This window comes from uncultured Oscillibacter sp. (assembly GCF_910579365.1).
Taxonomy (GTDB): Bacteria; Bacillota; Clostridia; order Oscillospirales; family Oscillospiraceae; genus Oscillibacter.
In genome coordinates this window covers 1-54,554 of the sequence record NZ_CAJTUX010000012.1, presented here as the reverse complement: position 1 = coordinate 54,554, position 54,554 = coordinate 1, and the positions used below count along the sequence as shown (strand labels likewise).

The following is a 54,554-nucleotide window of genomic DNA, read 5'->3' as shown; positions in this document are numbered from 1 at the left end:
CAGGAAGAAACAAAAGGGTTTTATGTAAGCAGAGAAACGGCAAATGGCTTCCTGTGCCTGCCCAGAAACATCACCCAGCGTCTCGCGGAGGCGCACTACAAATTTGATGAGTCGGACGCATGGCTGGATCTCTGGTGCCACACGGTATACCAGGAGCCCGGCAATGCGTTTTCTCATATGGCGCCAGCGGTTCAGTTCGGAAAGCTGGGCGCCGTTCTTACCCTTGAGGCCCTGGGCCAGCGTTGGGGCTGGGAGAAGACAAAGGTTTGGCGCTTTTTCAGAAAACACGCGGATGCCTTCCCGCTGTATAAGCTGCCGGGTTCCTTTGGCTGCCTGGTCTTCAACGCCGCCTACCCAACAGGGTCCGCCGTCACGCTGCCGGAGCAGGCAGAGGTCGAACGCATTTTGAAAGAAATACGCATACTGGGTGAAAAAACGTATGGAAAAGGCGTTCCCGGCCATAAGCGGCTCGGCAGGCTGGTGGCTTGGTGCAGCCGGTATATCATAACACAGCGCAAAAGCACGGAAGAGGCAGTCCAAAACCGTGTTGCACCCTGGGACCATAATAATACGCGCACGTATTTTTCTCTGTGTAGGAATTGTAACCACTTGCATAAGGACTGCCAGGTAGGTTATATAGGGGCGTGCGCGAAAAAATTTTTTCCGGGTTCTGCGTCCAGAGCCGGACCCGGCCAGAATTTTGGAGGACTCGAATATGGAACATACCAAGGAATTCCCTTGTGGTAAGCCCCCGGAGCACGGGCCGTCTCCGAAGGCGGAGGAAATGCTGTCTCTCCTGGAGCGCAGGGGCATTGTGGAAAACCCGGAGATTCCAGACGAAAAGCGCCGCCGGATGGAGCAGGCTCTGCGGAAGAACATGTACCACAACACCCAGCTCATGCTCAAGAGCTACCGGGATATCGTCTGGGCGCTGGAATGCTTCCCGGAACGGGTGGCGGAGGAGCTGAACACGCCGCTGGAGGATCTGGACCGGCTGCTGGGCGTGGTGGATCTCTGGCTGGCCCTGGAGGATGCGAAGCTGGAGCACAAGATGCTGAGCATCAAAAAGTCCCGGCTTCTGCTGGACCGGGTAAACGACGCCCTAACGGTCCTGCGGCAGAAGCCGGGGAACGGGGAGCAGATGTACAGTGTGATTTATCAGACCTTCATCACGCCGGACAAGCTCACCCACGCAAATATCCTGTACCGCCTGAACCTCTCGGACCGGCACTATTACCGGCTCCGCCAGCAGGCTGTCAACATCCTGTCCATCCGCCTCTGGACCGCCCCAGCGGGCTGCCTGGACGCCTGGCTGGAGGTCCTGACGCTGCTGGAGGGCACCTGAACAAAGCAGCAGGCGCGGAACCAGAAACAGTTCCGCGCCTGCATTTACCCCAATACCACATCCATCTCCAAATCCTGCGCACCGGGAAAATTCTTCTTCACCTGCGCCCGGATTTTGTCCCTGGATACCGCCGGGTCCAGGCTGTAGGCCGACGCAGCATGGTCATAGCCCCACAAAGCCTCCGGGGTGGAGTAGACGGCGATGGCCCAGCCGTAGGGCACGCCCTTCTTGTTGAGCCTCCGGCGGAAATCCCGGGTGATCAGATAGCTCTGCATCTGAAGATCCGTTACCACGCCGTCAAAATTTTTCTCCCCTCCCTTGCCAAATCCCGCCTGCTGCTTGAGCTGGAAGGAGAACAGCTCCGGGCTTTCCGCAAACTGGTCCATAATCTTCTTGGCTCTGATATTGGCCAGCCCCTCATCCCACCGGCTGTCAAAATCATACCCGTCCCGGCGGCAGTTGGCAAAGAGAGGGAACCAGGCTTTGGAGACAAACCCCGCCTTCCGGCTGAAGAACTTGCCATAGGCCGCCCGGCCACTGCGGGCCATCAGCTCCCGCCACTCCCAGGGGTCCCGGGCCGGATCGCCGGTCCACCAGGAGAGACTGGAGGTATGTTCCTCCACGGAGAAGCCAGCGATTTCATTTTTGAACAGCGGGAGGAAGCCGATTTCGTCAATCCAGTCCAGCAAGTCCTCCCAGGAACGGATACGGGTCGGGTCATCCCAGTCCAGACCCCGCATGATCCATTCGCCGTGCTCGTTTGCCATAGGCGTCACCTCAGTGTTTCAGACTGGTTATCACTTTACTGGATTCCATGCCGTATGTCAACAAACAGGATATTTCAGCAGTCCATTGACGCAAGGTAATAATTCTGCTATAATTCAGTAAGAATAAATATATCGAGGTGATGATTCTATGATGATCAAATCTGCCACAGCGCTCCGCAACGACTACGATAAAATGGTGCAGCTATCCAAAGAGCGACAGGAGCCGATCTATCTGACCCGCAATGGAGAGGGGGAAATGGTTTTTCTGCCCCTGGAGCTTTGGGAGAAGCGGGAGGCGGAGCTGAACCTTTTGACGGAGCTTCTTCACAGGGAACGCAGCCGTCTCGCAGGGGCCCAGACCTTTACGATGGAGGATATGCGGCAGACCGCCGGGGAGCTGCTGAATGAAAATTGAGTGGCTTTATGAGGCACAGTGCGAATTTCGGGATTTTCTGACCTATTACCAGACCCAAGTGGGCGGGAAATACGCCAGAAAATTTGCGGATCAGATTTTAGACGCAGTTGGAAAGTTGGAGTCCTTCCCGGAGCTGGGCGTCCTTAGAAAAGATACCTTGATGGGGAAGTATGGGTTTCGGGCGTTGTTTATCAACCAGTACGTCTGTGTTTACAAGATTGAAGATGGCCTTGTTTTGATCTATCACCTGGCAGATGCCAGAAAAAACTATATGTACCATATATTCGGCATGGAATGAATGACGGTATGGCAGGTTTTATGGCAGAGAAATGGCAGGAAAATTGGCAAGGTCGGCGCCGATGACATGGCGATGAAAAAGTGGTATATTGGTATCGTCCAAAAGTGGGCGAGGGCAAAAAGGCCGTTTCCGAACGATTGACAAACATCGTATCGGGGACGGCTTTTTTGCCGCCATTTTTCAGAAAGGAGGAGGGAACCCATATGGCACAGAAGAAAGCGAAGACGCTGCGAATGGGCCTGCGGAAAGCGATGCTGGCCTGCGGCACGGCGGCGCTCTGCATCCAGTCCGCCCTGGCAGCAGGAACCGGAAACAACGGTGCGGACACGATCTGGACCCGGTTTTCCACCATCATGGCAGACGTCTACGGCCAGCTGGTGGGCATCAGCACCATCGTCGGCGTCACCGCCGCGTCCGTGGCGCTGCTGGTCCGGATGATCTCCCGTAACGAGCGGGCGGTTTCGGAGGCCACCAGCTGGCTTAAGCGCATCATCGTCACCTGGATCGTGCTGAACACGCTGGGCTTCGCGGCAGCCTATTTGCAGCCGTTGATTCAGGGCGGCAACTACACGCCTTAAACGGCGGAGGAGGCAAGGACACATGAAGAAACTTTTTTCTCTGGCGGTGTCGGCGCTGCTGTCTTTGGCGCTGGCGCTTTCCGCTTCGGCGGTTTCTCCGGAAAGTGCCGAGGCCGGCAGCATTCTCCCCGTGGATGTCATTGTGGATCAGGAGGCACAGGAGATCCATAAGGTCTATGACCTTTCCCCCAGCGTTGATCCTTCCGCCATTCCCCGGGAGGACTTCGAGCGGGATGGGCTTCGCTATGCGTGTTCGGACATCCTGCGGGAGGTAGTCATGGGAGATGAAACCCAGGCCCTGACCCAGACAGAGACGGTGGAGAGCAAGAACAAGGAGCTGGAAACCATTCTGGCGCTGCTCCCCCAGGAAAAGGACGTGGCCACAGAGGACGGCTTTTCCGGCACATTGTACCTGAACCTGAACTCCCTGCGGACGGAGGTTTCCGGATATGGCAGCTGCCAGAAGCCCGGCGAGGTCACAGAGGAACAGATTGCCCAGAGCTTTGACGGAAGGGTCTGTTGTCCCATCTGCGGCCGGTTCTCCGCTTACAGGAGGGCGCCGCAGGAGGAGGAACGGACATGACACGGAAGGAGATTCTGGAGATCGGGAATATCACCCGTGGGCGAATCCGCCGTCACGCCGTATTCACCGACTTCCTTGAGATGTCTGCCTGCATGATCAGCAGCAGCTTTGATCCGGTCCATGTCCAGCAGCGGCAGGCAAGTTTGAAGACACTGCTCCAGAAGTACCATCCGAAGGAGAAAGCGGAGTTGTCCCAGGCGTTTCTGAATCTGATCGAGCAAATTTGTGAGAATGTGGATCGCGGCTGCTTTGAGGATCTCCTGGGGCCTGCCTTCATGGAATTGTGCCCAGGCGGGAAGGGGCAGGACTTTACTCCGCCTTCGCTGTCCATGCTGCTGAACGAGCTTACGGTACCGGACGGCCAGGTGCTTCCGGAATGCGGATACTTCACCATGAACGAACCCACCTGCGGCGCTGGCTGCATCAGTCTGGCCTTCGCCGGACGGATACAGGAGCTTGGATGGAATCCGGCCCAAAACCTGGTGGTTCGGGCGGAGGATGTGGATATCCGCTGTGTATGGATGTCCTACATTCAGTTATCCCTCTATGGAATCCCGGCAGTGATCATCCATGGCGATGTGCTGGCCCTGAAGGAATACGACCGCTGGTACACACCGGCCTATCTTCTGGGCAGATGGGTTTGGCGGGCGCCGATGTCCTTCGCGCCGGGAAGAAACCGGGACGACGAACTTTTGAAAATGGCGTCCGAGCCGACCTACAGAGCCATTCGTATGCTGCAAGGAGGGCTGCTTGATGGCTAAGTATATCTCCCCGGAACGCATGACCATTCAGCAGATTCAGGCCGAGCTGGAGCGGGAGTACCAGCGGCGGAACGACATTGCCGCCAATGGCTGTCAGGACCCCTTGTGGCCGGATGGGGTCAATATGAATCTGGTCCGGAACCACATCATTTACTGGTACCGGATTTTGGAGGAACGGTGCAGCGAGGACGCGCAGGTTTCCCTGTTTGATTCCGCGGTTTTGCCCCCGGAGCGACGTCCTGTCCCGCCGGAGGTGCCTCAAGGCTATATGGTGGCGGGCTGTACTTATTCCGACCGCCTGAAGGACCGGCCTGGCCTGCGCCTCGTCTGGGGCAAGCGTGGAGAATATCATATCTGATGGAAAAGGAAAATGATTATAAAAGAGCTTTATACGCCTTATATGAACCCATGCAGGCAGGTAACGGCAAAAACAAGCCTGCATACCTTGGCAGACCGCCTGCCGGACGACGCCCGGGTCCTTATGCTTCTGGGCCTGGACGGGGACTGCGATTTCTCCCGTAAGCGCACCCGGTATCTCCCGCACCTGTGCGGCAAGGAGGAGCTTCTGACCCTCATCGACAGCGATCCCGGCCCGGAGCTGCGGCCGGTGCATGGCCTGCCGGACTATCTGGTGCTGTGCCGCCGCCACGCGGTCTGGGTGCCGGATCTGATGCGGAGCGAAACGGAAGCGGGCTGAGATGGGACAGAAATTTTATATGGAGGTCCGCGGCAGCATGACCCGGTTCGAGCCGCTGACGGAAGCTGCCCTGAACAGCTTGGAAACAGACCTGACCTTCACAGAGCTGGTGCAGATGCTGGATGCCTGCGACCTCTCCATCGACCATGTTGTACATGACCCGGGACGAAAATTTGCTAGCACATTCTATGCCGATTACGAAAAGGGGCTTTATCTTACCCTCTACCCAGGCCGGAAGTACCTCAAGGACCATCTGAGCTGTACTCATTTGGAAACCTGGCAGCAGAAGGCCGCAGCAGCATTGGAGCGGAAAACGTGGCCGGAATACTATCGCCTTTATGTGCCGGTTCCAATGCTGATTTATGATTTCCAGCAGCGGTATCAGGACATTTCGCCTGCGGAGGTCTTTTCCGTCTGGCACAGTATCTATAAGCGGATTGGCTATTCCAACGGGATGTGGAATCCGGACATTCTGGAGTATGTCTTCTCCCAGGCGTCCCCGCCCTCTTTGCCCCCAGCGGACGCAGACGGCAGAGTGACGCTGTACCGCGGCATGGGAGCGTTGTCCCAGCCGCCGGAAAAGGCAATTTCCTGGTCAACCCATCCTGGGAACGCGCTTTGGGTTGCGACTCACTTCGGACAGGGAACCCATATCGTGGTAGCCAAGGTGCGCCCGGAGGACATCGTGGCCTATGACGAGGGCTACCGCGTGGAAAACGAAGTGATCCTGCGGCCAGGGACAGAGAAGGAATGGTTCTATGAGGACATGATCCCTGCTGTCAAAGAGACAGTTCCCCTGCTGCTTGCCCCGACGCTCCTGGACTTCACCCGGTACGGCTGTCTGGCGTTTGGCCTTGGATATCCCGAGGAAAACGACTTCCAGATCCACGGAGTCCGTCATGTCCTTCGGGTCCTGCTGCTGTCGCTGCTCTACATCCATCACTCCGGCGATCTGCTCACGGAGGCAGACCGGCAGATTCTCATTTATTTCAGCCTGCTCCATGATATCGGCCGCGTTTCGGACGGCAGAGAACCCACCCACGGCGCGCAGTCCGTGGAACTGATTCACAAAAAGGGTATCCGGTTGAGAGGTATCCGGCTCAGCCGAAAAGACTATCGCATTGCGGAGCTGCTGATCCGCTGCCACTGCCTGGACGATCAGGAGGGCATCACGGAAATTCATGCCACGCTCGGACTGTCTCTGCGGGACAAGAAGCGGGCCTGCAAGCTCTATGAAATCTGCAAGGACATGGACGGCTTGGACCGCATTCGCTTCAACGGCTGGATTACCGGCTTCTGCGGACGAAGTATGCCCGCCGCCTGCCGTTGATTGCGGGCTGTCTGCTCCATGAGTCGCTTCAGGATATCCTGAAGATACGCTGACAGGAATCGGACAAAAGGCTTGCAAAATCCCCGCTCTCCGGTTATAATGCCAGTATACAGTATCAGACGATTGCACCGGCAATCACCGTGACCGTGTTACAAAGCGCTCAGAGGCAGTTTCTGCCTTTGAGCGCTTTTTATATATACTGGCCCTTTCCCAAGAGGGCAAAACGATGGGGAACGCCGCAAGGCGCTCCTCTTTTCATTTGGAGGTGAGAGATTTTTCAGTCAAATCCCCACAAAAAAGCAGATTGGAGGCAGCAAATGAACCCTGTAACGCGAATGAGGGAACTGATTCCCAAGCTCCGGGAGGCGGATACCGCTTATTTCAAGCTGGACGCGCCGATTATGACCGATCTGGAGTATGACCGGCTCTACGATGAGCTGAAGCGACTGGAACAGGAAAGCGGCATTATCCTGGCGGCCTCGCCTACCCGGCGGGCGCCCGGCGAGGTGCTGGAGGGCCTGACGGCGGTGACGCACACAAAGCCCATGCTCTCCGCGGACAAGACCAAGTCCATCCGGGAGATCCACAAGTTTCTCGGCGGCCAGCGGGCTGTGCTGAGCTGGAAGCTGGACGGCCTCACGCTGGTCCTGCGCTATGACGGCGGAAGGCTGGTCAAGGCCATTACCCGGGGCGACGGGCTCAAGGGCGAAGATGTGACCCACAATGTCCGGGTCACGGGAAACGTGCCCCTGGCCATCCCCTGCACGGAACCCCTGGAGGTCCGGGGCGAGTGCGTGATCAGCTGGCAGAATTTCAAGGAGCTGAACGAGCTGGAGCCTTCCGCCCATCCCCGGAACCTGGCGGCAGGCAGCGTTCGCAAGCTGGACGCGGAGGAGAGCCGGAAGCGCCGGTTGGAGTTTCTGGCCTTCGACCTGATCAGCGAGAACCTGGGCGGCAGCACCAAGTGGGAAAACCTGCGGTTCCTGTCCCAAATGGGCTTCGCCACCGTAGGCTATTCCATCCTGGCCGAACACGCTCCACCGGATGCCGTGAAACAGGCCGCCGCCCTTTACAGACCGGAGGAGTATCCCTTCCCGGTGGACGGCCTGATCTTCGAGTTTGATGATCTGGCCTATGGGCGGTCCCTGGGCGCTACCGGACACCATGAGAACCGGCTGATGGCGCTGAAATGGCAGGATACCCTCTATGAGACGGTATTCCGTTCCCTGGAGGTGGCCACCACCCGGACCGGCATGGTCAGTCTCACCGCTGTGTTTGACGATGTGGAGATTGACGGCGCCACGGTCAATCACGCCTATCTCCACAACTATGACATCTTCATGGACCTGGCTCTGGGGCCCGGGGACAAGATTTCCGTGTATAAGGCGAATATGATTATCCCGCAGATTGCGGAAAACCACACCAAAAGCGCGGCCTCCTGTGTCCCGGCCGCCTGCCCTTGCTGCGGTGAAGCGCTGATGATCCGCAGAAGCTCCGGCGGAACCCGGCAGCTCTACTGCGAGAACCCGGACTGTTCCGCCCGGCTGGTGCGGAAGTTCGTCCACTTTTGCAGCAAGACCCGGATGGAGATGGAAGGTCTTGCGGAACAGACCCTGGAAACCTTCGTGCAGCGGGGCTGGGTAAAAAACTTCGGCGACCTGTATGAGCTGGAACGGCACCGGGCCGACATTGTGGCCACGCCCGGGTTTGGCGCAAAATCCTTTGACCGGCTCCAGGCGGCCATTGACAAGCGGCGCAGGTGTACCCTCAACCAGTTCATCGCAGCCCTGGGCATCCCCATGGTGGGCCGTCACGCGGGCCGGGAGCTGAACCGACACTTCCACGGCTCCTGGGAAGCCTTTGAGCAGGCTGTTCAGAACGGCTTTGATTTTACGGCCCTGACGGACTTCGGGCAGATCATGCACGACAACATCTACGCATGGTATGCGGACGAGCGGGAAGCCAGCCTGTGGCGTCCTGCCCTGAAGCACATCACATTTGAAACGGAGGAAACGACTATGAACACCGCTGAGAATCCCTTTGCCGGGAAGATCGTTGTGGCCACCGGCAAGCTGGAGAACTATACCCGGGACGGCATCCAGATGAAGCTGCTGAGCCTGGGGGCCAAGCCCACCGGGGCCGTCAGCAAGAAGACGGACTACCTGATTGTGGGTGAGAATGCCGGGAGCAAGCTGGCGAAGGCCCAGAGCCTGGGCGTCAGGACGCTCACGGAGCAGGATTTCGAGCAGATGCTGGCGGACGCCGGCGTCTGAGCGGACAAATTCGGGGGAGGCATCCGAAGGGGCGCCTCCCCCTTGATGTAAGAAAGGGGAACGACCTATGCCAAATCAGCCGAACCAGCCGCCCTGGGAGGCAATGCCTCTGCAGGATAAGGACTGGGTTGATTTTCACTGCCGGCTCTGCGGCCAGTGCTGCCGTGATATTGAAGACTCTGTGATGGTGGAGAGCCTGGACGCCTGCCGGATCGCAAAGTACCTGCGGGACCATGAAGATCCCGAGATGGATGTGAGCACCTTTTGCCTGAAATATACTCATACGGTTTTGCTCACAGAGGGCTTCCCCGCTATGATGCTGAACACGGATGGCCCGGACCGGAGCTGCGTGTTTCTGAAAGAGAACCGCTGCACGATCTACCCCGCACGGCCCCGCGTTTACAGGCACTATCCGTTCTCGGTGGGGCCGGGCAGCCGGGGCCGGGACTTCGTTTGGTTTTTGTGCAAGGATAAGCCCTTCCACCTCGCCGGCGGGAGGGTTCAGGTGAAGGACTGGATCAACCGGAGCTTCCCCAGCGAGGAGCGGGAATTTCTCAAGCGGCAATTCGATTTTTATGGCAAACTTGGAAAAATTCTGCAAGGTATGGATGAAAAAACGCGGGAACAGCTTCTCCAGCAGATCGTGTTCCTCTGCTACATCAACTACGAGCTGGATGAACCGTTTCTGCCGCAGTATGGCCGAAATATGGATGCCCTGCTGAAGGCGCTGAGGCAGTAATCCCATGATGATGCCAAAGTCCTTACCCAGCTTACCAGCGGCGAATTTTCTGTGGATGATGTAAAAAAGGAGCATTGGACGCTTCCTGCCGGCGCCTTTGGAGGCGCGGAGGGAGGCCCCTGCTGACAGGCAGAGTCAGAAAAGAAACAGAGAGGAGCTGAACATATCGTATGGAGAAACCGACGATTCCTGATAATCAGGACCAGATCATCCGCAAGGACGCCCGAGGCTGCTTTGTGGAGGTGAAAAACGACTGCTTCCACCTGGATAAGGTCCATTTGCAGTTTGTGACCTACGATCAGAAGCGCCCGCCCGGACAGCGGTTCACCAACAATGTCCATATTTACATCAGCATTCCGGAATTCCTGGTGCTGGCGAAGGAAGCGGAAACCGGCGCCCTCCATGTCCGGATGCAGCAGATGAAGCGGGAGGGAAAGACTGAGCCGCTGTTTGAGCATCTTGGCGGCACTTCCGGGGCCCAGCTGAGGAAGTATGGCAAGGAGCGGAAGGACGGCATGAGCCTTTCCCGCATTGTGAAGCTGGTGGGCGGAAACAAAACCGATTACCTGTTTGTGGCCGACAGCGGGCCGGGGGAGCAGTCCGGGAAGGGCCTGATCGTGCCCCGGTTTGGAAAGGCGCCGGAACAGCATGTGGCGGTCAGCCTTAACTGGCGGGCCGTCAATGAGCTGCTGCTGACCACCGCGGTCCATTACCAGGCGTGGCTCGGCGCAAAATATCTGGCCGACTGGCCGCAGTTCCACGCCCCACGGCTGGCCGGAAAACCCTGGCCTGGAAGAGAATTCAAGGAGACAGCTCCGCCCCCGACGGAACCGCCTCCCATGATGGAAGCCCCGCCCGCCATCCCGGAGCCCCAGACCCCGTCAATGGGCTTTGGCAGCGTTTATGGCAGTATCCGCGCCGATGACAAGCGGATTGTGTAGCGCTAAAATAATGACGTCCTCCCTTCAGCAGACACGGCAGCTTCGGGTTCCAGTGCCGCAAGGCTTATAGATTTGAGCCCCACTACCCGTATCAGCTCAGAAATTCCCACCACCGTTTCGTTTCCGGCTTTGCCGAAAACTGCACTGTGGTGGGAATTTCTTCGCTTTCCGCCGGGACTCGCTTCGCTGGACTCCCGGCGGAGGGGACGGGGGTGCGGGATTGGTGTCTGCATCTTTTTTGTCTTTCTATGGCAGAGCTGCGAAAAATTGAACTACAGAATTGGCTGTAATTACATACATATTGTAAGTGATAGCAGTAGTTTAAAAGAGAGTTATCCCTTTTTTGATACCTGCATCTGAATAAAACTCGAAACGATACAATTGCCTCTGGGGTGCCAGTATCTACTTAAAACTACAAGCACAGTATTTCAAAATAGTTCCTCTTAAAATTGATCTTCCCCTCCGCGCGCAATTTTCCCAATTCTGCGGACATGGCGCTGCGCTCTACGCCGAGGTAATCCGCCAGCGCCTGACGGTCAAACGGAATCGTAAACCGGCGGCTCCCCTGGGCCTTTGCCTGGGCCACGAGGTAGGCCATCAGCTTTTCCTTCGTTGTGCGGATGGATAAATACTCGATTTTTTCCTTCAGGAGCAAATTCTTTCCCGCAATGAGGCGCAGAATGTTTTGAATGATCCGGGGATCATCTCCCAACGTATCCAGCATCTTCTGGACGGAGATCAACAGAATCTCGCTCCTGCTCTCCGCGATCACGCTGGCAGGGAAGCAATCTACTCCGGCGAAGGCACATGCCTCCCCAAACGGCTGGGGCGCGTCGATCCGCGCGATCACGCTGCGGTTTCCCCAGCAATCCTCCTGAACGATATGAACGCCGCCGGAGAGGACGATTCCAACGGTGTCCGCCCTTCCGCCCTCCCAGAATATCGTCGTATTCTTTTCATACACTCCGACCGCCGCCTCCAGGCGGTCTAACAGTTCGGGCAGCTCCTGCTCCGGGATGCCGGAAAAGAGCGGGCATCCATTCAGTTTGTCGAATAAAATCTTCATCACCCTCCGTTTGTTGGATTTCCAACATACATTTTTCCTCAAGTATAGTATGCTAAAGTTGAAATATCAAGTCCAAATATCCAGATTATCCATAATTTGGATGCCATGGATTTCCGGCGGCAGGGGTTTGTCGGCGGCAAAGGAGGGGCTCATGGCAGCGCTGCATCAGATAGAGAACATATTCCAAATCGTGGTGCAGTACGGAGTGCTGCTTCTGGAGTGCGCCGGCGTGGCGGTACTTTTGGTGACTGCGGTCAAGAGCATCATCGGCTGTATCAATCGGACACCCCATGTCCGGCTGTATTTAGCCCAGGGGATTTCCCTGGCGCTGGAATTCAAGCTGGGCGGCGAGGTGCTGCGGACGGTGATCGTCCGGGAACTCAGCGAGCTGCTGGTGCTGGGACTGGTTATCCTGCTCCGGGGAGCGCTGACTCTGATCATCCACTGGGAGATCAAAGTGGAGGAGGCCCGCATCGGTGAGTCTGCCCAGGAGGCTGAAGAGAAGGAGGAGGCCGCCTCTATCAAATAGGACCGCACTCTCAGCTCACCATCCATTCACGCCCCTTGCGCTTTTTTTGAACGTTTACTTCCTTATAAACCGAAGGAGGGATTGCCTTGAAACACTGGAGGACCTATTTGAAATACACCGTCACTCTGGCCCTCACCTGCGTGGTGGTCGGCGGCGCCCTGGGGGCGGTCAACCACATCACGGAACCAATCATCAGCGCCCGGAAGCTGGCTGCGGCAGATTCCTCCCGATTACTGCTGTTCCCAGACGCGGACAAATTCGAGCCCATGGAGTTGGTGGAGGGCAGTGGCATGGACAACGCCTACACGGCCCTCAAGGGCGGAGAGGTCATCGGTCACGTGGGCCAGGCCACTGTCAGCGGCTCCCAGGGCATGGTGGACGTGATCTCCGGCATTGACCTGGAGGGGAAGGTCGTGGGCGTCATCGTCGGCTCCTCCGCCTTCTCGGAGACCAACGGCATCGGCTCCAAGGCGAAAGAACCGGATTTCACCAACCAGTTCATCGGGTTGGAGCTCCCCGCCAAGCCGGGACAGAATGTGGACGCCATTACGGGAGCTACCATCACCTCCACAGCGGTCATCAACGCCACGAACCTGATCGGTACATATTTGCAGGACCCCTCCGCCGCCCCATCGGGTGCGGTCACGATTTCCGCTGCGCCGCCCAGAGCCGCCCAGATTGTGAAGACCGGCACCGCCGTCAAGGTGACTGCCGCCGCAGAATGGGCAGGACAATACCCGGACATCTACGCCTCTTATCTCGCCAACTCTGAAAACCGGGAGGTCCATGACTATGTGGCGGATTACCCCATGCTGTCCAAGGTCTATGAGGGTATGGCCTTCAACAAATACTATTCCAGTGCCAGAGGGCATGTCTACACCATTGAGGACGTGACCTCCACCGGACGCCCCCACGCCCTGGCCAACTGCTTCAGCTGCAAGACCCCGGACTTTACCGCCAAGGTCAACGAACTGGGAGATGCCGCCTACCGAATCCCCTTTGAGGATATGCAGGCCCAGGTCAGCGAACCCATCAGCTGCTACAACTGCCATGCCAACACCCCCGGCGAGCTGGTGGTGACCCATACCTACGTCTCCGATGCCATGGGCCGGGACCTGATGAAGGTAGACGCGGAAAATCTCTCCTGCGCACAATGCCATGTGGAATATTATTTCAATCCCGCCACCAAGGCTACGTCCCTGCCCTATACCAGCCTGGAGACCATGACGCCCGACGCGATCCTGGCTTACTACAACAACACCTCTGTGGAGGGCCAGCCCTTCTCGGACTACACAAATCCCCGCACCGGCGTGCGCCAGATCAAGGTCCAGCACCCGGAATTCGAGACCTTCATGGGCCCCGGCAGCCAGCACGCGGGCGACTACACCTGCGCCAACTGCCACATGGGCCAGGCGGTGAATGCCCAGGGGGAGACCTATATCAGCCACACCTGGACCTCTCCCCTGGACAATCAGGCCCTGATTGACAGCACCTGCTCCGCCTGCCATGCCGATTTGCGCAAGGAGACGGAGGAGCTCCAGGAGGCCATGGAGCGTCGAACCTACGCCGTGGGCTACGAGCTGGAGCGCCTGACGGACACCCTGGCGGAGGCCGTGGAAAGCGGTGCGTACACGGAGGACCAGCTGAATGAGATCCGGGAGCTGGCGCGAAACGCCCAGTTCTACTGGGACTTCGTGTTCGTGGAAAACAGCGAGGGCGCTCACAACTCCCAGCTGGACAACGAGTGCCTGGACAAGGCCGAGGAGTATTTCAACCGGGCCATGGCCCTGCTGCATTGACTGAACGCCATAGAATTGGGAGGTTTGCGTGTATGAAACGAATTTGGATGATGCTTATATCGAGCCTGCTGCTCTGCGGCCTGCTGACCGCCTGCGGCGGGGACTCCACCCCGGCGGAGGATACTCCCCCGGAGGAGGAAGCGCCCAAGGTGGTCTCCGTGGCGGAACGGGGCACCGCCGTCTCCATCATGACCGCCGGCGAGTGGGAGAGCCAATACCCGGATATCTACGCCTCCTATATGGCCAACGCGGAAAACGAAAGCGTCCACGATTACGTGGCGGACTATCCCATGCTGTCCAAGGTCTACGAGGGCATGGCCTTCAACAAATACTACGCCAGCGCCCGGGGCCACCTCTACACCGTGGAGGACGTGACCTCCACCGGGCGGCCCCACGCTCTGGCCAACTGCTTCAGCTGCAAAACGCCCCAGTACAGCGCCATGGTGAACGAGTCCAACGGCGCGGCCTACTCCATCCCCTTTGAGGAGGCCGCAGCGAAGATCACTGAGCCCATTTCCTGCTACAGCTGCCACGCCAACGAGCCGGGGGAGTTCACCATCTCCAACCTCTATCTGGCCGACGCCGTGGGCGAGGACCTGCACAACATCCCGCCGGAGACCCTCTCCTGCGCCCAGTGCCACGTGGAGTACTACTTCGCCGGGGCGGAGAAGGCCACCACCCTGCCCTATTCCAACCTGGCCACAATGGATCCGGACGCCATTCTGGATTTCTATAACCGGACCATTGTGGACGGCCAGCCCTTCTCGGACTACACGAATCCCCGCACCGGCGTCCGCCAGCTCAAGGTCCAGCATCCGGAATTTGAGACCTTCATGGGCGAGGGCAGCCAGCATAAAAACGACTTCACCTGCGCCGACTGCCACATGCCGGAGCTGACCAACGAGGCTGGGGAGACCTATATCAGCCACAAGTGGGTGTCCCCCCTGGAGAGCCAGGAGTTGATCGACAGTACCTGCGCCTCCTGCCACGCCGACCTGAAGGCGGAGGTCCGGGCCATCCAGACGGCCATGGAGCGTCGCACCTACGCCATCGGCTATCTGCTGGAGGGCCTGACGGATACTCTGGCGGAGGCCGTGGAGAGCGGGGCGTACACGGAGGACCAGCTGAACCAGATCCGGGAGCTGGCCCGGAGCGCCCAGTTCTATTGGGACTTCGTCTTCGTGGAGAACAGCGAGGGAGCCCACAACTCCAAGCTGGACACCCGGTGCCTGGACAAGGCGGAGGACTTCGCCAACCAGGCCCTGGCCCTGCTACACTGAGAAATACGCCGCCCCGCCATTGGGGCGGCGTTTCCATGAAGGAGGCCGCGCTTTGAAAAAACTCTGGAATTTCCTGCGCTCCATGCGCTTCGGCATGATCCTGTTGGCCGTCATCGTGGCGGTCAGCCTTGCGGGCTCTCTGGTCCCCCAGGGAAATGAGGCTATGTGGTATGTCCAAAACTTCCCCAACGCCCACCGCTGGATCTTCCTGCTGGGGGCGGATCATCTTTTCTCCACCTGGTACTTCGTGGGGCTCGTGGGGCTTCTGTGCGCCAATCTCCTGCTGTGCAGCGTGGTCCGCATCGGACGGGTGCGGGAGGCGGCAAGCTGTCAGGCGGAGCGGGCGGTGGCCGTCCGTGAGGCGGCTCCCCTGAGTGAGGGACAGCGGAAACGGCTGGAAGACCATCTCCGGGCCGCCCGGTACCGCCCCGGGGAGGCGGAGGGCTGTACCGTCTGGACCAAAAACCGGCTGGGCTTCTACGGCTCCTTCCTGACCCACCTGGGCATTCTGCTGGTGTTCGTAGTGGGCGGTGGGGTGCTGGCCTGCTCCGACGTGCGGGACTACACCGCCTACCCCGGCCAGGACACGGTCCTCCAGGACGGCACGGTACTCCGGGTGGAGGACTTCCGCATTGAGGACGAGACCGGAAAGCTGGATTTCACCAGCCATATCACCGTCACACTGCCGGACGGGACCGTGGACGGCCCGACGGAAATCAGTGTGAACTATCCCCACAGTTTTCGGAACCACAAGTTCTACCAGCAGACCTACGGAACCTGCGGCTCTATCACCGTGGAGGATGAGGCCGGAGGCGTGGACACGTTCACCGTGGACGAGGTCTGCTTTCTCTCCGAGGACGGCGTCAGCGGTATCTGGTACGAGGCCCTCTATCCCGGCTATGTCCGGGACGAGGAGGGGAATTTCACCCTGATCACCAGCACCGCCGGGGCTTACAGCGACCCGGTGTATCAGGTCCTGGTCTGCGGGACGGAGGGACGCACGCCGGTGCTGGCTATGCCTGGGGAGTCGGTGGAGGTGGGCGGACTGACCTTTACCTTCAACGATCCCATCTCCTATCCCGGCATCCGGGTGAAAACCCTGCCCTCCGCCGTCATCGGGGCGCTGTACGGGACGTTTGTTCTGCTGATCTTCGCCCTGTGGCTGACGTTTTTCCATATCCCTGTGGCCATCGTTCTGCGGCCGGAGGGATATGCCATCTGCGGCACAAAAACCACCGGGACCGCCCTGGAGCTGGGGGCAGTACTGGGAGAGCCCTATGCGCCCCAAAGCGGGCCGGAGGAAAACGAGGAGGAACCGACATGCTGAACGCTGTCTTTTTCGCCGCCCTGGCGGCTTATCTCGCGGCGACGCTGCTGCAATTTGCCGCCGCAGCCTTCAAAAAGAAGACTATGGAACAGGGGGCCTGGGTCCTCTGCCTCCTGGCCTTCGGGTTGAACAGCGCCTATCTCATCGCCCGGGGCGTCATTGCCGGGCGGCTGCCGCTGTCCAACCAGTTCGAATTCTCCACGGCCTTCGCCTGGGGGATCGCCCTGATGTACATCGTTCTGCGCCTGCGGATGAAGGCGGAGTGGATGGGCGTCATTGCCCTGCCCTGTATGTTCCTGGTGCTGTCCTACGCAGCCCTCCAGCCCAAGGAAATCTCAGAGCTGATGCCCGCCCTGCGGAGCGCCTGGTTCGGCCTGCACATTGGCTCCGCCGTGTTCTCCTACGCGGCCTTCGCCATCGCGGGCTGTGTGGGCGTCATGTATCTGCTCCGGGAGAAAAAGGGTGAGGAGGCCGGAAAGCTGCTGCAGATGGATTACCTCTCCTACCGGCTCATTGCCTTCGGCTTTCTGATGCTGACGGTGGTGATTCTCTCTGGCTGTGTCTGGGCGGAACAGGCGTGGTCCTCCTTCTGGTCCTGGGACCCCAAGGAGACTTGGGCGTTAATCACCTGGATCTTCTACGCCATTTACCTCCACCAGCGTCTGCGGAAAAACTGGCAGGGCAGGCGCACGGCTTGGTACGCTATTATCGCGGTGGGCTTCGTGATCTTCACCTTCATCGGCGTGAACACTCTGCTCTCGGGACTGCACTCCTATGGCTGATCCGATGACGCGGCGTCGCGTGGAGGCCAAGCGCGAAAGAGAAAAGGCGGTTGTTTCCCAGATGATTGCCCTTTACTGTCGGAGACAGCACCGCACAAAGGGCGGACTGTGTTCGGAGTGCGCAGGACTGGATGCCTACGCCCGTCTGCGCAGCGATCTCTGTCCTTTTATGGAAACCAAGACCTTCTGCTCCAACTGCCGGACTCACTGCTACCGCTCCGATATGCGGGAGCGGATCCGGACGGTCATGCGGTTTTCAGGCCCCCGAATGATCCTTTATCATCCGGTCATGGCGCTGCGCCATATGGCGGCGGCTCTGGCGGAGAAACGGCAGATGAAGGAGTCCGCCAGTTCCTGCAGCCAAAAACGGTGAGCGGGCGTTTGGTCTGCTCACCTCTTTTTGTATAACGAAAACCACTTGCTGGCTGAGTAGTTCAAAAGAAGCCTAATGGCGATCATGCAGACAGAAAGACTCCCTTTGCTTTAGAATAGAGGTGCGGTCTGGTAGATGCACTCAATAAAGCAAACGGAGGTCATCTGATGGTTTTCTATCTGGGATGGTGATTTATGGGAGAATGGCATAAATCTGTTCCTCATCGCAAAGAGAAGAATCCGCCTCCTGAGATGGAGGCTCCTTCTGCCGTCCGGGAATCCCGGCCCCTGTCGATGGGTTTTGGCAGTGTTTATGGCAGGTAAAATGGCAGTATCCGCGCCGATGACAAGCGGATTGTATCGTGTTATAATGATAGCGTCCTCCCTTCGGCAGATGCAGCGGCTTTAAGCCGGAAGTCTGACTGAATGGAGTGAATCTGATGAAATTTTGTCCCTATTGCGGCGCTTCCTTGATGGGAGGCGCCGTATCCTTTTGCACGGAATGCGGCAGGCCCCTGCCTGGGCCCGGACAGCCGGAACCTGAAAAAAGAGCCGTCCGCCCGCCTGCGAGCCGAAAAAAGAGGATTGCGCCAACGCCGCCTGCGCCGCCGGAACCGGACCCGATGGACGTGCATTACGACGGCTATTACGATGACGTGCCGCCCATCGACGCGGACCGGGTGGGGGAACGGATCGACCCGGCCCTGATCAAACGCATTGCCCTGGTGGTCCTGGGAGCCGTTGGGCTGATCTGCCTGTCTGCGGCTTTGCTGATGCTGTTGTAAAAAAGCGCGGCCATCCGTGTAATATCCATGAAATTGAAAATGAGGTGAACATGATGATGTATTTGTCCAAAGGCATGATCGTACCGCCGGACGCAAATCCTGTCTTCCGCGTTTGCAGGTGGGGGAAAATCCATGCTCTGGGCCCCGAAGCGGCGGAGCTTTGGCGGCGGGGCTGTACTGGTCCGGCGGCGGCTTCCGAGGAAGAGCTGACGGCGGTGCGGAGACTGGCGGATGCCGGATTGCTGTCCGCAACGGAGGAAACGGGCCGTCTTGCCGCCTTCCGCCTGCTGAATGACTGCGTGCTGTGTCCCTCCGGCAAGCGTCCCCGCCTCCTCTGGGGCCGGGAGCGCCGGATCTGGACCTGGCTGACCCGGACGGGCCTGCGGCTGACTTCCAGCGAGCTGATCCGCCTGGAGGAGCGGAGAATCACCCCGGTCCCGGAGCTGCTGGGCGAGAGCGGGCGGCAGGCGCTGACAGAGGAGATCTACACCAACGCCAACATCTTCGACGGCGTTCTGGAAACGGAGATGGAGCATTCCCCTGCCCGTGACGCCACGACAGCCGCTGTTTTAAGGCTGGTCCGGAAGCGCTGCCTGCTGCTGATTTAGGGATGGCCGGTATGAACAAAACACAAATCCCCCTTCCCTTGCAGCAGCGGATTCTGCTGCAAAGCGGGCTTGCGCTGCTGGCCGCAATCGCGGGCTTGGGCGTCTCCTGGGCGTGCGGGGATCTCCGCAGCGGCGCACCGTTTATGATTGCCGCCATTCTTCTGGCCTGTGGCGCCGCCCATCTGTACCGAATTGCGCTGAAAAGGCATTATATCGTCCTGCGCGGCACCGTTCTGTATGTGGAACGGACCTTCTGGCAGCGCCGTCCGAAAGCTCTGCTGCTGGAGGCGGAAGGCTGTGCGCTGCGGGTCTGCCTGTGGAACCGGCTCCGCAGACTGTCTGAAGGCAGTGTGGTAGACCTCTACATTTCAGATACCACGCCGCTGTACATCTGGGGCGGGGTCCGGCGGATCAGTTCTTATCTGGCAATCGTGTCCGTATAAAACGGAAGGTTTTGCGGGAGCATCAGAAATCATTTGCTTTTCTTCCGGCAGTCGTATATACTATAAGCAGGGAAATCCCTACTTTCCATACTCCCGGAGGTGAATAAGATGTCTGTAAAAACTTTTGTCGATAACGCAAAGGTCATGGCAAAGGGCCAGGTGACGATCCCGAAAGACGTACGCGAAGTGCTTGGCGTGGCAAGCGGGGACCGTGTTTCTTTTATTGTGGAGGGCAATGTTGTCCGTGTTGTCAATTCAGCAGTATATGCCATGCAGCTGCTTCAGAGTGAAATGGAAGGTGAAGCAGAGCGTGCGGGCCTTACCTCTGATGATGACGTTATGGCGCTTGTGAAGGAGCTGAGGAGCGAGGACGAAACTGTATGAGGGTTCTGATTGATACGAATGTCCTCATATCTGCGGCGCTGAACGCAAACGGCGTACCGTTTCAGGCTTATGTGAAAGCTGCTTCCTGGTGCAAAATCATTAACTAAGTTTTACATCCCATAAAATTAGGTTTGCTTTTTGGGGGCTGCTGGGGTATACTGTTTGTAAGGAAAGTAAGGATTTCCGCCGTCAGCGAAGGGGACTATGTTTTATGGAGCTTGCAAAAGTCACATCGAAGGGACAGATCACGATCCCCATTGACATCCGAAAGAAACTTGGTGTGAAGGAGGGAGATAAGATCCTGTTCATTGAGGAGGCGGGACGGGTCATTATGATGAACTCCTCCATGGACGCGCTGCGGAAAGCACAGGCCGCATTTGCCGGAGAGGCAGAGCGGCTGGGCCTGAAGGACGAAGAGGACGTCGCCGCCCTGGTCGCGGAGCTTCGCCAGGAGCGGATGGAGGTTTGAGACGCGGATCATGCTGGACACCAATGTTCTTCTATCGGCGCTCCTTTTCCCCGGGGAGCGGATGAACCGTATGATGCGCTGTATCTTTGAAGAACACAGACTGGTTCTTTCCTCCTTTGTCGTAGAGGAATTGGGGTATGTGGTCCGGCGGAGTTTATGCGCCAATACGGCATTGTTTAAGAATGTATTGCAAAAGTCAGGACGCTGCCGGCACAGCATCCTGGCTTTTGCGATTTTGCTCCAGCGGAAAATTTTCTCACAAAAGGACATCGCTCCCGCGCAATTCCCGGTTTTGAAACGGGGAAAAGTACAGGAGCAGCCGGCGCGGTACGTGAATGGCATCCCTTGAATAACCGGAACGGACTGAAATTGCATATTGACGCTTTGCGGCGTTTGTGCTATCATTCATTCATATAGTTACCGTGTTTTCGCAAGGGAAACAGAGTATCCGTGTTACAAAGTGTCAGATGGCGCACTGCGCCGTTTGGCACTTTTTTTATTTCCGGTTTCTGCCCGGCTTACGGGTTGAAATATAAATCTGACAGCAGGGACAGACCTGCGGAAAGGAGACGAGCGATGTTAAAGCTCATTGTCACAGACGCCGGGATCTCCAAAGGCTACGGAGAAAATCCCACCCTTCGGTTCTCCGGCGGGGAAGGCGCCGCCAGCGTCCGGTTCCGGATTGGAAAGCGGGTCTATGACAGCCGCTGTGAGGGCAGCAACCGCTGGATCAATCTCAACGTCAAGGCTTTCGGGGAGGTCTGCGAGCGCATCCGGAAGATGAAGCTCAAGGAAGGCTCCTTTGTCAACATCTCTGGCCGTTATGACGAGGAAAGCTGGACGGACAAGAACTCCGGCGAACTGCGGACCACGCCCGTGCTGATTGTGGATGAGATCGAGTATTGCTACAGCGGCAGCGGCAAGAAAGGCGGGCAGACCGGGGATATCCCCACGGAGACGCCCACCGAGCAGAGTGAGCGGCAGCAGTATGATTCCGGCCGAACCAGCCAGGAGAAGCCAGAGACGCCGCCTCCCATGCCGGACAACTTTACCGGCTTTGAGAGCTTCGGCGGAGACAGCAATCCCTTTTTCTGAGCCTGTCCGGAACGCAGGCGCAAACCAATATGAATGCGAAGAAGCGCACATGAGAAACGGCATGATCTGCCCTCATGTGCGCTTTTTTTGCGTCTAAGGGAGGGATCAAATGAAAAATCGACTCTTTATAGCGGCGGAGGACGCAGTAAACCGGCGGAAGCTGGATGTGACGCTGCGCCAGTTCACCGCGGACCGTCTGACGGGCGAACAGCGGCAGCTGATCGAAACGGCTGTCGGTTACCAGCGGCAGTGCTGCATCTCTGTCTGCCCGACGGTCCAGAAGTTCCGGCAGGTCATGGCCTTGCAGGAAACGGACCCGAAGCGGACATCCATGCAGATGCTGTTCGGCAGTCCGGATTCCATTCCGGGAGAACCCGCTGCGGCCCTGATCTATCGCCGCAGGTTCCCGGAAACCTCAAACACCGTGTATCTGTACATCCCGTAGAAGGAGGAATCTCAAATGAACCCCGAGAAAAAGTATGGCATCCTGCACGAATTTCTGGTCATCCTCCTGGTGATCGTCCTGGCCAAGCAGGGCACCCGGCTCTGGCCCATCTCGCTGGCCCTGCTGCTGACGCTTCTGGTCCATGGCGTACGGAAGCTGATTCTCCGGAGAAAGCGCCGCATGGCCGTCTCTGCGGAACCTTCACAGCCGCAGCCGGAGCCGGCACGTCCGCTTGTCCCGGCAGCGGAACAGGACCTGATTGCAGCCGCGTTCGGACTCCTGCAGCGCCGGATCACGGAGGCCGTCGCCGCCGTCTATCCAGGCGCCAGATGGATCTGGGAGCGGCCCGGGGCACGGGAGCGCTTTGCCGCCGGGGAAACGCTGGTCATTCAGCTGAACTGCGCCGGCGGCTATCAGAGCGCCATGGTGCAGGTGTGCAATCTGCAATTCTATGGCCTGTCCTATCTGCCCGCAGCGGCTGATCCGGAGGAGGAGGAAGACACAGAAGAACCGCCGGAGGAGGATGGGCCTGAATCCATCGAGTACGGCCTGCTGGCTTTCGAGTGGGCAGAAGCAAACCTTCAACGCCTGAACGGACTGGCCGAGGACGCCAGAGAGCAGTCTCAGATTGGATTCCGCATCCCCGCCGAAGAGCTTCCCCGCCGAAGAGCTTCCCCACGGGGACAGCTGGCCCGCGCTGTGCAAGGTACTTATGCGCAGCGGCTTCGACCATGCGGAGCCGGTGGCGGATGGGATTCTCATTACATTCAAGCCGGATGAAAAGGAGTAAGACAGCATGAGCGCAAAATTTTTCGTATTCAACCGGACCCTGCCGCCGCCCTTTGACACGGTGGGCAAAAAGGTAAAGGTGTCCTCGCAGTACGGTTCCGGCACAGAAGCCACCCTGAGTTCCACAGTGGTCAAGGCGGTCCTCGCTTACTGCCGCTGCCGGGACGGTTCCGGTACCGGCGCGGTGGGGCGCTGTGGAGCGAAGTGCGTGGCGGAGTACAAGTCGTCCTCCGGAGCCAGCAGCTATCACCTGGCCGTCTATGACCCGTCCAGCGGCGCGGTGCAGGCCAGCCGCTATGACAGTAGCACGGAGCTGATGGAGACGTATACCGCCCGCAGCAGCGCGCAGGACGGTGCGGCCATTCTCACCGCCATGCTCCCGGCCCTCATGGGGGACAAGGAGTTTTCGGATGCCCTGGCCTCTTTTGAGGTGGAGTATCAGGGCGGCTTTACGGACATGAAGGCGGCGACGGAGTATCTGGCGATCCTGTGCGACAATGCGTACCGCCGGGTCAAGGACGATACCTGCCCCGCCCACCTGAAGCTGAACATCGACGATTCCGGCAACGTGGTCCGGATCTCCCAGAGCCATCTGGATTCCGGAGCTTTCGCGCCGGATAACGTGCTGGCAGGCGAGTTCACCATCCTGACCCATACCGGCCCGGCCGCGGTCCTTACGCCTGTGGAGGCAATTCCCCACAGCGACTTTGTGGGCAAATACGCCCTGATGCCTTCCCGGGTCCTGACCGCTGTGGAACAGGCTATGGTGCCCGTTCTGGAGCCCTGGTACGTCCTGCCGGAGGAGGTTGTCAGTATTTGCAGGCACGCTCAGAAATCCACGGGAAAGGCGCTGCCCATGCGGAACTTCCTCCTGCGCGGTCCTGCCGGAACGGGTAAGACCGAGGGCGCCAGAGCGATTGCCGCCGGACTGGGCCTGCCCTATATGAAGTATACCTGCTCCGCCAACACGGAGATCTTCGACTTCATCGGGCAGATTTTCCCGGACACCAGCGGACCCTCCACCGGAGACGCGGATCTGGACCGGGAACGCGCCGAGCTGAAGGCCATGGGCGGCGTCAGCTATGCCAACGTGAAGAAGCTCATGGGCCTGCCGGACCTGGACGACATGGATTATGACCCCGCTGGGGTATACCAGGCGCTCACAGGGACGGAAAAGGCGGATGCCTCCTCCCAGGACTGCATGTCGGTGGTGCTGGAGCGCGTCACGGCGAAAATCCAGTAGCTCTGCGCCGTGAAGCCGGAGACGGCCAGTGCGGGCCAGAGCTATACCTATGTGGAAACGGATTTCATCCGCGCCCTGAAGTACGGCTACCTGGTGGAGATCCAGGAACCAACGACCATTATGCAGCCCGGCGTGCTGGTGGGCCTGAACTCCCTGCTGGAGCAGAAGGGCGATATCACCCTGCCTACCGGCGAGGTCATCCGCCGCCACCCTGACACGGTGGTGGTCATCACGACCAATATCAGCTATGAGGGCTGCCGGGGGATGAACCAGTCCGTTCTGGACCGCATGGATCTGGCCCAGGACGTGGAGCTGCCCGCCCCGGAGGTCATGGCCCAGCGTGCTATGAGCATCACCGGCTGTGAGGACAGCTATATGGTCAGCCAGATGGTGCAGGTGGTCAATGATCTGGCCGTTTTCTGCCGCCAGAATGGCATCGCGGATGGAAGCTGCGGAATGCGGAGTCTGATCAGCTGGATTATGAGCACGGAAGTCACCGGCGATCCCTACGCCTCCGCCCTGTGTACCGTCATCAGCAAGGCCACCTCGGACGAGGAGGACCGGAACGCGCTGATTACCTCCGTGCTGGAGCCGGTTTTTGCGCCGAAGCGGAAGAAGGCGGTATGACGCCAGATGAAACCTGATTTCAGAAGGGAGGCCCGAAACTCTTGGCCAGAGTGGATCACAAGAAAATCAAGCAGTTGATTGCCCAGAAGAAAAAGACGGTCACGGACCGCCAGCTCTTTACCTCCAGGGCCATGGCCGCGCATTTCGAGGACATGGCCGCGGCCCATACCCGGCGCTATGGCTATCGCCGCCGGGTGAAGGTAAAGCTGGTATCTGCGGCAGGAATTTGCCGAGACGCATGGTTACCTCTGGCAGACCGTCTTCAATGGCCGGAGCGGAGGATACCTGGTTTTGTATCAGGGCGGATGCCGGCCCAGTGCGCACCGATCCTACTGCACGAGCTGCGGACAGCGGAATTTCACTTCTACTTCTGAAACCGGGACCAGATGCGGCCGCTGCGGTGCTTACGCACGGATTGACTTCAAGCGGCCGCCTTTGGAGGTCTTCGCCTATCCCATGCGCGGCGTTGACAGCGGTGAGGATTTCGAGGACTGGTCTTTGTGGGATCTCCAGCAGCGCACGGCTCTGGTGCAGGAATTTGACCAGCTTGCCGACGCTATTGTGACCGCCGGAATTGAGATGGCGGAGCGCTTTGAGGTGCGGGAAGAAATTTTTTTCAAACCTGTGCGCAAAAAGTGCTTCACGTGACGGGGTAAGAAGTATGAAGAGTCGATTTACACGCCTCCTCTATCCCAAAACACTGGAGGAGGCCCAAAACGGAAGCTATACCATCGCCCTGTTCCGGCCCCAGGAAACGGTGCTGGACGGGCAGGGACAGAAAATCACTTCCTTCAAAGCGGTTGGCTACTACCTGCCGCTGTCCGAGCAGGTGACGGTGGATATGACCGGCCACTGGCGGAAGGATGCCAAGTACGGGCTTCAGTTTGAGATGGAGTCCTACGAGGAGGTGGTGGAGTCCGGGAAAAAGGGCCTGGTGGCCTACCTTTCCTCCGGCCTGATCCGGGGGATTGGTCCCAAACTGGCCGGGCGCATTTATGACGCCTTCGGTGACGACGCCCTGCGCATTCTGGACCAGGACCCGGAGCGGATTCGGGAGGTCCCGGGAGTCGGGAAGAAAAAGTGCGCCCAGTTCGCCGCGGCCTACGCCCAGACAAGAGGCGCCCGCAGGATTATCACCCTCCTGGCGCCGCTGGATGTAAGCGCCGGCCAGGCTGTCCGATTGTGGAAGGAGCTGGGTCTTGACGCGGAGAGCATCCTGCGCCGCCAGCCCTACAGCGTATTCGAGGACGGCTTTATTTCCTTTGAGCTGGCGGAGAAGCTGGCCCAGCGGGAGGGCATTGCGCCTACGACCCCGGAACGTGTCAGCGCCGCGCTGCTGCATGTACTGCGGCAGGCGGAGCAAAAGGGGCATCTGTGCATTCACAAGGAGCTCTTCATCCGGGAAACAGTAAGCCTGCTGTCCAACCCGGCGCTGAACCGTATGACCGTGGCAAATCAGGCCTTTGAAATGCTGAAGACGAACCGGCTGGCGCTCTACCAGGACCATGTTTACCGCCCTGTTTTCGCGGACGCGGAACGAGGCACAGCGGCATATATCCGGGACATGCTGTCCGGTCCCCAGCTCCCCTATATGGGTGATCTGGACGATGAGCTGGACCGTCAGGAGGAACTTCTGGGCCTGACCCTGGCAGAGGAACAGCGCAGCGCGGTCAAGGCCGCCCTGACCAATCCTCTTGCTATCATCACAGGAGGCCCCGGTACCGGCAAGACTCTGATCCAGCGGGTGCTGCTGAACATCTACACCAAGGCGTTCCCGGAAGCAAAGGTGGTCTGCTGCGCCCCTACAGGCCGTGCGGCCCGGCGGATGGAGCAGAGTACCGGCTTTCCGGCATCCACCATACACAAGGCCCTGGGCCTGATGAACAGCGACTTCAAGGACCTGACACCGCCGGAAATCCTGAACGCGGATCTGGTGCTGGTGGATGAAGTCAGTATGCTGGACATGATGCTGGCCTGGTACCTGTTCCGGGCGCTGCCCATCGGCTGCCGCCTGATCCTGATCGGAGACGCCGACCAGCTTCCCTCGGTGGGACCCGGCGCGGTGCTCAGCGAGCTTCTGGCCAGCGGTATGGTTCCCCAGGCCCGCCTGGACAAGGTGTTCCGGCAAAATGAGGGGAGCCGCATCGCGGAAAACGCCAAAGCCATCTGGCATGGGCAGACGGTTCTGGATTACGGGAGCGATTTCCAGTTCTGGAGCTCCCCGGATATCCAGCAGTCCGCAGATTGCCTGGAGCGGCTTTACATCCAGGAGGTGCGGCAGTACGGCATTGACAACGTGGTCCTGCTGACGCCCTTCCGGAAGAAGACCGACACAGGCGTTCAGGCGCTGAATCAGCGTTTGCAGGCCCGTCTCAATCCGCCGGGGCCCGAGAAACCGGAATGGATTCTGGGTAAGCGGGTGTTCCGGCTGGGCGATAAGGTCATGCAGATCCGGAACCGGGATGAGGCCAGCAACGGCGACATCGGCTATATCCGGAAAATCCTGCGTGAGGATGACAGCTGGATGGTTGAGGTGGACTTCGGTGACGGGCGGACGGTCTGTTACTGTGACGCCGACTCCATGAGCCAGCTGGACCTGGCCTATGCCCAGACCATCCATAAATCCCAGGGCAGCGAGTATGCCTCCGTGCTGATCAGCATTCAGCAGGCCCATGGACGGATGCTCAGGCGGGCTTTGATTTACACTGCCGTCACGCGGGCCAAGCGCCATGTTTTGATCGTTGGCGATCCCGCCGCGATGGAAACGGCGATCCGGACTACAGATACAGAAAAGCGGGAGACCAGGCTGGCCCGCCGCCTGATGGAAACAAAACCAGATCAGAAAGGAAGGAATCCGTAATGGCAACCGTATTGTCGAACTACCAGTCGCTGCGCGGCCAGGTGGAGGAGCGTATGCGCACCGTTGACATCACGTCGGAGATGCTGTGGTGGTATGGGGAGCTGATCTACCGGATCGGCGTCCTGGAAACCCTCCAGGCGTACAACAACGCCGCGCCCCCGGTGATGGACCTGGCTCCCTTGCAGGGGCACTACCGGATGCTGGACGCCTACATCCAGAGCCTGACCCTGGACCGCCGGTACGGTCCTGACCGCGGGCCGGACACCCAGAAGGAGCGGGAGGCCGCCAGCCAGTCCCTGGACCGGGTGGTGCAGGACTACCGCAAGCGCTTCTCCAGCTTCAAGCCCACCACCACCGAGTCCTACTGGTCGGAGGTCAGCCGGGTCATCCGCACGGTGCTCCCCGCCTGGCTCCAGGTCCGGGACTCCTTTGTGCCGCTGAAAACCGTGAAGAGAAAGGAGACGCCGTCTTGAGCACGAAAAAGACCGATCCGGAGCAGCAGACTGCTTCGGCAAAGCTGGCTGCGCTGGAGGCCATCAGCAGGATCAACGCCGTGGAGGGGCTTTGACCCCGCGCCGCTGGCGGTCCAGTATGACGACCTGAACAGCGGGGAGTCCCGCAAGAAGCTCCCGGTTATGGTCCAGATGGCCTGGTTCCGGCTGAAGTACCCGGAGGGCCGGGTGGCAATCTCGGTTTCGCCGGGCAAGGACTGTTTTGTGGCCACGGCCCGGGTCTACCACCACTTTTCCGATCCGCCGGAGCAGTTCCTGGCAGAGGCGACCGCCTCCAGGGGCTGTCTCCAGGATAAGCCCAGCGTGTCCCCCAGGGAGTGGGCCCAGACCGCCGCTGTGGGCATTGCACTGCGGAACGCCGGATTTGGGCTCCAGTTTGGCGCTGCCGGAGATGTCTATGACGGTCCGGCTGTGAATGAGCTGGCCGAAATCTCCTGGGGCGATACGGCCTCGCCTATGCCGCCTATCGTGGAGGGTCCGGTCCCTGCCGCTCTGCCGCCTGAACCTGCGGAAACGCCGCTGGAGCGGGCGCTGAAGCTGCCCTGTCCCATCAGCAAGCACAAGGGCAAGACGCTGGGAGACGTTCTGCGGGAGGACCCGAAGGCCCTTGTCTGGGTGGCAAATAAGTTCAAAGGCGATGAAAAGATTTCCGCCGGGGCCAGACTCATTTGCGAGCAGGCCATGGAGGAAAGCGCCTGAATTCTAATCAGGGGGGCGGCGTCATGCCGTCCCCCGGAAAGGGGCGGTTCATGCAGCTGCGTTATCAAATGAACGACATCCTTCCACTCCTGCCGGTTCCTCAGCCGCCCTGCGGCAAAACGGCATACAACATTCCCTGTCCTATCTGCGACGCGCCTGGTTCCCGCGGCCGGCATCTGAACATCAATCTGAAAAAGAACGTGTTCTGCTGCCCCAAGTGCGGGGAGTTCTCCGGCGGCGTCTTCGACCTGTACGCCTATTATGAGGGCGTTCCCCGGAACGATGTTCTCAGACTGCTGCGCGCCAGGCTTGGAGGCTCAGACCACGCAGACGGCGGAGGACAGCAAAAACGCAGAAAAGCCCCTCCGCGCCCGCCGGAAATCCCACAGGCCGCCTTAGCGGACATTGAGAGACGGCACCGCGTATACAGCAGCCTTCTGGAGTGTTTGCCTCTGGCAGATGACCACTGGGAAAATCTTCGGGGACGTGGGCTTTCAGATGACGCGATCCGGCATTTTCAGTATCGGACCGCGCCGACTGCAAATCTTCAGAGTTTGGCGCAGAATCTGATACAGACAGGCTGTGATTTGTACGGCGTGCCCGGTTTCTACCGGGATGCCCAGGGCTGTTGGACCCTTGCCAGCTACCGGCGCGGGATCATGATCCCATGCCGGGACCGCAGGGGCAGAATCCAGAGCCTTCATATCCGCCTGGATGAAAAGATGAAGAAGGGCGGAAAATTCCTGACCTTCTCCAGCACAGATAAGCCGGATGGCGTCAGGGCGGAGAACTGGTGCCACATTGTGGGTCCTGTTCAGCCGGAGATTCTGCTGATTGAGGGCTACATGAAGGCCGACATTGTGCATCACTTCACCGGACGGACCGTGCTGGCCATTCCCGGCGTGACTTCTACGCAGCCGCTGATCGCCACGCTGAAAGAGCTGTCCGGACTTGGCGTCAGGCGGGTGATGACCTGCTTTGATATGGACTACATGAAAAACTGGCACGTTGAGAACGCTTACAGGAAGCTGCTCCAACTGCTGAGCGGCCTGGATATCACCTTTGGGACCTATCTCTGGGACCCGGCTTACAACGGTCTGGACGACTATATCTGGGAATCTTGCATGAAAAGAGGTGAGAGGAATGCCAATTCATTGGAAGCGCCTTGACCTGCGGAGCAAAACTACCATGCCGCAGCCTAACACCCTGACGGCCCTTTATTTGCAGCCTGTGAACACCCGCCAGGCCTTCTACAGCACCGAGCGGTATGAGATCGGCCGCTTCAAGACGGAAGACGGCAAGCGCAAGCTCTGGTGGCACAGCTCCAGGGGCGTCAGCGATCCTGTGAGGATGCGGAAGCACTATGACATCTGGTGGTGCCCGGTTTGGGAGTTTGACGGCTTCTGATGGCCGCGTTTTGTAAAAAGAATGTGCATTCGGTTGTAAATGCGTACATTCCGCCGTGTAATGCGGTATCAAATTCTTGTTGGGAGGAATCAATCATGCTCTTTTCCATTGACCACGGGAACTCGGCTGTCAAAACGCCGAATTTCGTCTTCACTTCCGGCCTTGCCGATTACCCGGTCCGCCCCCCGGTGGACACCGACATCCTGGAGTTCGGCGGCAAGTTCTGGACCCTCTCCGGCCAGCGGATCGCCTATATGCGGGACAAGACCAAGGACGACCGCTTCTTCATCCTCACGCTGTTTGCCATGGTCAAGGAGCTTCAGCGCACCGGGGCGGTTCCCTCCGTGGTGGAAGCGGATCTGGCTGTTGGCCTGCCGCCGGAGCACTATGTGCTGCGTCAGCGCTTTGCCTCCTATTTTAAGAGGGACAGCGTCCGATTTGATTTCAACGGAACGCCGGTGACGCTGGTGATCCGGCAGGTGCTGGTCTATCCCCAGGCTTACGCGGCTGTGGTGCCCCAGGCCCACGCTTTGCGGGAAAGTCCCCGGACCTTCATCATTGACATCGGGGGCTTTACCACCGACGTGCTGCTTCTGCGGGCTACCAAGCCGGATATGCAGGTCTGCCGGAGTCTGGAGATGGGCGTCATTCCCATGTCCAACGACATCATTGGCCGGGTAAGCGCCCTGCATGATATTAAGATCGAGGACGATCACATTGTGGATGTCATTCTGGGACGGCCCACCGTACTGCCTGACGATGTGAAGGAAACCATCTTCACCACCGTCCGCAGCTACGCCGCCGGTATCCTGGACAAGCTCCGGGAGCTCCAGGTGGACCTCCGGGCCACGCCTGCCATCTTTACCGGAGGCGGCGCGATGCTGTTCAAGTCCTTCCTGGAGGAGTCCCCGCTTGTGGTAAAGGCCGGGTTCGTTCAGGACTCCAGGGCCAACGCCATTGGCTACAATCTGCTTGCCTCCGCCCAGCTGGACCGTGCTTTCCCCCAGAACGGAGGGGATGCCGGTGTTCGCGGATAACAAGTTCCGCTTCTCCCTTCAATGGGGAAATGACACCGCGGAGAAGATTCAAGCCGGCGAGCTGCTGGAGCGGCTGGGCAACAAAAAAAGTGAATTCGTTGTGCTGGCCGTTGCGGAGTATCTGGAGAACCATCCGGATCTTGCACAGGCCGGCGGAAAGATCCACATTGAGGTCCGGCCCGCGCAGACCCGGGAACAGCTTCGGGCGATGGTAGAGGAAATGGCAAAGGCAGCCCTGGACTCTTTCATGGCCGGAATGCGGCTTGTTCCGGCAGATGCACCGGAAACACAGGAAGGCCCTACAAAGGAAGACCTGGCGGATATGCTGGCGAACCTGGATGCCTTCCAATAGACGAAGAAAGTCTTGCCGGGAGGCAGGGCTTTTTTCATCTGAAAATTATTTTCAAGTTTTTGCCATGAATCTGCGCATTTTCGGCGTCCTGCGGCGGGGTATGAATCGGAAGGCATCCAATGTACCTTGAAAAACAGGACGGCGACGTTCTCATATTGCCAACGGATACGTTTGATATGCGGTCCCGAGGAGGGAAAGCCCTGTGGATGGAGCTGGCCATGATCCCGAAGAAGGAAGGAGGTATGGGAGAGCGGCACATTGCACAGAAGCAGGCTGTGGCGGTCTGCGGCCATGACCCGCATATCTCATCATGATACGCCACCCTGGCTATGGTCCGAGCGGTAGCCAACCCGCCGCAGGCCGTAGGGGGCGCCTGAAAGCCGAAGGGGGTAAGTCCCGTGGAGCGGCCCTGCCAGCCGCCGTCCGTTGGCTTTTTAGCGTAATTTCTTATCAAAAGGAGTATACTATGGACATTTTTTCTCTCATTGAAGAAAATGCGGCAAATGAGCTGGTCCAGAAAGCGTCCGAACTGCCTATGCAGCCGACGATTATGGATATTGCGAATTTTATGGGCATCAGCCGCTCGTCCGCGTACAAGCTGGTGCATTCGGAAGGCTTTCCTGCCATGCGTCTCCAGGGGCTCCGCAGACTGATTATCTCCAAGAAGCTCTTCCTGGACTGGTTTGTGAAGCGGATGCAGGAGAGCGGTGGGGCGCTTGATCTTGCCTCTCAGACAAAGCTGGAAAATGCTGAGTGCTAAACGCGGCAGATATTGCCCAATTCAGAAAAAGGTGATATAATGAATGTGTGTAAAGGCGGAGTTGTTGCTTAATGAGAAGAGAGGTGACAACTTTCGTGCCAGAAAAGAAATTTGGTTCCATTCGCCGGAAGCGCGAAAACTGCTGGGAAGGGAGGTATTCTGTCAACGGCATAAAACATAGCTTCACCCGTTCCACGCAAGAGGATTGCCAGAAGGAGCTTGACCGGATTGCAAAGGCATTGAAGTCTGATAAAGCCGATGTGGGAAAGGGCCCGACCTTGCTTGCGTATTTGAATGAGTGGCTGGTGGAGTACGGTGAGCCTACGCTTCGCCATTCTACCTACGTCACTTACGATGGGTATTTCAACAAGCATATCGCAGCCCATCCGATTGCCCGCCAGCCTGTTGGTTCGGTAAGCGGAAAGATGCTTCAGAACTTTTTTACGGAAAAGGGCAAGAGCGGCCGTTTGGATGGCGATGAGGGCGGACTTTCGCCCAAGACGCTCCGGAATATGCGCAATGCCCTTAACATCGCGCTCAAGCAGGCGGTTTTTAACGGCGTTATTGCGGCAAATCCGGTACAGGGTGTCCGGCTTCCCAAAGACAAGAAGAAAACTATGAGGGTCCTCTCCCGTGCGGAACAGAGCAGTCTGGAGAAGGCGGTCAACGCGTCGCACGAGATGTGCGTTCAGGGTATTATTGTGGCCTTATATACAGGACTCCGGATTGGCGAGCTTCTTGCTTTGAAGTGGAGTGATATCGACCTTGATGCGACACCGGCTACGCTTCATGTGCAGGCCACGCTTGCGAGACAGGCCACGCCGAAGGAATACGACCGGGATTACGAGATTATCCGGCATAAGGAAGGACAGGCTACAGCTATTACGGTTGGCGACACGAAAACCAGCAATTCCAACCGCAAGCTGTATCTGCCGCAGAAAGCGCGGACGGCTCTGCTCAAGCTGAAGCAGTGGAGGGACATGATGCAGGATACATTCGGGAATGCCTGGGGGCGGGAAGACTTCGTGATTACCACTCTGAAAGGCGGCCCCATGGAACCCAGGACGTATTCGGACAAACTGGATGTGATCGTCCGGGCAATCGGCATCCCTCACGTCAATTTCCACGCGCTCAGACATACCTATGCTACCAGAGCGGTGGAGAACGGGATGGACATTGCTTCGCTGTCCCGTAATCTGGGTCATGCCAAAATTTCAACGACGCTGAATATGTACGTTGACCTGTTGGACGAACAGCAGCGCGAGTCCGTCAAGATCTTTGACTTGGATAAGAGCTTGAAGCCTGCGGCTGATGAAGACTCGCCTATTGATGTGATGCCGGAGGGAAGCTCGAAGAGAGCCGATTTCCCGCTTGAGACAGGGGAATGAAAAGACGCCCCGCCGTTGTCCTGCGAAACCACCAGCCCGAAGAGGTGGCTGGAACGTGGGACAGCGGTGGGACAGGGCTTTCTGACAGGCGGGACAGCAAAAAGAGAATCCCTAGAACCATTGCGGTTCTAGGGATTTGTGGTTGCGGAGACAGGACTTGAACCTGCGACCTCCGGGTTATGAGCTGTGCTTCAAAGTACGGTTTGAACATTTCCCTTTCTTTCCGGAAATCTTTTATCCGAAGTCCAATGCTTTCCCGCTCTCTTTCCTCCGTTGTCTTCACTGCCTTTTTCCTGTTCTGGGTCAGGTTATGGGTCAGGCGGAGGACAGGAGTGCGGACAAAGGCCTCACGGATTGCACCAGCGTCTGCAAAGAAAAACTCGCTGGGAAATCTGATCTTTAGTGCACCCAACTTGTGCCCATGATCCCATGGGCTTTAGCTGTATGTGTTATTGCCCAGGCACCGACTTTTCCGGTGCTTCACTTCCTGCGCACTTCCGCACTATAGAAGTCCTTATTTCATATGACTGCAAAACTCCTCAAAGGAATCTGTTTTCAGCAGCTCCATGGTTCGCTCAGGGGAACTGAACAACTCAATGACCAGATCAAACGCCGCCTTAAAATGCTTCATGTCCTGCTCGGAGATGCCAACCAGCAGAATGAAATGGATCATCCGTCCGCTCCATGAAAGGGGCGTGTCATTGTGAACAACACAGATAAAAGAACGCTCCGCGTAACAGCTGATGGCATGAGGCACCGCCAGCACGTCAGTAAACACCGTGCTGGAGAGGGACTCCCGCCGCAGAACATCCTCGATGAACTCTCCTGTCACATAACCGTTCTCCAGACAGCGCCCGCCTAAAAACCGGATATACTCCTCCGCGCTCTTTTCTTCAATGTTGCGGAAATACAGTTCTTTGTGGAACATCTGCCGCAAAAAGTCCCGTGTCTGGGCATGCTCCCGCTCCGTGTCAATATCGTCCAGTTCTTCCCGGAGGTGGGCAAGGTTCTGTTTGGTCAGGATGGGATTGACTTGTACCGTACGGAGTGCGGAGTCCGGCAACGGCAACGTGGTGATCACAAGGTCACATTCCGGGGGCCGCCTGAGATAGCGGTTCATGTCCAGCACCTCCGTCACCAGAATCCGGTCGGAGAAGGTGGTGCTGAGTTCGTCCACAAGCCGCTTGGAAATCGTGTGGTAAGACTCCACGATCACCGCACAGGAGATATAGCTCTGATTCTGCTTGTTGCTCTTCAGAAACGAACCAAAGTGAAACGCAATAAACGCGATTTCGTCTTCGTTAAATTCTACATGGAACCTCTGGGCGAACAAATGGGCAAAGAATACCGCCATGTCGTAAACAGGCGCGTAATCTCGTTTGAACTGTGCACCAATGGGATTGGGGTAGCTGATGCGGAAGGCGCACCTTCGCTGAGCGTAATACATATGGAGGGAAAACTGCTGGACAAATTCATTGTTGAATTCCGGTGTGCAATAGCGAAGGGATACCCGGTCCAGCAATTTAACGACATCATCAATAAAATCCTGACTGACAAGCGCCTGAATATCTGTCAGATCGTGCTCTGCGGACAGGGCAATCAGGGCCAGAATCTGCTGGTAGTCCCGCTCAGGAATGCGGATGCCATAATCCCGGGCAAATGTTTCCGCGATCCGGTTTGCAAGATCGACAATTTGATCCCGGTTTTGGAGATTCGCCAGCAGCTCCAGGGCCGGTGCCGCCTTCTCCTCCAGATCGTCCTTGGAGCCCAGCCGGATGAGGATGACCAGCAGATGAATCAGCAGATTGTTCATGGCGAAATCGTTTAAATAGAGCTTCGCCTCCTGACAGAGCCCGTAGAGCTTTTGCATGATTCCCGGAATGTCCTGATTGGGGAACAGCTGCTCCAGGGCATCCCGGGTGTTGAAGAAACCGTAGGAGTTGTTGTTGGCGATGTTTCCAATCAGGCGGCGTTTGTTCAGCTCGCTTCCGCGCAGGAAGAACTGGTATTTCTGCGATTCGACCCGGAGACTGTACTCCCGGACCAGGGACTTGATCTGCGGGATAATGGTATTGGTGATGGTACTGGCGCTGACATACAGCTCGTCCGCCTCGTCGAAGGCATTGATACCCACCTTGCTGGTCAGCAGGTCGGACAGCACCCGCCACACCCGGGCCTCGTTCTCCGTGGGTGTCTCGGTCAAATTGTAGTTGCTGTCCTTCAGACGGTATCCGTCTCGGGAGGAGAGGATCACCGCCTGCCCGTCCTCGTTGATTTCCCTGACATAATTGCGCACAGTCCGTTCGCTGATGCCCAGCATATTGGCCAGCATTGACGTGCGGCACCCCTCCTCCGACCTGGAGAGGATGCGGAGAAGCGCGTTTTTTTTATCGGCTTTCATGGCCAACTCCCCTCATCCTATGGCATCGGATTTTGCCAATATGAATCAGTATAGCAGAGAATGTCCCTCTGGAAAACCACACTTTTTGCCGGGGTGCTGGCAATCCTATCAGATTGCCGGGATGGAGAAAAAACCTTGTTTTATCTTTTTGCCCCGGAATGGTAGATTATAGCCAAACACCGGAATGCGGCGCCGCATACGGATTCAAATGAAGAGAGGAGAAAATCATCATGCTTCGTATTTTGCTTGCCTGTGGCATCGGAGCATCCACCGGCTTTATGGCCGCCAATATGCGCAAGGCCGCCAAGGCCCAGAATCTGGATGTCACCATTCACGCTGTCAGCAAATCTCAGGTCCCCGAGTACGCTGACAAGATTGACCTGCTGCTGCTGGGTCCCCACTTCTCCGCTGAGGTCCCCAAGTACCGGGATATGCTGAAGGACCACCACGTCAAGGTCGCCTCTATTGATCCGGACAACTATGCTTCTCTGGACGGCGAGGCCATTCTGGAGGAGGCCATCGACTTTTACAACGAAGAGTGAGGGAGGAGGCCGATTATGAAAGCGATTCAAGCGTGGATTGAAAAATACCTGGTTCCCGTTATGAACAAAATCACCCAGAACTTCTGGTTTGGCATTGTGGCCGACGCGATTCTGTACATCGTTCCCTTCTCTATGGTCAGTACCATTCCCTCTCTGTGGGGAATCCTCCGCCGTTTTGTCCCCGTCCTGCCGGACATCAGTGCTCTGAGCACCTATTCCTTCGGCATGATCGGATTGTTTGTAGTCTTTATCATCCCCTATAACTGCCTGACCAAGCTGGAGAAAAAGGACAGGGCCATGATCGCCGGATTTACCGGCATCGGTGCCTATATGCTTTGTATGAACATGGTCAGCGTGGACGGCGGCTACTTGGTGGATCTGTCCAAGTTTGGCGCCGGCGGTATGTTCACATCCATGTTCGTTGGCCTGATCGTCGCCCTGGTTTACAAGCTGATGATCCAGTTCTCCTTTTTCGGCGAGGACAGCGTGATTCCTGACTTCGTGAAGAACTGGTTTGACAACATTCTTGCCATCCTCATCAGCCTGTTCATCGCCTTCCTCTTCACAAACATCCTGAAGATCGACGTCTTCACCATGGTCCAATTCCTCATGAAGCCCGTTACCGGCTTCGCCCAGTCCATGCCCGGCGTGGTGATGATTACCTTCCTGCAAAATATTTTCTACTTCTTCGGCATCTCCGGCTGGGTGTTTACCCCGGTCACCCGCACCATCACCCAGGCCGCCATGGCCGAAAACGCCGCCCTGGTGGCGGAGGGACTGGCTCCCAAGAACATCTATGCCTACGGCTTCAGCCGCTACCACCACATTGGCGGCCAGGGCGCGACCCTTCCTCTGGCGTTCTATATGCTCTTCGCAAAATCCAAGCGGTACCGCGTCCTGGGCAAGGCCACGCTTGTGCCCTCCATCTTCAACATCAACGAACCCCTCCAATACGGCGCGGTTGTGGGAAACCCCTTCATGCTGATCCCCACCGTTCTCATTGCCATCATCCTCCCCGCCTTCTCTTACCTGTGGTTCACCTTTGGCTGGGGCACCATCAACTATGTCAATTTTGACATGAACTTCGCCCCCAACGCGATTTCGGCCTTCATGATGTCCGGCGGAGACTTCCGCAATGTCATCCTGGTGTGCATCAACCTCTTGATTGCGGCGGTCATCTGGTTCCCCTTCTTCAAAGCCGCAGACAAGGCCGAACTCCAAAAGGAGCAGGAGCGCGAAGCGGCCAAGGCCGCCAAGAAGGCCGCCAAGGAAGCCGCTGCGGACTGAATCCCTGATGATCCGCGGCTCAAATCAAATGTATTATTTCCGAACTTTTAGTTCGGGAATAATATCAAATCAGACAGGAGATTTTGCGCTATGAGTGAAGCGAAAAAAGACATCAACATGATCGCCATGGAAGTCATCATGAACGCCGGTGACGGCCGGGATAAGGTCGACGAGGCCCTGGCCGCTATGGCCGAGGGCAGATTGGAGCAGGCGGACGCGCTGCTCCGGGAGGCGGAGCAGCTGATTGCCAAGGCGCACAATGCCCAGACCGAGGTGGTGCAGAGCCAGGTCAGCGGCGAGGATACAGAGTACTCCCTGCTCTTTGTCCATGCCCAGGACACTGTTATGACCATCACCACCGAGCTCCGCATGGCGCAGAAGCTGCTTCCCATTGTGAAGATGCTGTTGGACAAACAGAAAGGAGAATGACCCATGGCTAAAGCTTTTCCTGAGGGCTTCCTCTGGGGCGGCTCCACCGCCGCCAATCAGATCGAGGGCGCGTGGAACGAGGGCGGACGCGGCCCGGCTACCTCCGACTTCGCCCGGCTGATTACCAAGGAGATTCGTGACACTGAGGGCTCCTTTGACGAGCACGTCTCCCACAACGCCGCATCCAAAGAGATGGTGGAGGACATGAAAGCTCACCCCGAGAACTGGACCCTCCCCAAGCGCTGGGGCATCGATTTCTATCACACCTATAAGGAGGACATCAAACTCTTTGCCGAGATGGGCTTCAAGGTGTTCCGCATGAGCATCTCCTGGTCCCGCATTTTCCCCAACGGGGACGACGCCCAGCCTAACGAAGAGGGCCTGCAGTTCTACGACAATGTGTTCGACGAGCTGCACCGCTACGGTATTGAGCCTTTGGTGACCCTGTCCCACTTCGATACACCTCTGCATCTTGCGGAAAAATACGGCGGCTTCGCCAGCCGCCACACCACCGATGCTTTTGTCCGCTACGCCGAAACCGTCATGACCCGCTACAAGGGGAAGGTGAAGTATTGGCTGACCTTTAATGAGATCAACAATGTCCTCTCCAACCCCTTTACCAGCAGCGGCGTCATTCTGGACGGCGCGCCGACACCCAATTCCTGCAATAATTATCTGGGACATTGGCAGCTGAAATTTCAGGCGGTACACAACCAGTTCATCGCCAGCGCCCTGGCCGTGAAGAAGCTCCACGAGATCGACCCGGAGGCCAAGATGGGCAACATGCTCTGCCGCCTGGAGAACTACGCGGAGAGCTCCAAGCCCGAGGATCAGCTCCAGGTCATGTTCGAGGACCATTTCAACTGGTTCTTCACCGATGTGCAGGCCACGGGGCAGTACCCCTACTACATGAAGCGCTTCTTTGATGAGAACGATATTCACATCGAAATGGGTCCGGATGATATGCGGATACTCAAGGAAGGCGCGGTGGACTTCATCACCATCAGCTACTATATGACCTACATCATGCGATATAAGGGCAGTCCCGTGCCCCAGCCTACGGGCCGCCTGGTGTCGGACATCAAGAACCCGCACCTGCCCAAGTCTGAGTGGGGCTGGACCATTGATCCCATCGGCTTCCGGATCACCCTCAACCGCATTTATGACCGGTACCACCTGCCCATCTTCATCTCCGAAAACGGCCTGGGCGCCATTGACAAGTTCTCCGAGGACGGCCGCATCCACGACGATTACCGCATTGACTATATGCGGGCCCATGTGGAGCAGCTGCGGGAGGCCATCGCTGACGGCGTGGATGTGTTCGGCTACGCCTGGTGGGGCCCCATTGACCTGGTTTCCTCCGGCACCTCGGAAATCACTAAGCGCTACGGCATGATCTATGTGGATCAGGATGATTACAACAACGGCACCCACGCCCGGTCTAAGAAGAAGTCTTTCTACTACTACAAAAAGCTGATTGCCTCCAACGGCGCGGATCTGGAAAATAACGTCACGTTCGAGGATTGAACGGATCTGTGAGCCGTCTGCGTGCTGTGCATGAAAGAGTCCGATGCACAGCACGCGGTTTCAAATACCGTCCCGTAAAGCGGAAAGTCGGGAGGCCGGCTTGAAAAAGAAAGAAAGGATGCATCATCGTGAAGGAATTTACCTATACCATTGGCGATCCCCTGGGCATTCACGCCCGCCCCGCCGGTTTGCTGACCAAGGCCGCCAAGGTCTACAACGACACCACCGTGACGATTACCAAGGCCGGGAAGTCCGCGGCGGCGTCCCAGCTGATGAAGCTCATGAGTTTGGGAGTTAAGCAGGGCGATACGGTGACAGTAACGGCCGAGGGTCCCTCCGAGGAACCGGCTATCGCTGCTATGGAAACGTTCTTCAAGGAAAATCTGTAATCCAAAGGGATTTCTACGCCCACAGCAGAGCTGGACGGAGCTGTGCGGGAGACTGGCGAAGCCGAGGCCCGGTCAGTCCACTTCATCCACGCTGTGTTCCAGGCTCCCCATCTCCGGCACCGTTACCTCCGGCCCCAGGCTATTCCTGATTCCGCAGCGATCCGGCAGGCATCGACGGTTCCCGCGCTTTCCGCTCCTGTTCTGGTCCACCAAGGGAACAATGAGTAATCGGAGAGGGATGATTTCTGCTTTGCGAATAACCATGTGTTGCACCTGTGTCTACAAAGATAAAGCCCGTCTATGGCATCGAATTATCACAGCTCAGCCAGCAGTCGCTTTAGATTCTCATCCGTCAGCTCTCCCCGCTCAGACTGGGCCACTAGTTCCTGTGCCTTGGCCACGGCATCGTTCCACTCGCCCTCACTGATTTTTCCTCTCTGCTTTCTGGCTTTCAGCCGATTGTAAGTCTTGCCGTATTCTTTCTGCGCTGGGGTATGGTTCGCTTTTCCTTGCGCCTCCTTATGATGTGCTCCCACTTTCCGACAGGTGCGCACTGTCTCGCCGGGCGCTATGTTGTTGCAGTAGCAGATGTTGTACCCGGACGTCAGCAGAAAGTATCGTCCGCAGTTGTGACAGCGGCGGGGTGCGTTTCCTGCGGCAAGCCCCCGGTAAAACTCCGTCTGCAAGAAGTCTATCAGACTGTTGAACGTAGCTTTCTCCGCTATGAAGATCTTCCCCTCTTCGGTGGGGTGCATCATGGGAACAAAGCTCACTTCCACAGGGACGCCCTGCTCAAAATCGTCTCCGAAGACCTGGGCACTGGCAGAGAGCATCTGCGTGTAAAAGCAGGAGTACGCCTCGGCATAGGCGGAACTGTTCCTGTACTTCAGCGGCTCGAGGTATTTGTCCGCCATCTTGTCAATCAACTGCCGGAAGCTGCGGAGTCCCTCCGTGAAACAGATCAGCCCAATCATGATTCCCTGGTACTTGGCATAACCCTCTGAGGTTGGGTCCTGCACCTGCGCCCATTTCTCCTTGTCTGCCATAAGCCGCTGGAACGTGTGATAGTTGCACGGCTCATCCATTTTCAAATCTCGGTAGACCGGCAAAGCAAATATAAGTTCCCAGACAGCGTTCAGCCTCTCCTGTGCGAGAGCCGCGGCGCTGTCTGTTTTCTCTACGAGCAGATTTTGAGCGGCGGGGACAAACACCTTGACGCGCTGGTCGATCTCATCCAGAAGGATCTTATCCAAATTCAAAATGTCCACACAACACTGTCCAATGGGATAGTCTTTCTTGCCAATGAATACCCGGTTGCCATAGAAGAATACGGTGAACTGGTCATAAGTGTGGGTGTACTCAAATTCGATGCGTTCCATTTTCTCTGTCATGTTGTTTGCCCCTCTGTATCCGATAGAAATTTTGGATTTGCCTGACCTGGCCCAAATCTATTGAATCAGCCCTCCGCCCATGTTATCCTGCCATCACGGCAACCAGTGTATCAGACGGTAAACTGGAAGTCAATTTGTACCCCGAAAATTGAATACCCATCACCAGAGACGATACTCGCCGGGGAAGTGGCGCCATGACGCTGGAGGTAGCCGAGCGCACCAAGGTTGAAGGAAACGCCGTGGAGGTCAAACAAGGCCGCAGGGCAGGAACGGGTACGGTGCATGGCCAATTGAAATCACAAAGCAGTCGATACAAAAAAGCCGCTGAACTGCTGCAACAATTCAGCGGCCCGCCGCGTTTCGGAAAACACAGCTTGATCTGATAACAGTCTAACAGAGTGACCTCCGAAGCGCAAGAAAAATTTTGAAGGAGGTACTACACAACAATGAAGACGTCAGTCTACAAAAGTTATGATGACCTGCCTCTGTTCCTCAACGCGAGTCTGGTGGCACAGGTGCTGGGCGTGTCATCGTCCAGCGGCTACGAGCTGATGCACACGCCCGGCTTCCCTGTGTTGCGTGTTGGTAGCCGCATGGTGGTGCCCAAGGAGAAGTTCATCCAGTGGGTGGAACAGAACACAGCCGGAGGGGAGTGGACATGAGACGGCGCAGAACACCCATCGGCTGGCCAAGATGTAATCCGAAGCACAATCGATTCGCTATGCCCAATGCAGCGTGGGAGTACAAGCTCAAGCCGGTCGAGTTCATGATCTTTTCCTACCTCTGCTATCACTGCACTTCTGGCATGCTCACTCCGGAGATGATTGCAACAGACGTCCACATGAAGGCGGGCACAGCGAAAAAGTATCTGACCGCTCTGGTAACGAAAGGAATCGTCAGTGAAGATGGTACTCCTGCGCTCAAGTGTGAAACCACAAAATTTTTCACTTTGCCCAATGAGGTGTTCCTGCTACGGCTTCCGCCCTCTGCGTTTCTGGTTTACGCCTACCTGCTGCTGATTGAGAATCGGAGGACGCACACCTGTCACCCCAGTTACAACACCATCGTTGCTGCGACAGGTCTGGCGAAGAACACCGCAATAAAAAGCATCAACACGCTGTTGGAGATGGGACTCATCGCCGTGGAGTCCAGTAGCTACTTCGACAAGCACGGGATGAAGTGGAAGGGCAACAACCTGTATACGATCCTACCGGTCGGAGTTGCGATGGATGCATTCTATCAACGGCAGCTACACCAGCTGGAGCTGGATGCAGAACGCAGACGTATTCTCCGGCAACAAGTGGAATACGGCCGTCGTCGCCCCAGAGCGGCCCTGTGTGCCTCGGTTTCCACTCCGGCAGCACCTGACCCGTCCCAACAATGCAAATCGCCGTGCGACCGCTGAGAGGCGCAAGGCGAGGGACGGAGGGGAGCAGGATAAAAGCGTGGCGTCTTACGCCGCCCCGCTGGTCCACTTCTGCCCGCAGTGCGGGCAGTTTACGGAGGACGGGGATGGGGTCAAAAACAGAGAGAAAACTACAAATTGAGGTCGCCCAAAGGTATGATTTGCCTGTTGCAAGGCTTTCGGATGATGTCTTTGGGCAAGAAAGGGGGCATTTGGATGGATAACAAAAATGACAACCGATTTCCGCTGCGGCTGGATGATGTGACCCGGTGGAAGATTGAAAGCTGGTACAAGAAGGATGACTGCCAGAGCCGGAATGAGTTCGTGGTCAAAGCGGTGAACTTTTACGCAGACTACCTGGCAGGACAGGTGAATGGTGTTCTCCCCGTGGCCATCCAATCCGCTATTGATGGGCGACTGGGACTGTTCGAGGACAGGCTGGCTCAGCTGCTCTACAAGCTGGCAGTAGAGACGGATATGGGGATCAGCACCGTCCTGGACTGCATTCAGGTGGACGCTGACTATCTGCGGAAATTACGGGCAGGCAGTGTGAAAAGTGTGAAAGCCACCAATGGTCTGCTGACCTTTGAGCAGAAAGCCAGAGAGCGTGAGGAAAGTGCTGAAGGTGATGAGCAGTGGCAAGGCTGATTGTCAAGAGTCCCTATGTCACGGGCAGCGCTGGTGGTGGCGGTGGGCCGGGAGGTTACCTGAAGTACATCGGGACCAGGGAAGGTGTGGAGCTGCTGCCCTCCGGCTACATGGAGTACATGGCAGAACGCCCACGGTCCCATGGACTGTTTGGCGATGAGGATGCTGTGGATATGAATGCGGCTATGAAAGAGCTAAATGAGTATCCCGGCAACATCTGGACACATGTCATCTCCCTCAAGCGTGAGGACGCCGAGCGGCTGGGATACGACCATGCTCCGCAATGGCGCAACCTGATCTGCGCCCACCGCAACGATATCGCCTCTGCTATGAATATCCCGCCCAGCGATTTCCGTTGGTACGCCGCCTTTCACGATGAGGGCGGACACCCTCACATCCACATGATGGCGTGGTCGGCGAAGCCGGGACAGGCGTATCTTTCCAAGGATGGGATCAGGAAGATCAAGTCCACACTGACCAACGATATTTTTAAGCAGGAGCTGCTCCATACCTACGAGCAGAAGTCCTCCTCCAGAGAAGAGCTGGTGCGCAGGGCCAGAGAGGAAATGAAAGCTCTGGCGCAGGAGACGCAGACCAGCCTTGGCAGCCATCCGGAGGTGGAGTCGCTGATGATGACGCTGGTCAATCAGTTGGAAACGGTAAAGGGTAAGAAAACCTACGGTTACCTTCCAAAAGGGGTGAAGAAAATCGTAGACGAGATCATTGATCTGATGGAACAGCTGCCCGTTATCAATGGGTGCTATCAGACCTGGTGGGAACTCCAGTGTCAGGTAGAAGATTTTTACTCTGAGAAGGAACGCCAGCGGCCGCCGCTGTCCCAGCAGAAGGAATTCCGCACGATCAAGAATGTGGTGATCCGCGAGGCCGATGCTCTGCGCTTTGGGCAATTTACATTTGAAGATGCGGGTATGGATGAGCCGGTCGAACTCTGCGGTCTGCCGAGTTACTGCGTGGAGCTGTGGATGGTAGCCCAGGATGACACTGCCGTCATGAAAGAGCGAGATGAAGCGGCAGAGCAAATCATCAGCAAAGCGAAAAGCGGTGATCCGTTTGCACAGTATCTCGCAGGTAAGCTCTATTGCGATGGCCCCGTCCTGATCCCCGACAGCGTAGTGGCTGCGGATTGGTTCGACCGAGCTACTCGCCAAGGGGTAGTCGCAGCGCAGTATGAGTTGGGGATGTTGCTTCTTTCTGATGATCCGGAAATCCGTGATCCAGAATTGGGTATGCAATGGCTGGAGTATGCTGCCCGCAATAAGAACGATGGTGCGGCTTACCGATTAGGTAAGGAGTATCTCAAGGGCAAGGTTGTAAATCGGGACACGTCCATAGCAGAGGAGTATCTCACGCAATCCGCTGACGCTGGAAACCAATATGCCCAATACGCTCTCGGCAAACTGTATCTGGAGCGCGGTGACAGAATGGAAGCACGTTATCGGCTCACACAGTCTGCCGCTCAGGGCAACGAGTACGCGCAGTTCTTTCTGGACCGCTGGGACAACCTGAAACCGCCATCGATGATGCTGTCCGTCACGCGGTTGCTACACCACATGAGCCGTATCTTTCAAGATCAGGCCCCGGCTCCATCTGTTCCAGGCGGTGTCCGCATTGACCGCAAGCGTCTACAGCAGCTCAGAGAAAAGAAAATCGCTATGGGTCACAAGCCGGACGATCATGAGGAGCAGTCTCAGGGGCAGTCGATGACGATGGGATAATCAGATACGGTTGCCGATTGCACCACTGTATCCAAAGAGAAGCCGCAGCTGTGAACGGCGGCAGAGCGGAGCGGATTGAGTCCACGAATCAGGCCAAAGGCCCCAGTGTCAAGACGGTGTGGAACATTAATCAAGTCATTTCCCCCGCTATGGACTTTGCGAAAGATCAAAAGCTGATTATGACCAACCCGACGGATAGCTACACCCTGCCGAAGCTGGAGCACTGGAAGACGAAAACGCTCTTCCTGCGGGAGGCGAAAGAAACCGGCATCCTCGAGATGGGTACTACATTGAGCTGATAATGGGGTTTCGGAGAGGCGAACTGTTGGGACTGAAATGGGAGGACATTGCTCTGGAACATGGCAGTCTCCGGGGCTAGCGGCAGGTCTATCGAATCGACGGTAAGATTGTTGGAGACAGAAATACCTGCCGACTCCTGACGCTGTAGGCGGACACGGCAGGAGTTACCCGATTTCGGATCAAAGGTGCTGAATCTTCATACGAAGCGGTTGACCGGAAAAAGGCGGATCAAATTGGGCGAGCCAATACTGCGGAGCATGGGCGGGAAACAACACACGATATGATCTGCCATAAGAAATTACTTCACAGTTTCTTTTTTTGATTAGGTGAAGGGTCTTTAATTGCATCGATAAATGCTTCGATTACGGGAAAACCGCCAGCAGTATGACGAAATTCAGCCAAAGTGCAGCCCTTAGATGCATCTTTAATGAAATCGAATTCTTCTTCAATTACCTCTCTGTCAACAATGCCCAGTTGCCAAGAGACTAAAATAGTTTCTAGTGTGTTGAGATACGTAATTACATGCCACCGTAATTCTGTTAAAATTTTACCATCAACTGTATTACCTTGTTTCAATGTACACGAAGGACACAATTCTCGATCAAGAGGGCAAAATTTACAAATTTCTTTTTTTATGTCATCAGCTACATCAAATGCAGAATGGTCATAAAGATGTTTGCATTGATCTGTATTAAGCTTTCGAGCAACCTGTTCCGCAATACAGGTGTCCTTTTTTACTGAGCTACACCATGTAGTCATAAATTGAGTCGTGTTCTCTCGACGGCGTTCTTCGTGCTGCTCCGTTATTTGTTTTCTTAGCAAAAAAATTTGAGGAACAACAAGAATCGCCGTAATAGTTAACACAACGAGTTCAGTAATTGAAATCCAATCAGGACACATTAATATCCCTCCCCCAATATCTTGTTTTTATTATAATGGACTATATCACATATTTCAACATATTTTGCTATTTTATTAATAGACTGAATCATGACAGAAGAAGGTAAGATATCAGCCGGGATGCTAAATGATCCGATGGGTGCTTTTGAAACCAATCTTGTATGCGTTATGGCTTAAATCAGGCGTAAGACCAGGAGACTGAAGTAACACATCTTTACACTAAAGAAAAAACGGCTATCTTCCAAAAACCGCAAAAAAACGGTGGATGAAATTGTTGATTAGATGGAACAGTTGCCAGTCATCAACAAATGCTACCAGAGCTGGTGGGAACTCCAGTGTAAAATTATGGACTACTACTTGGAGGGAAGGTAAGATCAATACTGCACCTTCCCAATGCCCCAGAAGTCCGTGATCGCACTATCAGCATAAGCGGTGCCGGCAGATGCTGGAAAAGGAGGGAATTCGGCAAAGTATGATCTGGAGATGCAATAGATGCAATTGCCTAGATAACGCTGTAATTGAAAATTCCTTTGGGATTCTCAAATCAGAACTACCCTATCTGCAGAGCTTTGATGCTATGGAGCATTTCAAGATAGAACTTATTGCTTATCTGGACTACTATAACAACCGCAGAGTCAAACTGAAGCTCAATGGTTTGCCGCCAGCTATCCATAGACGCCAAGCCCTTTCTATCGCGTAAGCCCTTCCCTCTGCCGCCCTTGTCCATTATTTTAGGTGCAGTTCAATGCAGTTCAGGCTGGAAAATGATAAGTTTTTGATAACTCTGTCCTCTGGCTCTAGCTATTGACACAGCGTACTGGTATGTTGTGCAGTTGAAAAGGAGGGCAGAGAAATGAGAAAAATTCTGGAGGATTTCTACTACGGCAACATCACACCCTGCGATCAACAGATGGCGCCTGACTCGGAGATGAAGCAGGCAGTGGATCGTGTCTCCAAATGCGAGGAACAGTTGACAGAACTCCTTGATGAAGAAGGGAGGCACATCCTCACCAGGCTCACACGCTCCCAGCAGGAGATTGACAGCAGAACGGCTCTGGAGAATTTCATCCTGGGCTTTCGGCTGGGCATTAGGCTGATGGCGGAATGCATGGATGATAACGATGGCGATACAAGAAGTGGAGGTGAATAGCAGTGGCAAAAAGGCGTGCCAATGGAGAAGGCAGTATCCGTAAACGCAAGGATGGCCGCTGGGAGGGGCGATACACCGCGGGCCGTGACCCGGTGACTGGAAAGGTGATCTACAAAAACGTGCTGGGTAGGACCCAGGCGGAAGTCAAGGCAAAGCTCAAGGCGGCGATTGAGACAAATACGAATCTGGACATCGTGAAAGCGGAGCAGTACACAGTCGGTCAATGGATGGATGTGTGGTTTGAGAACTGCGCCAAGATCAAGGTCCGGCCCTCATCCCATCAGACCTATCGGGGGTATATCGACAACCACATCAAGCCCAGCATCGGCAGTGTTCCGCTGAGCAAGTTGTCCTCGCTGCACTTGCAGCAGCTCTACAAAAAGCTCCTCACCGGCGGCAGAGTGGAACGGACTGAGGCAAAGAAACAGCCCAAGGGCCTCAGCGCCAAGACGGTGCGGAACATCAATCAGGTGATTTCCTCGGCGATGGATTTCGCCAAGGACCAGAAGCTGATCGCAGGCAACCCGACAGATGGCTGTGCCCTGCCAAAGCTGGAGCATAGGGAGATGAAGACCCTGCCCGTAGAGCAGCTGACCTCCTTCCTGCGTGAGGCGAAAGAAACCGGCGTCTTTGAGATGTACTACATCGAATTGGCGACGGGCCTCCGGCGCGGAGAGCTGTTAGGGCTGAAATGGGAGGACATCGATTTGGAGCAGAGCAGCCTCCGGGTTCAGCGGCAGGTCTGCCGGATCGACGGCGAGATCGTGGAGGCGCCGCTGAAAACGAAGAATGCCTACCGGGTTCTGCCGCTGTCGGCAGACGCAGTGGAAGTTCTGAGAGAGCAGAAAAGAAAAAGCGGGAGAAGCCAATACGTGTTCCCATCCCCCACCGGAGGCCCCATCTCGCCGGACAGCGTACTCCATATGCTCCACCGGGTGCTGAAGCGGGCAGGACTGCCGAAAGTGCGCTTCCACGATCTCAGACACACGTTTGCGACCCTGGCATTGCAAAATGGGGTAGACATCAAGACCGTCTCCGGAATGCTGGGCCACTACTCCGCCGGATTCACCCTGGACACCTACACCCACGTCACCACCTCCGCGAAGAGAGAAGCGGCGAATACGATGGGCGGAATCCTCTCCGGTGCTCTCCGGTAGTTTCCGGACATTTCGCCGTCTGGGTCAGCGCTTGGGTCAAGGCGCTGACCCAAATTTTTGACCAGATTATTTTGATGTAAAAGCAAAGAAAAAGTTCTGAAATCTCGCAATTTCAGAACTTTTTTGGTTGCGGAGACAGGACTTGAACCTGCGACCTCCGGGTTATGAGCCCGACGAGCTACCAACTGCTCTACTCCGCGATATCTAATTTTGTGGTGCCGGTGACCGGACTCGAACCGGTACAGTATTGCTACCGGGAGATTTTAAGTCTCCTGTGTCTACCAATTCCACCACACCGGCAGCTTGTCGGCAATAGTTAGGATACCACAGGCATACCACATTTGTCAAGCACAATCTCAAAAAAAAGCAAAAATTTTTTCGACAGGCTGTGACGCAATCCGCCGGGAGCGCAGACGGCCGGAAAAGAACACGGCAATCTCCGAGATTTTTCCGGCCCCGCCGCCCCATACAGGACCTGCTTGCGGGAGATACTAAGAACGTCTTCAACCGGCGAACCGCCGCCAAGAGCGGTACACACTGCCGCATAACGGCATGTTCGCCGCTTGAACACACTCTCCAGTCTTTAAAAAAAGGAGGCGGCGGCTATGAAGCAGCGGCAGGAAGAAAGACCCATGAAAAAGGCCAGGGAGCTCTCCCAGTTTACAGCGGCAAAAACCGATCCTATGGGAAGCTGGACCGGCCAGCCCCTGGATCCCCAGGAGATTCCGGTGCAGGACGCGGATGATTTATGAATTTAGTGTATGCAGCAAAAGCGACGCAGCGGCAGGTAAGCCAGGAAATCGGCGATATATACAAAATTTTTATTTTATAGTTGTGCAATCCTAATAAAATCAGCGTTGACATTTTCCGCTTCCACTGCTAGAATGTGGCTGATTCCTGAGCGGGAATCCCTATCGATTGTCCAATATCAAACGGACGGCAAGGAGGAATATGCCATGACAAGAGAAATTGATATAAAGAGTGAAGAACAGGTCACCCGCATCAACCGTCTGGCCTGCGAAGCCCCCTACGAGGTCTGGCTGAGCACGGATACGGTGATGCTGGACGCCCGGTCCCTGCTGGGCCTCTATGGTCTGGTGGGTCAGAGGGCCAAAGTCGTGACCGAGGATGATCTGGACCCCAAGGCTGTGAACCGCCTGGTGGCAAAAATGGCCTGAATCACCCCATTTCGCATTTTTTGAGAACCGCTCCGCCGTTCCGCCGTGAATGGCGGGGCGGCTTTTTGCGCTTCGCCGGCGGAGCGCGCACCTGAGTTTTTTCATAAAACTTCCAAGAATTTTCTATCGTTTTTTTATAGGGTCCCGTCTAAAATGGGAGACGTGGTTTGGGGCGCGTCCCCAAAGCGCAAAAAATGATTGGAGGAATTATGATGAAAAAGACGTTTGCCTTGCTTCTTGCCGCAGTCATGATGCTGGCCCTGCTGACCGCCTGCGGCGGCGGCGACAAGCCCGCCGACAATGCCGGCGACTCTCAGCCCAGCCAGAGCGACACGACCACCCCTCCCGCGGACGCGGGCACCCCGGAAGAGCCGGCCGCCGGCGGCACCGTCGGCGTTTGCATCTACAAATTTGACGACGCCTTCATGACCACCTACCGCAACGCCCTGGAGGAAATCCTCAAGGGAAAGGGCTATGAGCCTATCGTGGTGGACGGAAACAACGACCAGGCCAAGCAGAACGAGCAGATCAACACCTTCATCACCCAGGGTGTGGACGCGCTGATCATCAACCCCGTCATGACCTCCGCCGCCGACACCATCATTGCCACCGTGAAGGCCGCGGGCATCCCCACCGTTCTCATCAACCGGGAGCCCACCCCCGAGCAGATGGCCGCCTATGACCGTCTGGTCTACGTTGGCTGCGACGCCCGCCAGTCCGGCACCATGCAGGGCGAGCTGATCCTCGACACCCCCAACAAGGGCGACATCAACGGCGACGGCAAGGTCTCCTACATCATGATCCAGGGCGACCCCGAAAACGTGGACGCTCAGTACCGCACGGAGTTCTCCGTCAAGGCTCTGGAGGACGCCGGCATGGAAGTCGAGCAGCTGAACCTGACCCGCGGCGACTGGGACCGTGAAAAGGGACAGACCATCTGCGCCAACGACCTGGCCCAGTTTGGCGACAAAATCGAAGTGGTCTTCTGCAATAACGACGATATGGCCATTGGCGCCCTCCAGGCCATCCAGTCCGCCGGCCGCAAGGTCAACGAGGACATCTACCTCGTGGGCGTGGACGCCCTGGACGCTGCCCTCAACGAGGTCAGCAACGGCAACATGACCGGCACCGTGCTCAACGACGCCAACGGCCAGGCCGAGGGCGCTGTGGCCGAGATGGAGAAGCTGCTGGGCGGCGCCACCTACTCCTCCGGCAACCAGAGCGTGTATGTGGACTACGTGAAGGTCACTCCCGACAACGTGAAGGACTTCATGAAGTAATCCAAGTTCATCAAACAACGCGAAAACTTCTGACAGGGGCGCGTGCCGAGGCGCACGCGCCCCTCTTTTCCATAGCCGGCGACGTCCGGACTCCACCGCGCTTTGCCGGTTATGGAAAAGCCAACACGAACAAGGGGGGACAGTAAATTGTCAGAATATCGTTTGGAAATGCGTGATGTGGTTAAGGCCTTCCCCGGCGTCAAGGCCCTGGATCACGCCCAACTCAAGCTCCGCCCCGGCACTGTCCACGCGCTGATGGGAGAAAACGGCGCGGGCAAGTCCACGCTGATGAAGTGCATGTTTGGCATCTACCACATGGACGAGGGCGAAGTCATCTACGAGGGCCAGAAGGTTCAAATCAAGGGCCCTCTGGACGCGCTGAACCGGGGCATCGCCATGGTGCACCAGGAGCTTCAGCCCATCCCGGAACGGAGCATCGGCGAAAACATCTACGTGGGCCGCTACCCCACCAAGCGCATGGGGCCCATCGTCACCGTAGACCATGAGAAAATGTACCAGGACGCGGCGGCGGTTTTGAAGGAAGTTCACCTGAACTACGATCCCAAGGCCAAACTGGGCACCCTCAGCGTCTCCCAGATGCAGCTGGTGGAAATCGCCAAGGCCGTGTCCGCCGACTGCAAGGTGCTGATTCTGGACGAGCCCACGTCCTCCCTGACGGCGGCGGAGGTGGAGGCTCTTTTTACCATCGTCAACGAGCTGAGGCAGAAGGGCGTCTCCATTGTATACATCTCCCATAAGATGGACGAGATTCTCCGCATCAGCGACGAGGTCACCATCATGCGGGACGGCCAGTACATCGGCACCTGGGACGCCAAGGGTCTCACCACGGATTTCATCATCACCAAGATGGTGGGCCGGGAGCTGAGCAACCTCTACCCGCCCCGGAGCAACGTCCCCGGCGAGGTGGTCTTCGAGGTGGAGGATTTCACCTCCATCAACCCCAAGAGCTTCCGTCACGCCTCCTTCCAGGTGCGCAGGGGCGAGATTCTGGGCGTCGCGGGCCTGGTGGGCGCCCAGCGCACGGAGCTGATGGAGGGCCTGTTCGGCCTCCGCTGCCACAGTACGGGCAAAATCACCTACAAGGGCAAGGAACTGAAAATCAACCAGCCCAAGCAGGCCATTGACAGCGGCATCGCCATGCTGACGGAGGACCGCCGGGCCACGGGCATCCTGGGCGTTCTCTCCATCGCGGACAACGTGTCCATCGCCTCTTTGAATCAATATCTGATTGGCGGCTTTATGCTCGATGACAGGAAAATCGAGCAGCTGGTCCAAGAAAACGTGGCCAAGCTCTCCATCAAGACCCCCTCGTCCAAGACGTTGATTCAGTCCCTCTCCGGCGGCAACCAGCAAAAGGTGCTCATCAGCCGCTGGCTGGCCAACGACCCGGACGTGTTCATCCTGGACGAGCCCACCCGGGGCATCGACGTGGGCGCGAAATATGAAATCTACTGCATCATTGCAGAACTTGCGAAACAGGGCAAAAGCGTCATCATGATCTCCTCCGAGATGAGCGAGCTGATCGGCATGTCCGACCGCATTATGGTCATGTGCGACGGCCGGGTCACCGGCTTCATCGACGGACAAGAAGCCAATCAGGAGAACATCATGGCCCTGGCCACCCAGTTTGAATAAGGAGGAGAGAAACTATGGAGAACAAAAAACTCAACGGAAAAGCCGTCAAGAATTTTCTGTCCAACAACGCCATCATCATTCTGATTTTCCTTCTGGCCCTGTTCGTGGGCGTTGTGACGGACAACTTCTGGAAGCCCGCCAACTTCAAAAACCTCATCGTCAACATGTCTCCCCGGTTCATCATCGCCTGCGGCGTCTCCGGGTGCCTCATCACCAAGGGTACGGACCTGTCGGCGGGCCGTCAGGTGGGCCTCTCCGCCTGTCTTGCCGCCATGATGCTCCAGAGCGTGGATTACGCCGCCCGGGCCCTGCCCTGGATGCCGGACATCCCCTGGTTTTTGGCGCTGGTGCTGGTGGTGGTCATCATGTGCATCTTCGGGGCCATCAACGGCTGTGTCATCGCCTTTTTGAAGGTCCCTCCCTTCATCGCCACCTTGGGCATGCAGACCATTGTCTACGGACTCTGCTCCGTCATCACCGGAAACGACCCCCTGGGCGGCTTCAAAAGCTCCTACTCTCAGGTGGCGCTTGGCTCTGTGGGTCCCATTCCCTATCTGGCGATTTTCGCCGTGCTGGTGGGCGTGTACATCTGGTTCCTCTATAACAAGACCCGCCACGGAAAATACATGTACGCCATCGGCGGCAACGAAAGCGCGGCCCAGGTGGCCGGCGTCAACGTCCCGGCCACCATCATCCGGATTTATGTCCTGGCCTCCGTGCTCTATGCCATTGCCGGGTTCCTGGTGGGCGCCAAGGCCGGCGGAGCCTCCACTGCCACGGGACTGAGCTATGAGCTGGAAGCCATCGCGGCCTGCACCATCGGCGGCGTGTCCACCAACGGCGGCGTGGGCAAGGTGGGGGGCATCCTCATCGGCGTGCTGGTGTTCGAGGTTTTGAAAATCTGCCTCCAGTTCCTCCGTGTGGACCCGGCTTACACCTTCATTGCCCAGGGCTTGGTCATCATTGTGGCCGTCGCTTTGGACCTGCGGAAGTATCTTGGAAAGAAGTAACCATACGCCCCTTTTGGAAAAGCTCCGGCGCGAAACGCGCCGGAGCTTCTTTTCAAACGGGCATTTTTGTTGTATAATGAAAAGCACAAGAAAAAGGAGGGGACTTCCATGGAGGAATACCGGGTTCTGCTGGCCGACGACGAGGAGGAAATCCGCACCGGCATCAGCCGGAAAATCGACTGGGCCTCCCTGGGCTTTTCCCTGGCGGGGGAGGCGGGCAACGGCGAGGAGGCTCTGGAGCTTGCGGAGCAGCTCCGGCCTGACGTGGTGCTCACCGACATCAAGATGCCCTTCCTGGACGGGCTGGAGCTGTGCCGGAGGCTGCGGGTCTCCCTGCCCGGGGCGCGGCTGGTGGTTTTCTCCGGCTTTGACGACTTCGAGTA

66 protein-coding genes, 2 tRNA genes and 1 pseudogene are annotated in these 54,554 nt (G+C 57.0%); 62 read left to right on the top strand and 7 right to left on the bottom strand.

Going from position 1 to position 54,554, the window contains the following annotated elements:
- Both QZ329_RS05340 and QZ329_RS05335 read left to right on the top strand, forming a co-directional pair.
- Positions 1-747: pseudogene (locus tag QZ329_RS05340) on the top strand (hypothetical protein); the annotation flags it as partial.
- Positions 716-1,345, top strand: coding sequence for a hypothetical protein (locus QZ329_RS05335; protein WP_295749236.1), 630 nt, complete (start codon positions 716-718; stop codon positions 1,343-1,345). The pseudogene QZ329_RS05340 and the gene QZ329_RS05335, both read left to right, overlap by 32 nt.
- Positions 1,346-1,389: 44 nt before the next feature.
- Here the strand turns inward: QZ329_RS05335 and QZ329_RS05330 are convergent, their stop codons facing one another.
- Positions 1,390-2,112: a hypothetical protein gene (locus tag QZ329_RS05330; protein WP_295749233.1), complete on the bottom strand. Its 723-nt coding sequence runs from the start codon at positions 2,110-2,112 to the stop codon at positions 1,390-1,392.
- Between the two features lie 148 nt (positions 2,113-2,260).
- Here QZ329_RS05330 and QZ329_RS05325 point away from each other — a divergent pair, with 148 nt between their 5' ends.
- The 11 genes from QZ329_RS05325 (at position 2,261) to QZ329_RS05275 (ending at position 10,727) form a co-directional block, all read left to right on the top strand.
- A complete protein-coding gene (locus QZ329_RS05325) occupies positions 2,261-2,527 on the top strand; it encodes a type II toxin-antitoxin system Phd/YefM family antitoxin (RefSeq protein ID WP_295749230.1) in 267 nt (88 codons plus the stop codon).
- The gene (locus QZ329_RS05320) at positions 2,517-2,825 is read left to right on the top strand and encodes a type II toxin-antitoxin system RelE/ParE family toxin (RefSeq protein ID WP_295749227.1); all 309 of its coding nucleotides are present in this window, start codon (positions 2,517-2,519) and stop codon (positions 2,823-2,825) included. The genes QZ329_RS05325 and QZ329_RS05320 overlap by 11 nt, the downstream gene beginning before the upstream one ends.
- A 203-nt stretch (positions 2,826-3,028) precedes the next feature.
- A complete protein-coding gene (locus QZ329_RS05315; RefSeq protein ID WP_295749224.1) occupies positions 3,029-3,403 on the top strand; it encodes a hypothetical protein in 375 nt (124 codons plus the stop codon).
- Between the two features lie 22 nt (positions 3,404-3,425).
- The gene (locus QZ329_RS05310) at positions 3,426-3,986 is read left to right on the top strand and encodes a hypothetical protein (RefSeq protein WP_295749220.1); all 561 of its coding nucleotides are present in this window, start codon (positions 3,426-3,428) and stop codon (positions 3,984-3,986) included.
- Positions 3,983-4,747 (top strand): hypothetical protein, encoded by a 765-nt coding sequence (locus QZ329_RS05305; RefSeq protein WP_295749217.1) that lies wholly within the window; start codon positions 3,983-3,985, stop codon positions 4,745-4,747. Before QZ329_RS05310 ends, QZ329_RS05305 begins: the two co-directional genes overlap by 4 nt.
- On the top strand, positions 4,740-5,105 hold the full coding sequence (locus QZ329_RS05300) for a hypothetical protein (protein ID WP_295749214.1): 366 nt from the start codon (positions 4,740-4,742) through the stop codon (positions 5,103-5,105). The genes QZ329_RS05305 and QZ329_RS05300 overlap by 8 nt, the downstream gene beginning before the upstream one ends.
- A gap of 12 nt (positions 5,106-5,117) precedes the next feature.
- Positions 5,118-5,444, top strand: coding sequence for a hypothetical protein (locus QZ329_RS05295; protein WP_295749211.1), 327 nt, complete (start codon positions 5,118-5,120; stop codon positions 5,442-5,444).
- Between the two features lies 1 nt (position 5,445).
- Positions 5,446-6,774 carry an HD domain-containing protein gene (locus tag QZ329_RS05290; protein ID WP_295749208.1) on the top strand — a complete coding sequence of 443 codons (1,329 nt, stop codon included), beginning with the start codon at positions 5,446-5,448 and terminating at the stop codon, positions 6,772-6,774.
- Positions 6,775-7,091: 317 nt separating this feature from the next.
- Positions 7,092-9,047, top strand: coding sequence for an NAD-dependent DNA ligase LigA (ligA, locus tag QZ329_RS05285; protein ID WP_295749206.1), 1,956 nt, complete (start codon positions 7,092-7,094; stop codon positions 9,045-9,047).
- Between the two features lie 67 nt (positions 9,048-9,114).
- Positions 9,115-9,786, top strand: a complete 672-nt coding sequence (locus QZ329_RS05280; protein ID WP_295749203.1) for a YkgJ family cysteine cluster protein — start codon at positions 9,115-9,117, stop codon at positions 9,784-9,786.
- A gap of 170 nt (positions 9,787-9,956) precedes the next feature.
- Positions 9,957-10,727, top strand: coding sequence for a hypothetical protein (locus tag QZ329_RS05275; protein WP_295749201.1), 771 nt, complete (start codon positions 9,957-9,959; stop codon positions 10,725-10,727).
- Between the two features lie 412 nt (positions 10,728-11,139).
- Here the strand turns inward: QZ329_RS05275 and QZ329_RS05270 are convergent, their stop codons facing one another.
- On the bottom strand, positions 11,140-11,793 hold the full coding sequence (locus tag QZ329_RS05270) for a Crp/Fnr family transcriptional regulator (RefSeq protein WP_295749238.1): 654 nt from the start codon (positions 11,791-11,793) through the stop codon (positions 11,140-11,142).
- Between the two features lie 151 nt (positions 11,794-11,944).
- On the opposite strand from QZ329_RS05270, the gene QZ329_RS05265 reads away from it, so the two are divergent.
- The 29 genes from QZ329_RS05265 to QZ329_RS05125 all read left to right on the top strand — a co-directional run bounded on the left by QZ329_RS05265 (position 11,945) and on the right by QZ329_RS05125 (position 33,785).
- Positions 11,945-12,322 (top strand): DUF1622 domain-containing protein, encoded by a 378-nt coding sequence (locus QZ329_RS05265; protein WP_295749198.1) that lies wholly within the window; start codon positions 11,945-11,947, stop codon positions 12,320-12,322.
- Positions 12,323-12,408: 86 nt separating this feature from the next.
- The gene (locus QZ329_RS05260; RefSeq protein WP_295749178.1) at positions 12,409-14,121 is read left to right on the top strand and encodes an ammonia-forming cytochrome c nitrite reductase subunit c552; all 1,713 of its coding nucleotides are present in this window, start codon (positions 12,409-12,411) and stop codon (positions 14,119-14,121) included.
- 32 nt (positions 14,122-14,153) lie between these two features.
- Positions 14,154-15,401 (top strand): ammonia-forming cytochrome c nitrite reductase subunit c552, encoded by a 1,248-nt coding sequence (locus QZ329_RS05255; RefSeq protein ID WP_295749175.1) that lies wholly within the window; start codon positions 14,154-14,156, stop codon positions 15,399-15,401.
- A 52-nt stretch (positions 15,402-15,453) separates the two neighbouring features.
- Positions 15,454-16,728 carry a cytochrome c biogenesis protein ResB gene (locus tag QZ329_RS05250; RefSeq protein WP_295749172.1) on the top strand — a complete coding sequence of 425 codons (1,275 nt, stop codon included), beginning with the start codon at positions 15,454-15,456 and terminating at the stop codon, positions 16,726-16,728.
- Positions 16,722-17,510 (top strand): cytochrome c biogenesis protein CcsA, encoded by a 789-nt coding sequence (ccsA, locus tag QZ329_RS05245; protein ID WP_295749169.1) that lies wholly within the window; start codon positions 16,722-16,724, stop codon positions 17,508-17,510. The genes QZ329_RS05250 and ccsA overlap by 7 nt, the downstream gene beginning before the upstream one ends.
- Entirely contained in the window at positions 17,503-17,883 is a 381-nt protein-coding gene (locus QZ329_RS05240) for a nitrous oxide-stimulated promoter family protein (RefSeq protein WP_295749166.1), read from the top strand. Before ccsA ends, QZ329_RS05240 begins: the two co-directional genes overlap by 8 nt.
- Positions 17,884-18,505: 622 nt before the next feature.
- Positions 18,506-18,667 (top strand): hypothetical protein, encoded by a 162-nt coding sequence (locus QZ329_RS05235; RefSeq protein ID WP_295749163.1) that lies wholly within the window; start codon positions 18,506-18,508, stop codon positions 18,665-18,667.
- A 50-nt stretch (positions 18,668-18,717) separates the two neighbouring features.
- Complete coding sequence (locus QZ329_RS05230) at positions 18,718-19,275, top strand: hypothetical protein (protein WP_295749161.1); 558 nt, start codon at positions 18,718-18,720, stop codon at positions 19,273-19,275.
- Positions 19,276-19,286: 11 nt separating this feature from the next.
- Positions 19,287-19,718, top strand: a complete 432-nt coding sequence (locus tag QZ329_RS05225) for a hypothetical protein (protein WP_295749158.1) — start codon at positions 19,287-19,289, stop codon at positions 19,716-19,718.
- A gap of 108 nt (positions 19,719-19,826) precedes the next feature.
- Positions 19,827-20,102 (top strand): AbrB/MazE/SpoVT family DNA-binding domain-containing protein, encoded by a 276-nt coding sequence (locus QZ329_RS05220; RefSeq protein WP_295749155.1) that lies wholly within the window; start codon positions 19,827-19,829, stop codon positions 20,100-20,102.
- Positions 20,103-20,313: 211 nt separating this feature from the next.
- On the top strand, positions 20,314-20,571 hold the full coding sequence (locus QZ329_RS05215) for an AbrB/MazE/SpoVT family DNA-binding domain-containing protein (RefSeq protein ID WP_295749152.1): 258 nt from the start codon (positions 20,314-20,316) through the stop codon (positions 20,569-20,571).
- A gap of 10 nt (positions 20,572-20,581) precedes the next feature.
- A complete protein-coding gene (locus QZ329_RS05210; protein ID WP_295749149.1) occupies positions 20,582-20,920 on the top strand; it encodes a hypothetical protein in 339 nt (112 codons plus the stop codon).
- Between the two features lie 227 nt (positions 20,921-21,147).
- Complete coding sequence (locus QZ329_RS05205) at positions 21,148-21,666, top strand: single-stranded DNA-binding protein (protein WP_295749146.1); 519 nt, start codon at positions 21,148-21,150, stop codon at positions 21,664-21,666.
- 109 nt (positions 21,667-21,775) lie between these two features.
- Entirely contained in the window at positions 21,776-22,111 is a 336-nt protein-coding gene (locus QZ329_RS05200) for a hypothetical protein (protein ID WP_295749143.1), read from the top strand.
- A 15-nt stretch (positions 22,112-22,126) separates the two neighbouring features.
- The gene (locus QZ329_RS05195) at positions 22,127-22,891 is read left to right on the top strand and encodes a hypothetical protein (protein WP_295749140.1); all 765 of its coding nucleotides are present in this window, start codon (positions 22,127-22,129) and stop codon (positions 22,889-22,891) included.
- A gap of 16 nt (positions 22,892-22,907) precedes the next feature.
- Positions 22,908-24,143: a hypothetical protein gene (locus tag QZ329_RS05190; protein WP_295749138.1), complete on the top strand. Its 1,236-nt coding sequence runs from the start codon at positions 22,908-22,910 to the stop codon at positions 24,141-24,143.
- Between the two features lie 9 nt (positions 24,144-24,152).
- Positions 24,153-24,770: a hypothetical protein gene (locus tag QZ329_RS05185; protein WP_295749135.1), complete on the top strand. Its 618-nt coding sequence runs from the start codon at positions 24,153-24,155 to the stop codon at positions 24,768-24,770.
- Positions 24,771-24,811: 41 nt separating this feature from the next.
- Positions 24,812-25,144 carry a hypothetical protein gene (locus QZ329_RS05180; RefSeq protein WP_295749132.1) on the top strand — a complete coding sequence of 111 codons (333 nt, stop codon included), beginning with the start codon at positions 24,812-24,814 and terminating at the stop codon, positions 25,142-25,144.
- A gap of 82 nt (positions 25,145-25,226) precedes the next feature.
- Positions 25,227-25,418 (top strand): hypothetical protein, encoded by a 192-nt coding sequence (locus tag QZ329_RS05175; RefSeq protein WP_295749129.1) that lies wholly within the window; start codon positions 25,227-25,229, stop codon positions 25,416-25,418.
- Between the two features lie 13 nt (positions 25,419-25,431).
- Positions 25,432-27,630 (top strand): ATP-dependent RecD-like DNA helicase, encoded by a 2,199-nt coding sequence (locus QZ329_RS05170; RefSeq protein ID WP_295749125.1) that lies wholly within the window; start codon positions 25,432-25,434, stop codon positions 27,628-27,630.
- Complete coding sequence (locus QZ329_RS05165) at positions 27,630-28,103, top strand: hypothetical protein (RefSeq protein ID WP_295749122.1); 474 nt, start codon at positions 27,630-27,632, stop codon at positions 28,101-28,103. The genes QZ329_RS05170 and QZ329_RS05165 overlap by 1 nt, the downstream gene beginning before the upstream one ends.
- Before the next feature lie 162 nt (positions 28,104-28,265).
- Positions 28,266-28,841: a hypothetical protein gene (locus QZ329_RS05160; RefSeq protein WP_295749119.1), complete on the top strand. Its 576-nt coding sequence runs from the start codon at positions 28,266-28,268 to the stop codon at positions 28,839-28,841.
- A 23-nt stretch (positions 28,842-28,864) separates the two neighbouring features.
- Positions 28,865-30,010, top strand: a complete 1,146-nt coding sequence (locus tag QZ329_RS05155; RefSeq protein WP_295749117.1) for a DUF3854 domain-containing protein — start codon at positions 28,865-28,867, stop codon at positions 30,008-30,010.
- A gap of 19 nt (positions 30,011-30,029) precedes the next feature.
- On the top strand, positions 30,030-30,248 hold the full coding sequence (locus QZ329_RS05150) for a hypothetical protein (protein ID WP_295749114.1): 219 nt from the start codon (positions 30,030-30,032) through the stop codon (positions 30,246-30,248).
- 95 nt (positions 30,249-30,343) lie between these two features.
- The gene (locus tag QZ329_RS05145; RefSeq protein WP_295749111.1) at positions 30,344-31,285 is read left to right on the top strand and encodes a ParM/StbA family protein; all 942 of its coding nucleotides are present in this window, start codon (positions 30,344-30,346) and stop codon (positions 31,283-31,285) included.
- Positions 31,272-31,637, top strand: a complete 366-nt coding sequence (locus QZ329_RS05140) for a hypothetical protein (RefSeq protein ID WP_295749108.1) — start codon at positions 31,272-31,274, stop codon at positions 31,635-31,637. Before QZ329_RS05145 ends, QZ329_RS05140 begins: the two co-directional genes overlap by 14 nt.
- A 119-nt stretch (positions 31,638-31,756) precedes the next feature.
- Entirely contained in the window at positions 31,757-31,951 is a 195-nt protein-coding gene (locus QZ329_RS05135) for a hypothetical protein (protein ID WP_295749105.1), read from the top strand.
- Between the two features lie 152 nt (positions 31,952-32,103).
- Positions 32,104-32,397 carry a helix-turn-helix domain-containing protein gene (locus tag QZ329_RS05130; RefSeq protein WP_295749102.1) on the top strand — a complete coding sequence of 98 codons (294 nt, stop codon included), beginning with the start codon at positions 32,104-32,106 and terminating at the stop codon, positions 32,395-32,397.
- Positions 32,398-32,468: 71 nt separating this feature from the next.
- Entirely contained in the window at positions 32,469-33,785 is a 1,317-nt protein-coding gene (locus QZ329_RS05125) for a site-specific integrase (RefSeq protein ID WP_295749099.1), read from the top strand.
- A 514-nt stretch (positions 33,786-34,299) separates the two neighbouring features.
- Here QZ329_RS05125 and QZ329_RS05120 read toward each other — a convergent pair.
- Positions 34,300-36,186, bottom strand: a complete 1,887-nt coding sequence (locus tag QZ329_RS05120; RefSeq protein WP_295749096.1) for a PTS sugar transporter subunit IIA — start codon at positions 36,184-36,186, stop codon at positions 34,300-34,302.
- A 230-nt stretch (positions 36,187-36,416) separates the two neighbouring features.
- Here QZ329_RS05120 and QZ329_RS05115 point away from each other — a divergent pair, with 230 nt between their 5' ends.
- The 5 genes from QZ329_RS05115 to QZ329_RS05095 all read left to right on the top strand — a co-directional run bounded on the left by QZ329_RS05115 (position 36,417) and on the right by QZ329_RS05095 (position 40,360).
- The gene (locus QZ329_RS05115) at positions 36,417-36,728 is read left to right on the top strand and encodes a PTS sugar transporter subunit IIB (protein WP_295749093.1); all 312 of its coding nucleotides are present in this window, start codon (positions 36,417-36,419) and stop codon (positions 36,726-36,728) included.
- Positions 36,729-36,743: 15 nt separating this feature from the next.
- Positions 36,744-38,015, top strand: a complete 1,272-nt coding sequence (locus QZ329_RS05110; RefSeq protein WP_295749090.1) for a PTS transporter subunit EIIC — start codon at positions 36,744-36,746, stop codon at positions 38,013-38,015.
- A 90-nt stretch (positions 38,016-38,105) separates the two neighbouring features.
- Entirely contained in the window at positions 38,106-38,444 is a 339-nt protein-coding gene (locus QZ329_RS05105) for a PTS lactose/cellobiose transporter subunit IIA (RefSeq protein WP_295749087.1), read from the top strand.
- Positions 38,445-38,447: 3 nt separating this feature from the next.
- Positions 38,448-39,971 (top strand): glycoside hydrolase family 1 protein, encoded by a 1,524-nt coding sequence (locus tag QZ329_RS05100; RefSeq protein WP_295749084.1) that lies wholly within the window; start codon positions 38,448-38,450, stop codon positions 39,969-39,971.
- Positions 39,972-40,099: 128 nt separating this feature from the next.
- The gene (locus QZ329_RS05095; RefSeq protein ID WP_295749081.1) at positions 40,100-40,360 is read left to right on the top strand and encodes an HPr family phosphocarrier protein; all 261 of its coding nucleotides are present in this window, start codon (positions 40,100-40,102) and stop codon (positions 40,358-40,360) included.
- A gap of 314 nt (positions 40,361-40,674) precedes the next feature.
- On the opposite strand, the gene QZ329_RS05090 is transcribed toward QZ329_RS05095, so the two are convergent.
- Positions 40,675-41,751 carry a DUF6076 domain-containing protein gene (locus QZ329_RS05090; RefSeq protein WP_295749079.1) on the bottom strand — a complete coding sequence of 359 codons (1,077 nt, stop codon included), beginning with the start codon at positions 41,749-41,751 and terminating at the stop codon, positions 40,675-40,677.
- Positions 41,752-41,945: 194 nt separating this feature from the next.
- On the opposite strand from QZ329_RS05090, the gene QZ329_RS05085 reads away from it, so the two are divergent.
- The 6 genes from QZ329_RS05085 (at position 41,946) to QZ329_RS05060 (ending at position 45,839) form a co-directional block, all read left to right on the top strand.
- Complete coding sequence (locus tag QZ329_RS05085) at positions 41,946-42,134, top strand: hypothetical protein (protein WP_295749077.1); 189 nt, start codon at positions 41,946-41,948, stop codon at positions 42,132-42,134.
- A 63-nt stretch (positions 42,135-42,197) separates the two neighbouring features.
- A complete protein-coding gene (locus QZ329_RS05080; RefSeq protein ID WP_295749075.1) occupies positions 42,198-42,413 on the top strand; it encodes a DNA-binding protein in 216 nt (71 codons plus the stop codon).
- Complete coding sequence (locus tag QZ329_RS05075) at positions 42,410-43,156, top strand: helix-turn-helix domain-containing protein (protein WP_295749073.1); 747 nt, start codon at positions 42,410-42,412, stop codon at positions 43,154-43,156. Before QZ329_RS05080 ends, QZ329_RS05075 begins: the two co-directional genes overlap by 4 nt.
- 216 nt (positions 43,157-43,372) lie before the next feature.
- Positions 43,373-43,804, top strand: coding sequence for a hypothetical protein (locus QZ329_RS05070; protein WP_295749071.1), 432 nt, complete (start codon positions 43,373-43,375; stop codon positions 43,802-43,804).
- Positions 43,792-45,540 (top strand): MobP3 family relaxase, encoded by a 1,749-nt coding sequence (gene mobP3, locus QZ329_RS05065; protein ID WP_295749068.1) that lies wholly within the window; start codon positions 43,792-43,794, stop codon positions 45,538-45,540. Before QZ329_RS05070 ends, mobP3 begins: the two co-directional genes overlap by 13 nt.
- Before the next feature lie 50 nt (positions 45,541-45,590).
- Positions 45,591-45,839 (top strand): hypothetical protein, encoded by a 249-nt coding sequence (locus tag QZ329_RS05060; RefSeq protein ID WP_295749065.1) that lies wholly within the window; start codon positions 45,591-45,593, stop codon positions 45,837-45,839.
- 304 nt (positions 45,840-46,143) lie between these two features.
- Here QZ329_RS05060 and QZ329_RS05055 read toward each other — a convergent pair whose 3' ends face one another.
- Positions 46,144-46,740 (bottom strand): hypothetical protein, encoded by a 597-nt coding sequence (locus tag QZ329_RS05055; protein WP_295749063.1) that lies wholly within the window; start codon positions 46,738-46,740, stop codon positions 46,144-46,146.
- Between the two features lie 442 nt (positions 46,741-47,182).
- Between QZ329_RS05055 and QZ329_RS15585 the strand changes: the two genes are divergently transcribed.
- From QZ329_RS15585 to QZ329_RS05045, 3 genes are all read left to right on the top strand, one after another.
- A complete protein-coding gene (locus tag QZ329_RS15585) occupies positions 47,183-47,440 on the top strand; it encodes an IS3 family transposase (RefSeq protein ID WP_365351466.1) in 258 nt (85 codons plus the stop codon).
- Positions 47,441-47,593: 153 nt separating this feature from the next.
- Positions 47,594-47,890, top strand: coding sequence for a DUF6809 family protein (locus QZ329_RS05050; protein ID WP_295749060.1), 297 nt, complete (start codon positions 47,594-47,596; stop codon positions 47,888-47,890).
- A gap of 2 nt (positions 47,891-47,892) precedes the next feature.
- A complete protein-coding gene (locus QZ329_RS05045) occupies positions 47,893-49,047 on the top strand; it encodes a site-specific integrase (RefSeq protein WP_295749058.1) in 1,155 nt (384 codons plus the stop codon).
- Between the two features lie 124 nt (positions 49,048-49,171).
- Here the strand turns inward: QZ329_RS05045 and QZ329_RS05040 are convergent.
- Together QZ329_RS05040 and QZ329_RS05035 are read right to left on the bottom strand one after the other, a co-directional pair.
- Positions 49,172-49,247, bottom strand: a tRNA-Met gene (locus tag QZ329_RS05040).
- A gap of 13 nt (positions 49,248-49,260) precedes the next feature.
- Positions 49,261-49,347: transfer RNA gene (locus QZ329_RS05035), tRNA-Leu, on the bottom strand.
- A gap of 305 nt (positions 49,348-49,652) precedes the next feature.
- Here QZ329_RS05035 and QZ329_RS05030 point away from each other — a divergent pair.
- The 6 genes from QZ329_RS05030 to QZ329_RS05005 all read left to right on the top strand — a co-directional run.
- A complete protein-coding gene (locus tag QZ329_RS05030) occupies positions 49,653-49,799 on the top strand; it encodes a hypothetical protein (protein ID WP_295749055.1) in 147 nt (48 codons plus the stop codon).
- Between the two features lie 204 nt (positions 49,800-50,003).
- The gene (locus QZ329_RS05025) at positions 50,004-50,225 is read left to right on the top strand and encodes a hypothetical protein (RefSeq protein ID WP_295749052.1); all 222 of its coding nucleotides are present in this window, start codon (positions 50,004-50,006) and stop codon (positions 50,223-50,225) included.
- A 212-nt stretch (positions 50,226-50,437) separates the two neighbouring features.
- Complete coding sequence (locus QZ329_RS05020) at positions 50,438-51,505, top strand: galactose ABC transporter substrate-binding protein (protein WP_295749049.1); 1,068 nt, start codon at positions 50,438-50,440, stop codon at positions 51,503-51,505.
- Between the two features lie 147 nt (positions 51,506-51,652).
- Complete coding sequence (locus QZ329_RS05015) at positions 51,653-53,161, top strand: sugar ABC transporter ATP-binding protein (RefSeq protein ID WP_295749046.1); 1,509 nt, start codon at positions 51,653-51,655, stop codon at positions 53,159-53,161.
- Positions 53,162-53,175: 14 nt separating this feature from the next.
- On the top strand, positions 53,176-54,171 hold the full coding sequence (locus QZ329_RS05010; protein WP_295749041.1) for a beta-methylgalactoside transporter: 996 nt from the start codon (positions 53,176-53,178) through the stop codon (positions 54,169-54,171).
- Positions 54,172-54,279: 108 nt separating this feature from the next.
- Positions 54,280-54,554, top strand: a 275-nt coding sequence (locus QZ329_RS05005; protein ID WP_295749039.1) for a response regulator, incomplete at its 3' end; no start/stop codon positions are given.

Excerpts from the sequence above, each read along its gene's own strand:
- ccsA (WP_295749169.1), top strand. The coding sequence starts at position 16,722 with ATGCTGAACGCTGTCTTTTTCGCCGCCCTGGCGGCTTATCTCGCGGCG.
- QZ329_RS05010 (WP_295749041.1), top strand. The coding sequence starts at position 53,176 with ATGGAGAACAAAAAACTCAACGGAAAAGCCGTCAAGAATTTTCTGTCC.
- QZ329_RS05335 (WP_295749236.1), top strand. The coding sequence starts at position 716 with ATGGAACATACCAAGGAATTCCCTTGTGGTAAGCCCCCGGAGCACGGG.
- QZ329_RS05100 (WP_295749084.1), top strand. The coding sequence starts at position 38,448 with ATGGCTAAAGCTTTTCCTGAGGGCTTCCTCTGGGGCGGCTCCACCGCC.
- QZ329_RS15585 (WP_365351466.1), top strand. The coding sequence starts at position 47,183 with ATGCTGGAAAAGGAGGGAATTCGGCAAAGTATGATCTGGAGATGCAAT.
- QZ329_RS05310 (WP_295749220.1), top strand. The coding sequence starts at position 3,426 with ATGAAGAAACTTTTTTCTCTGGCGGTGTCGGCGCTGCTGTCTTTGGCG.
- QZ329_RS05235 (WP_295749163.1), top strand. The coding sequence starts at position 18,506 with ATGGACGTGCATTACGACGGCTATTACGATGACGTGCCGCCCATCGAC.
- QZ329_RS05050 (WP_295749060.1), top strand. The coding sequence starts at position 47,594 with ATGAGAAAAATTCTGGAGGATTTCTACTACGGCAACATCACACCCTGC.
- QZ329_RS05120 (WP_295749096.1), bottom strand. The coding sequence starts at position 36,186 with ATGAAAGCCGATAAAAAAAACGCGCTTCTCCGCATCCTCTCCAGGTCG.
- QZ329_RS05135 (WP_295749105.1), top strand. The coding sequence starts at position 31,757 with ATGTACCTTGAAAAACAGGACGGCGACGTTCTCATATTGCCAACGGAT.
- QZ329_RS05330 (WP_295749233.1), bottom strand. The coding sequence starts at position 2,112 with ATGGCAAACGAGCACGGCGAATGGATCATGCGGGGTCTGGACTGGGAT.
- QZ329_RS05220 (WP_295749155.1), top strand. The coding sequence starts at position 19,827 with ATGTCTGTAAAAACTTTTGTCGATAACGCAAAGGTCATGGCAAAGGGC.
- QZ329_RS05265 (WP_295749198.1), top strand. The coding sequence starts at position 11,945 with ATGGCAGCGCTGCATCAGATAGAGAACATATTCCAAATCGTGGTGCAG.
- ligA (WP_295749206.1), top strand. The coding sequence starts at position 7,092 with ATGAACCCTGTAACGCGAATGAGGGAACTGATTCCCAAGCTCCGGGAG.
- QZ329_RS05325 (WP_295749230.1), top strand. The coding sequence starts at position 2,261 with ATGATGATCAAATCTGCCACAGCGCTCCGCAACGACTACGATAAAATG.
- QZ329_RS05295 (WP_295749211.1), top strand. The coding sequence starts at position 5,118 with ATGATTATAAAAGAGCTTTATACGCCTTATATGAACCCATGCAGGCAG.
- QZ329_RS05030 (WP_295749055.1), top strand. The coding sequence starts at position 49,653 with ATGAAGCAGCGGCAGGAAGAAAGACCCATGAAAAAGGCCAGGGAGCTC.
- QZ329_RS05195 (WP_295749140.1), top strand. The coding sequence starts at position 22,127 with ATGAACCCCGAGAAAAAGTATGGCATCCTGCACGAATTTCTGGTCATC.
- QZ329_RS05080 (WP_295749075.1), top strand. The coding sequence starts at position 42,198 with ATGAAGACGTCAGTCTACAAAAGTTATGATGACCTGCCTCTGTTCCTC.
- QZ329_RS05280 (WP_295749203.1), top strand. The coding sequence starts at position 9,115 with ATGCCAAATCAGCCGAACCAGCCGCCCTGGGAGGCAATGCCTCTGCAG.
- QZ329_RS05055 (WP_295749063.1), bottom strand. The coding sequence starts at position 46,740 with ATGTGTCCTGATTGGATTTCAATTACTGAACTCGTTGTGTTAACTATT.
- QZ329_RS05210 (WP_295749149.1), top strand. The coding sequence starts at position 20,582 with ATGCTGGACACCAATGTTCTTCTATCGGCGCTCCTTTTCCCCGGGGAG.
- QZ329_RS05190 (WP_295749138.1), top strand. The coding sequence starts at position 22,908 with ATGAGCGCAAAATTTTTCGTATTCAACCGGACCCTGCCGCCGCCCTTT.
- QZ329_RS05165 (WP_295749122.1), top strand. The coding sequence starts at position 27,630 with ATGGCAACCGTATTGTCGAACTACCAGTCGCTGCGCGGCCAGGTGGAG.
- QZ329_RS05315 (WP_295749224.1), top strand. The coding sequence starts at position 3,029 with ATGGCACAGAAGAAAGCGAAGACGCTGCGAATGGGCCTGCGGAAAGCG.
- QZ329_RS05255 (WP_295749175.1), top strand. The coding sequence starts at position 14,154 with ATGAAACGAATTTGGATGATGCTTATATCGAGCCTGCTGCTCTGCGGC.
- QZ329_RS05300 (WP_295749214.1), top strand. The coding sequence starts at position 4,740 with ATGGCTAAGTATATCTCCCCGGAACGCATGACCATTCAGCAGATTCAG.
- QZ329_RS05160 (WP_295749119.1), top strand. The coding sequence starts at position 28,266 with ATGGTCCAGATGGCCTGGTTCCGGCTGAAGTACCCGGAGGGCCGGGTG.
- QZ329_RS05240 (WP_295749166.1), top strand. The coding sequence starts at position 17,503 with ATGGCTGATCCGATGACGCGGCGTCGCGTGGAGGCCAAGCGCGAAAGA.
- QZ329_RS05175 (WP_295749129.1), top strand. The coding sequence starts at position 25,227 with ATGCGCGGCGTTGACAGCGGTGAGGATTTCGAGGACTGGTCTTTGTGG.
- QZ329_RS05085 (WP_295749077.1), top strand. The coding sequence starts at position 41,946 with ATGACGCTGGAGGTAGCCGAGCGCACCAAGGTTGAAGGAAACGCCGTG.
- QZ329_RS05070 (WP_295749071.1), top strand. The coding sequence starts at position 43,373 with ATGGATAACAAAAATGACAACCGATTTCCGCTGCGGCTGGATGATGTG.
- QZ329_RS05110 (WP_295749090.1), top strand. The coding sequence starts at position 36,744 with ATGAAAGCGATTCAAGCGTGGATTGAAAAATACCTGGTTCCCGTTATG.
- QZ329_RS05090 (WP_295749079.1), bottom strand. The coding sequence starts at position 41,751 with ATGACAGAGAAAATGGAACGCATCGAATTTGAGTACACCCACACTTAT.
- QZ329_RS05145 (WP_295749111.1), top strand. The coding sequence starts at position 30,344 with ATGCTCTTTTCCATTGACCACGGGAACTCGGCTGTCAAAACGCCGAAT.
- QZ329_RS05115 (WP_295749093.1), top strand. The coding sequence starts at position 36,417 with ATGCTTCGTATTTTGCTTGCCTGTGGCATCGGAGCATCCACCGGCTTT.
- QZ329_RS05020 (WP_295749049.1), top strand. The coding sequence starts at position 50,438 with ATGAAAAAGACGTTTGCCTTGCTTCTTGCCGCAGTCATGATGCTGGCC.
- QZ329_RS05320 (WP_295749227.1), top strand. The coding sequence starts at position 2,517 with ATGAAAATTGAGTGGCTTTATGAGGCACAGTGCGAATTTCGGGATTTT.
- QZ329_RS05215 (WP_295749152.1), top strand. The coding sequence starts at position 20,314 with ATGGAGCTTGCAAAAGTCACATCGAAGGGACAGATCACGATCCCCATT.
- QZ329_RS05205 (WP_295749146.1), top strand. The coding sequence starts at position 21,148 with ATGTTAAAGCTCATTGTCACAGACGCCGGGATCTCCAAAGGCTACGGA.
- QZ329_RS05125 (WP_295749099.1), top strand. The coding sequence starts at position 32,469 with ATGAGAAGAGAGGTGACAACTTTCGTGCCAGAAAAGAAATTTGGTTCC.
- QZ329_RS05275 (WP_295749201.1), top strand. The coding sequence starts at position 9,957 with ATGGAGAAACCGACGATTCCTGATAATCAGGACCAGATCATCCGCAAG.
- QZ329_RS05270 (WP_295749238.1), bottom strand. The coding sequence starts at position 11,793 with ATGAAGATTTTATTCGACAAACTGAATGGATGCCCGCTCTTTTCCGGC.
- QZ329_RS05025 (WP_295749052.1), top strand. The coding sequence starts at position 50,004 with ATGACAAGAGAAATTGATATAAAGAGTGAAGAACAGGTCACCCGCATC.
- QZ329_RS05225 (WP_295749158.1), top strand. The coding sequence starts at position 19,287 with ATGAACAAAACACAAATCCCCCTTCCCTTGCAGCAGCGGATTCTGCTG.
- QZ329_RS05105 (WP_295749087.1), top strand. The coding sequence starts at position 38,106 with ATGAGTGAAGCGAAAAAAGACATCAACATGATCGCCATGGAAGTCATC.
- QZ329_RS05075 (WP_295749073.1), top strand. The coding sequence starts at position 42,410 with ATGAGACGGCGCAGAACACCCATCGGCTGGCCAAGATGTAATCCGAAG.
- QZ329_RS05200 (WP_295749143.1), top strand. The coding sequence starts at position 21,776 with ATGAAAAATCGACTCTTTATAGCGGCGGAGGACGCAGTAAACCGGCGG.
- QZ329_RS05290 (WP_295749208.1), top strand. The coding sequence starts at position 5,446 with ATGGGACAGAAATTTTATATGGAGGTCCGCGGCAGCATGACCCGGTTC.
- QZ329_RS05155 (WP_295749117.1), top strand. The coding sequence starts at position 28,865 with ATGCCGTCCCCCGGAAAGGGGCGGTTCATGCAGCTGCGTTATCAAATG.
- QZ329_RS05230 (WP_295749161.1), top strand. The coding sequence starts at position 18,718 with ATGATGATGTATTTGTCCAAAGGCATGATCGTACCGCCGGACGCAAAT.
- QZ329_RS05150 (WP_295749114.1), top strand. The coding sequence starts at position 30,030 with ATGCCGCAGCCTAACACCCTGACGGCCCTTTATTTGCAGCCTGTGAAC.
- QZ329_RS05305 (WP_295749217.1), top strand. The coding sequence starts at position 3,983 with ATGACACGGAAGGAGATTCTGGAGATCGGGAATATCACCCGTGGGCGA.
- QZ329_RS05170 (WP_295749125.1), top strand. The coding sequence starts at position 25,432 with ATGAAGAGTCGATTTACACGCCTCCTCTATCCCAAAACACTGGAGGAG.
- QZ329_RS05130 (WP_295749102.1), top strand. The coding sequence starts at position 32,104 with ATGGACATTTTTTCTCTCATTGAAGAAAATGCGGCAAATGAGCTGGTC.